Source organism: Streptomyces sp. RK9, assembly GCF_045070545.1.
GTDB classification, from domain to species: Bacteria; Actinomycetota; Actinomycetes; order Streptomycetales; family Streptomycetaceae; genus Streptomyces; species Streptomyces alboflavus.
Genome location: NZ_CP173704.1, coordinates 3,014,561 through 3,071,119, shown reverse-complemented (window position 1 = coordinate 3,071,119; position 56,559 = coordinate 3,014,561). Strand labels below are relative to the sequence as shown.

The window sequence follows — 56,559 nt, the reverse complement described above, 5'->3', positions numbered from 1 at the left end:
ACCCGAAGCTCCTCGCGCACCTCGCCGAGCACCGCATCCCGCTGGAGGTCTGCCCGACCTCGAACATCGCCACGCGCGCCGTCACCACCCTCGACGAGCACCCGCTCAAGCAGTTCGTGGACGCGGGCGTGATCGTCACCATCAACTCCGACGACCCGCCGATGTTCGGAACGGACCTCAACAACGAGTACGCGGTCGCCGCCCGCCTCCTCGGCCTCGACGAGCGCGGCATCGCCGACCTCGCGAAGAACGGCGTCGAGGCGTCGTTCCTGGACCGGGCGGGCAAGGACAGGATCACCGCCGAGATCGACGCGTACACGGAGAACTGGCTGGCGTCCTGACGCACGGAGACGCTGAGCCGTCCTGACGCACGGGGACGCTCAGTCCTCCTGGCTCACGGAGAGCAGTCCCCCTGACGCACGGAGACTCGCAGTCCTCCTGACGCACCCCCGCGCGCGACGCGGACGGGCCCCGGGCCGGCAAGCCCCGGGGCCCGTCCCCCGCCACAATGGGTGCCATGCGCACCGTGACTGCCGTCGCCCACCGGGGCGACCCCTACCGCGTCCGCGAGAACACCCTCCCCTCCCTGCGCGCCGCGCTCGAACGCGGCGCGGACGCCGTGGAGATCGACGTCCGTCTGACCCGCGACGGCGTCCCCGTCCTGCTGCACGACGCGGGCCTCGCCCGGCTCTGGGGCCACGACCGGCCGCTGTCCGCGCTGTCCGCCGACGAGGTGCGCGGGCTGACCGACGGCGGCGTGCCCACCCTCGAAGAGGCCCTGAAGGAGACGGACGGCCACCGCGTCCTCGTCGACCTGCCCGGCGCGACCCGCGAGTCGGCGCGCGCCGTCGTCGGCGTCATCGGCGACTGCGGTGCCGCGGAGCGGGCGTACTACTGCGCGGGCCCCGACGCGATGCTCGCCGTGCGGGCCGCGGACCCGGCCGCGGAGATCGCCCTCACCTGGAAGTCGCTCGCCCCGCCCCGGCCCGCCGTGCTCGCCGCGATCGCCCCGCGCTGGCTCAACTACCGCTTCGGCCTGGTGAGTTCGGATCTGGTCGACCGGGTGCACGCGAGTGGCCTGCTGGTCTCCGCGTGGACTCCCGACACCCGGCGGTCCATGCGTAAGCTCATCTCCCACGGAGTGGACTCGATCACCACCAACCGCGTGGACGCACTCGCCGCCGAGCTGTCCCGAGGGCCCCGGCGGCATCGGCAGCAGACGGGGAAGGAACCTCACGAGTGAGCGCAGAGCACGCAGCGAACTTACCGGACGCGCAGAACCCGGACGGCGTCGGCCGCATCCGCACCGACATGGCGCACAACGCCCGCGTCTGGAACTACTGGCTGGGCGGCAAGGACAACTACCCGGTGGACCGCGCGGTGGGCGAGCAGGTCGTCGAGATGTTCCCCGGCATCGGCGAAGTGGCCCGCGCGGACCGGGCGTTCCTCGGCCGCGCGGTCGCGCACCTGGTGGGCGAGCGGGGCATCCGCCAGCTCCTTGACATCGGCACGGGCCTGCCCACGGGCGACAACACCCACGAGGTCGCGCAGCGCCTCGCCCCCGACGCCCGCATCGTGTACGTGGACAACGACCCGATCGTCCTGACGCACGCGGGCGCCCTGCTCACCAGCTCCCCCGAGGGCGCGACCGCGTACGTCGACGCGGACGCCCGGGACACGGAGCGCATCCTGCGGGCCGCCGCCGAGACCCTCGATCTCGGGCAGCCGGTGGCCGTGATGCTGCTCGGCATCCTCAACTTCGTCCCCGACACGGACGTGGCCCGCGGCATCGTACGGACCCTCATGGACGCGGTGCCGTCCGGCAGTTACCTGGTCCTGACCCACCCCACGCTCGACGCCGACGTCGGCGGCGCCGACAACCAGCCGGCCATGGACTTCTGGAACGCCCACGCGACGCCGCCGATCACGGGCCGCACCCGCGCGGAGTTCCTGTCGTTCATGGAGGGCCTCGACCTGCTCGAACCGGGCGTCGAATCGTGCGCGCGCTGGCGGTTCCCGGAGGCCGAGCCGGTGCCGCAGCTCGGCGCGGTGGGCCGCAAACCGTAGCGCCGCCCCACAAGGACGGGCCGCCTAGCCCGGCTCCCCCGCCACCAGGCCGACCGGCGGCACGACGGCCTGCGCGTCCACACCCTCGCCGACCCAGAGGCCGATCAGGAGCGCGGCTGTGGCCTCCACGAGCCCGGCACGGCCGAGGCCGCCCGCTTCGTAGGGCACGCAGCCGATGTCCCGCACGAGTGCGCGTACGACGCCGAGCGCGCCCTCGTCGTCACCGCACACCGGCACCGCGAGGCGCCGCCCGTCGAACACGGGCGGCGCGAGCCGCCACACGCTGTCGTGGCACAGGTTGAACGCCTTGACCACGCGGGCCCCGGGCGCGGCTGCGGCCAGCCGTTCGGCGGCGGACTCCGCGCCCCGCGTGAGCAGCGCGAAGCCCTCGCCCACGGGGTTGGAGCAGTCGATCAGGACCCGGCCGCGCAGGGGGTCGGCGAGCCCGGCGGCGACGTCGGCCCCGACCGCGTACGGCAGTGCGTGCAGTACGGCGCCGTCCCCGAACTCGACGGCCGCCCGCAGCGAGCCGTGCCCCACCGCACCGATCCGCCCCGCGAGCGCGGCCGCCCGCCCCTCGTCACGCCCGCCGACGAACACGTCGTGCCCGGCCCGGACCCACTGCGCCCCCAGCGCGTCAGCCATGTTCCCGGCCCCGAGAATCCCTATCCGCATACGCGTCGCTCTCCCTCGTCCATCCCCTGCACCGGCCCGCGGACCGGCAGTACGAGAACGACACTAGAAAGCCGCTCGGGCACCGATCGGTAAGTCTCGGCCCGCCTTCACCGCCACACGCCCCCTCGGGCACCATGCGAAGCGTGACGCCCCACGACCCACCCCGGACCGCACCCCACGAACCCACCGACCTCCTCGCCGACTGCCGCGCCCGCCTCGCCTTCGACCTGCTCGCCAACACCTGGAACGCGGTGCCCCTCTGGGCCCTGCGACACGGCCCCCTGCGCCCGCGCGAACTGCGCGACCGCATCGGCGGCATCAGCCCCAAGATCCTCACGGAGACCCTCCGCCGCCTGGAGCACAACGGCCTCCTCACCCGCAACGCCTACGCCGAGTCCCCACCCCGCGTCGAGTACGCCCTGACCGACCTCGGCCGCACCCTCATCGCCCCGATCGAGGCGTTCGGCGCATGGGCCCACGAACACGGCGACGAGGTCCTGGCGGCCCAGGACCGAGCCGAGGCCCCCCGAGGGGAACACCCCTACAACTACCCCTAGACACACACCAGTTGCCCCGGAACCACCTCAGGGTCCCCACCCCTCCCCAGTGACGATCCGCCCGCACCCGCCCGCCGCGCAGGATGAGAGGGACCCCACAGTCACTCATCTCACCTGGAGCAGCTCATGCGTGTACGTGCCGGTCTCTCCGCCACGGTCGCCACCGCCGTCGTTCTCGGCCTCACGGCGGCCGCGGCGCCCGCCCTCGCGAGCGGTGGTGCGGGGACGCCCGCCGCCGTGGCCGCGGACAGTCGGTCGGAGCCCGACGGCGAGGCGTTGCGTGCGGCCATCGACGGTCTTCCCGATGCCGACGCGACGGCCGCGCTGGTGCGGGTGCGGGGGAAGAAGACGTCGTGGCACGGGAGTTCGGGGGTCAGGGATCTGACGTCGGGGCGGGACGCGAACCCTGAGGGGCGGTTCCGGGCCGGGTCCACCACGAAGGTGGTGACGGCGGCCGTGGTGCTGCAGCTCGCCGCCGAGGGCAGAGTCGACCTGAACGCGCCGGTGCAGCGCTATCTGCCCGACCTGTTCGCCGCGAACGCCGACGCCTTCCGCAAGCCCATCTCCGTACGCCAACTCCTGAACCACAGCAGCGGATTGCAGCCGGGGCGCTCGCTCGGCAAGACCTTCGAGGAGCTGTACGCGAACCGCTTCGAGACGCTCACCCCGCAGGAGGTCGCCGTCACGTCGATCGCGAAGGGGCCCGCGCACGACCCGGGGGTCGAGCAGGAGTACCTGGGCGTCAACTACACGCTGCTCGGGCTGCTCATCGAGAAGGTGACGGGGCACTCGTACGAGCAGGAGGCCACCCGGCGCGTCCTCAAGCGCGCCGGCATGCGGCACTCCTCCTTCCCCGGTACGGACCCGCGCATCCACGGCCCGCACAACCGCGGCTACCAGGCCGTGCAGGAGCCCGGCGGCGGGACGCGCCTCGTCGACGTCACCGAGTGGAACCAGCGGGACCGGATGGCGGGCGGCGACATGATCTCCACGACGGCCGACCTGGAGCGGCTGACCGTCGCGCTGTTCCGCGGCAGGATCGTGCCGAAGCCGCAGCTGGAGGAGATGTTCACGGTGCCGAAGGACATCGAGGGCGCCACGATGAGCGCGGGCCTGATGCGATTCGAGGCGCCCGACGGGCGGGTCGTCTGGCTGAAGACCGGGGGGCGGCACGGCTACAACTCGATCGTCGCCGCCACCCGGAACCTGGACACCGTCCTCGTCTACTCGGTCAACTCCACCGACGCCAAGGGCCAGGACATGAACCCCGTCGCCCAGCGCATCATCAAGGCGGCGATCGGGTCCCCCCGCGGCTGACCCCCGCCCGGTCTACGCGTTCGTCCCGCCGTCCACCGTGAACTCCGCGCCCGTGACGGTGCGCCCGCCGGGACCCACCAGGTGGGCGACCGTCGCGGCGATGTCGTCGGCGTTCGAGTAGTGGCCGAGGGCGGACATGCCGCGCTGGAAGTCGGAGCTGTCGCCGTCGGCCGGGTTCATGTCGGTGTCCGTCGAGCCGGGGTGCACGGCGTTGACCGTGATGCCGCGGGGGCCGAGTTCACGGGCGAGGGCCTTGGTGAAGCCGCTGAGGGCGGACTTGCTCATGGAGTACAGGACGATGCCGCCGAACGGCGCCCGGTGCACGAGGTTGCTGCCGATGCTCACGATGCGCCCGCCCCGCGGCAGGTGCGCGACGGCGGCCTGCCCGGCGACGAAGGCCGCGCGGGCGTGGATCGCGAGGGTGCGGTCGAGCTCCTCCAGGGCGACGTCCTCGAACGGCCCGTACGGGTACACGCCCGCGTTGTTGACCAGGATGTCCAGGCGGCCCAGCTCCCGCGCCGCCCGCTCCACGGCCTCCCGGACCGCGTCCGCGTCCGCCGCGTCGGCCTGGATGGCGAAGGACCGCCGCCCCGCCGCCGCCACGTCGGCGACGACGGCCTCGGCCTTCGCCTTCCCGGCCGCGCTCACATAGGTGAACGCCACATCGGCCCCGTCCCGCGCGAGCCGCCGCACGATCGCCGCCCCGATCCCCCGGCTGCCGCCCGTCACCAGCGCGGCCTTGCCCAGCAGCTCAGTCATCCCCGACCCCAACTCTCGATCTTGTACGTATCGGTGTGCCGACCTCGGCCCCATTTCTGTGCCGATCGACACAGAAAACTTTCACACGGGCGCACCAGCACGTCAAGGCCTATATTTGTCAGTCGACACAGAAATGCTTCGGGCATCGGGACGAGGGAGGCGGTAGCCGTGGCGGGACGCGGACGGCCCCGGGCGTTCGACCGGGAGACGGCCCTGCGCCGGGCCATGGAGGTGTTCTGGACCCAGGGGTACGAGGCCACGTCGATGACGGACCTCACCTCCGCCATGGGCATCGCGTCGCCCAGCCTGTACGCCGCCTTCGGCTCCAAGGAGGCGCTGTTCCGGGAGGCGGTCTCGCTGTACAACGACACCGAGGGCTCCGCCATGGCCCAGATGGACGAACTCCCCTCGGCCCGGGCGGCGGTGGAGTCCGTGCTGCGTGAGAACGCGCGCGCGTACGCCGACGGGAGCAGCCCCAGCGGCTGCATGATCGTCCTCGCCGCCACCAACTGCTCGGCGGCGAACGCCCCCGTGTGGGAGCACCTGTCGGGCTGGCGGAAGGCGGGCGCGGAGATGGTGGCCCGCCGCCTGGACCGGGGCGTCCGGGAGGGCGAACTCCCCGCGGGCACGGACACCGGGGCCATGGCCGCCTTCTACACCACGGTCATCCAGGGCATGTCGGTCCAGGCCCGTGACGGGGCGACCCGCGCCGACCTGGACAAGACGGTGGACCGGGCGATGGCGGCGTGGGACGTGGTGGCTGCTCCGGCGCGCTGATCCGCGTCATGCGGGGCTTCGGACGAGGTGGAGGCCGGGGCGGGGGCCGAGGCGGGGGCCGAAGCGGAGGCCGGTGCAGGGCCCGTTGCCGGGTATGGGGGAGAATCCCTCGGTTCACCTCTGTACCAGGAGATTCATGCACAAGCGCCTGCCCCTGCTCGCCGTCTGCCTCACGCTCGCCGCTTTCGGCGCCACGGCATGCGGCTCGTCCGGTGACCGTGAGGCGAAGGCCTCGGCGACACCGACCGCCACGTCTGCCACGGCTGCCACGTCCTCATCGGCCGCCCCGCCCGGGAGCCCGTCGGCGTCCCCCGACGGAGCGCGCGAGCTGACGGAGGTGTCGGCCGCGTTCTACCTCAAGACGATCCGGGAGCACTACCCGGATCTGGACCGCATCGACGACGACGTGCTCGTCGCCCACGGCAGCGCGCTCTGCGCCGCGCATGGGCAGGCCCTCGTCGACCAGGTCAAGAAGACCAGGCGGGAACTGGACCTCGACGGCAAGCAGGCTTCGCGGGTCCTCGGCACCGCGCACGGCAGCTGCGGCAGGAACTCGCTCGGGTGAGCCCGGAGGACGGGTCCGTCCTACAGCCCCGCCAGTGAGTTCCACCTCTTCGCGAACTCGGTGCGCTCCCCCGAGGTGATGTCCCGCGCGATGGCGAGCCGCTTGCGCATGCCGTCGTCCGGGAAGATCAGCGGGTCGTCGGCGAGCGCCGCGAGTTCCTTGTCCTTGGACGAGGCGAGGACGTCGCGGGCCGCGGGCACGGGGCAGACGTAGTTGACCCAGGCGGCCAGCTCGGCGGCGACCTCGGGCTGGTAGTAGTGGTCGATCAGCCGCTCCGCGTTGGCCTTGTGGCGGGCGAGGTTGGGGACCATCAGGGACTCGGCCCACAGCTCCGCGCCCTCCTCGGGGACGACGAACTCGATGTCCGGGTCGTCGGCGCGGAGCTGGATGACGTCGCCGCTGTAGGCCTGGCAGGCCAGGACGTCGCCGCTGGACAGGTCCTTGATGTAGTCGTTGCCGGTGAAGCGGCGGATGTGGTGGCTGTCGACGAGCTTCTCGACCCGGTCGCACATGCGGTGGAAGTCGTCCGCCGTCCACCGCGTGACGTCGACGCCGTCCCCCTGCATGAGCAGCGCGAACGCCTCGTCGAGACCGGAGAGCAGCGTGACCCGCCCCTTGAGGTCGCCCGCCCACAGGTCGGACACGTGCCGGATCTCCCGGCCGAGCCGCTTCTTGTTGTACGCGATGCCGGTGATCCCCGACTGCCACGGCACCGTGAACTTGCGGCCCCGGTCGAAGCTGGGCGAGCGCAGCAGCGGGTCGAGGTACTTGGTGACGTGGGGCTGCCGGGTGCGGTCCATCTCCTGCACCCAGCCGAGGCGCACGAAGCGGGCGCACATCCAGTCGCTGATGACGATGAGGTCGCGGCCGGTCTCCTGGTGGTTCATCAGGGACGGGCTGATCTTGCCGAAGAACTCGTCGTTGTCGTTGATCTCCTCCGTGTAGCGCACGTCGATCCCGGTGCGCTTCTCGAAGGCCTCCAGCGTGGGCCGCTTCGCCTTGTCCTTGTCGTCGGTGTCGATGTAGAGCGGCCAGTTCGCGAAGGTCACCTTCCGGTCCGTGCGCGAGCGGTCGGCGGCGCCGCGCTCGTCGGGCGCGATGTACGCGGCCGGGACCCCGCAGCCGGTGGCGAGCGCGGCCACCCCGGCGGCGGTCGCACCGCCGCCCAGGGCGCGCAGCAGGGACCGGCGGGACACGGAGGCTACGGAGGCTTTCGGGTTCGCTCGCACCTCGGCAGCATGCACGGGCGAGCGGGGGCCGGGCAATGGACGGTGCGTCGGGGCGGGGGCGGCGCGGCCCGACAGGCTGTCGGGCCGCGCGAGGTCCGTCAGCGGCCCGGGGCGAGCCACCCCGCCAGGTCCGACGCCGTCACCCGGGTCAGGGGCGCCTCGTCGAGCGGCCCGGGGAAGAGCCGGTACGCCGTGCCGGACGCCGCGCGCTCCGCCCCGGCGAGGTCGCCGTGCACGAGGGCGACCAGCGCGTGACGGTCCGCCAACTCCGGCTCCGCGCAGAGCACATCGGGCTCCCACGCGTCCCGGACGCGCACCGCGAAGTCGGCGCGCGGCTCGTCCTCCTCCCGGCGGTAGCCCCACAGGACGTGGCCGCGTCCGCGCACCAGGACGTCGCCGTCGGTGCGGGCCGCCGCCGTCCAGCAGGCCAGGTCCCACAGCGTGGCCCGGCCCCCGGCCTCGAAGGTGTCGACCAGGTCGTGCCCGGCGCGGGCGAGCGCCGCGCGGTGCCGCCAGACGCTGTGGTTGCCGTCGCCCGTGGCCAGCGTGAGGTCGGCCCACCAGGCCCGGCGCGAGCGCAGGTCGACGATCATCGGGACGCGCAGCGCCGCCTCGCCCGCGAGGTCGAACCGCTGCCGGACGGTGCGCGGGTCGTAGCGGACGCGCTCGTGCCGTGCCGGGTCGACGGCCATGAACCCGGCGAAGGCGTCCGGGAGTTCGTCGAAGGGCACGTTGTTGTACGACAGGACGGCGGGCACGACGAACCGCACCCCGGCCTTGGTGAGCCGCGGCAGGTCCAGGTCCAGGTACTCGGTGGCGCCGTGCGGCGCGGGCGCCGACGTCAGGTCCCCCGAGTGCACCGCGGCACCACCCGCGTACTCCAGCTGCGTGTAGTCGCACAGCCCGACGAACCGCCAGGCGTCGTCGAACATCGCCACGGACAGATCGAGGTCGACCCGCACCCCCTTGGGCTGCTGCCAGTGCAGGAACAGCCGCACCCGCTCACCGGCGGCGGGCATGGGCAGCGAGCTGCCGCGCGGCACGGAGACGAGCGACACGGCGGAGGCACGCTCGGCGAAGGGCACGGGCAGATCGCCGAGGGAGGCGTCGAGCACGGCGATGTCGTACGGCGCCGTCTTCAGCCCGTCCGGCGTGTGAGAACCCCCGGCAGGGCCGACCCCCGCCGCAAGCCGCCGCACAGCCTCCCCCTCGATGAGCTCCGCGGCCCGCGCCGCCACCCGCGAGGGCAACGGCGGCCGGTGATCCTCGACGGCGTACCCCTTGGTCACGCGCCCGCGCGGAAAGAACACACGCCGCCCCCCGGGCTCCGCACGGACCTTCATCCGCCCGTACGCCCCGAGCAACGGCCCCACCCCCACCCGCGGCAGAGCATGTCCCAGCGCCTCCCCGACCACCTCGGGCAGCACCTCCTCACCCGAGCGGGCAAGCAATACGTCGAGCCGCCGCAGCAGCTCACCGGGCCGTGCCCGCAGCAGAGCGGTCGCGGCCGTGGTGTCCCAACGACCGAGCGCGGCCTCGACGCGCCCCTGCCAGCCGACGTGGCGGAGCCGATCCCCGTCCAGACGGATGTCGTCGTGCCGGGCGGCCTCGGCGAGCAGCACCTCGGTGAGCGCGGGGTCGTCGAGCCGGGTGCCGCGCAGGACGGCGAAAGCGAGCGCGGCACGGAGGTGCCGCGCGCCCCCCTCGAAGGGGTGCAGGATCTCGCCGACGCGCTTCCAGGCACCGGGGTACCGGGCGAAGTCCTCACAGAGGTGTCCCAGGTCGAACGTGCAGAGCAGCCCGAGGAGTTCCCGCCGCACCGGCCGCGACACCCGCCGCAGGCGCGGCAGTTCGAGCAGGTCGGGGTCGCCCCCGGACCGCACGACGAGCAGCCGCAGCACATCCGTGGCCGTGTTCGCGTACCGGGCGACGAGCGGCCGCGTGGCCGGGTCGTCCAGGAGCGGCGCGAGGGCGAGGGCCTTGCTCTCGCGCAGGGGTATCTCGTCCGGCAGCCAGCCGAGGCCACCGCTCGCCCCGCCGTCCGCGTGGACCCCGGCCGTGCGGACCCCGGCCGTGTGGGCCCGCGCGAGCAGCAGCACCAGGTCGTCGTGGTCCTGCGGGTTCAGCGGAGTCCGGCGGGCGAGCAGCGCGGCGAGCTCCGCCGCCTCGTCGCCGGGCGCGCCCAGGCGCAGGGCGCGCAGGATGTCGCCGCCGTCGCCCGAGGGGGTGTCCCCGGTGTCGATCCAGGGGTCGGTGGGCCCGTCCGTCTCGTAGCGCTTCTCGCAGATCGGGCAGGCGTACCAGACGCAGCAGTCGTCGCAGCAGCCCCAGTCCCAGGCCACGCCGTGGCAGTCGTCGCACACCAGGTGCGCGCAGGGCGCGAGCGCGCGCACCCGCGCCTTGGTGCCCGCGCAGTTCATGCAGGGCTGGTGCGGCTGGGCGGCGAGGTGGGCGACGACGACGCTGGTGTAGCGGTCGTACGCGTGCTGGTAGGGGATCTCCTCGGGGAACCGCGCGAACAGCGGGACGTGACGGCGGTCGGAGCCCAGCAGGGCGTCGACGTCCGCGAGCAGCCGCATGCCGGTCGCGGCGAGTTCACCGGCGGGAAGATCGGTGAGCGCGCGGCGCAGCGGTGCGGTCAACACGTGCCCGCGGTCGGCGAGTTCGGCTTCGAGGACGACCACGGCGGCCTCGGTCACCGCGGACCGTCCGGCGCCGGAGGGCACGTACACACTCTGCCGTCGGCGCAGCAGCAGCGCGGCGAGGTCGTCGGTCGTCGTCATCAGGTCACACCCCCGTAGTACAAGCAGAAGCGGGGGCGGAGAGTGTGTGCGCTACGGATCTTTTCGCAGAAGAAAGGGAGAAGGAAGCACACGACGGGAGCCGCCCCCGCGTACGCAACGGTACGCGGGGGCGGCTCCCGAAGGCACCCGAATTAACCCTCGATGGACGTCATCACGTGCTTGATGCGCGTGTAGTCGTCGAAGCCGTACGCCGAGAGGTCCTTGCCGTAGCCGGACTTCTTGAAGCCGCCGTGCGGCATCTCCGCGACCAGCGGGATGTGGGTGTTGATCCACACGCAGCCGAAGTCGAGGGCCTTGGACAGGCGCATCGCGCGGGCGTGGTCCTTGGTCCACACCGAGGAGGCGAGGGCGTAGTCGACGCCGTTCGCGTATTCGACGGCCTGGGCCTCGTCCGTGAAGGACTGGACGGTGATGACGGGGCCGAAGACCTCGTTCTGGATGATCTCGTCGTCCTGCTTGAGGCCGGAGACCACGGTCGGCGCGAAGAAGTAGCCCTTCTCGCCGACCCGCTGGCCGCCCGCCTCGACCTTGGCGTGCGCGGGAAGCCGCTCGATGAAGCCGGTGACCTGCTTCAGCTGGTTGGCGTTGTTGAGCGGGCCGTAGAGCACGTCCTCGTCGTCCGGCCGGCCGGTCTTGGTGTCGGCGGCGGCCTTGGCGAGGGCGGTCACGAACTCGTCGTGGATGGACTCGTGGACGAGCACGCGGGTCGCGGCCGTACAGTCCTGGCCCGCGTTGAAGAAGCCCGCGACCGAGATGTCCTCGACGGCCTTGGCGATGTCGGTGTCCTCGAAGACGACCACGGGCGCCTTGCCGCCGAGCTCCAGGTGGACCCGCTTGAGGTCCTTGGAGGCGGACTCGGCGACCTGCATGCCGGCGCGCACGGAGCCGGTGATGGAGGCCATGGCGGGGGTCCGGTGCTCGACCATCGCACGGCCCGTGTCACGGTCGCCGCAGATGACGTTGAAGACGCCGGGCGGCACGATCGAGCCGATGATCTCGGCCATCAGGACCGTCGACGCGGGGGTCGTGTCGGACGGCTTGAGGACGACCGTGTTGCCCGCGGCGAGCGCCGGGGCGAACTTCCACACGCCCATCATCATGGGGTAGTTCCACGGCGCGACCTGCGCGCAGACGCCGATGGGCTCGCGGCGGATGATGGAGGTCAGGCCCTCCATGTACTCGCCGGCGGCGCGCCCTTCGAGCATCCGGGCCGCGCCCGCGAAGAAGCGGATCTGGTCGACCATGGGCGGGATCTCCTCGGACCGCGTGAGTCCGATCGGCTTGCCCGTGTTCTCCACCTCGGCCGCGATCAGCTCCTCGGCGCGCTCCTCGAACGCGTCGGCGATCTTCAGCAGGGCCTTCTGGCGCTCGGCGGGCACCAGGTCGCGCCAGGCCGGGAACGCGTCGGCGGCGGCCTTCATGGCGGCGTCGACGTCGGCCTGGCCCGACAGCGGGGCCACCGCGTACGCCTCACCGGTCGCCGGGTTGATCACCTCGGTGGTCCGCCCGTCGGCCGCGTCCCGGAATTCGCCGTTGATGTAGTTGCGCAGACGGCGCAGCTCGGTGGTCACTGCCAAGCCCTCCTGTCCAGTGGATGAGACACCCACCCTAGTCGTTGTACCGACGCTTTCAACATACCCAGCCGCCCATATCTGCGAAATCCGTGCCTCTGGAGTTGTCGAACAACGAATTTCATCGCTTCGGGCTTGCGGAACAGACGAGACGTCGTGCAGAGTGAAGTCGTGGCAAGTCGAAGCGCAGACCCCAGCAGCTCCCGCGGCGGCAGCGGCCCGTCGATCGACGCCGTCTCCCTGGCGATCATCGAGCAGCTCCAGGAGGACGGCCGCCGTCCGTACGCCGCCATCGGCAAGGCCGTCGGCCTCTCCGAGGCGGCCGTGCGCCAGCGGGTGCAGAAGTTGCTCGACCAGGGTGTGATGCAGATCGTGGCCGTGACGGACCCGCTCACCGTGGGCTTCCGGCGGCAGGCGATGGTCGGGATCGACGTCGAGGGTGACGTGGACCCGGTCGCGGACGCCCTGGCCGCCATGCCGGAGGCGGAGTACGTGGTGATGACCGCGGGCTCGCACGACCTCCTGGTCGAGATCGTCTGCGAGGACGACGACCACCTGCTCGAAGTCATCAACAAGCGGATCCGCGCGCTCCCCGGCGTGCGCTCCACCGAGAGCTTCGTCTACCTCAAGCTCAAGAAGCAGACCTACATGTGGGGAACCCGATAGCCGTGAGCACCAAGGACCTCAGCCGGACCGCCTACGACCACCTGTGGATGCACTTCACCCGCATGTCGTCGTACGAGAACGCGCCCGTTCCCACCATCGTGCGTGGCGAAGGGACCTACATCTACGACGACAAGGGCAAGAAGTACCTCGACGGCCTCGCCGGCCTGTTCGTGGTCCAGGCAGGACACGGCCGCCGCGAGCTGGCCGAGGTCGCCGCCAAGCAGGCCGCCGACCTCGCCTTCTTCCCCATCTGGTCGTACGCCCACCCCAAGGCCGTCGAGCTGGCGGAGCGCCTCGCCCACCACGCCCCCGGCGACCTGAACAAGGTCTTCTTCACCACCGGCGGCGGCGAGGCCGTCGAGACCGCCTGGAAGCTGGCGAAGCAGTACCACAAGCTCACCGGCAACCACACGAAGTACAAGGTCATCTCGCGCGCGGTCGCCTACCACGGCACCCCGCAGGGCGCCCTGTCCATCACCGGCCTGCCCGCCCTGAAGGCCCCCTTCGAGCCGCTGGTCCCGGGCGCCCACAAGGTCCCGAACACCAACATCTACCGCGCCCCGATCCACGGCGACGACCCCGAGGCCTTCGGCCGCTGGGCCGCCGACCAGATCGAGCAGGAGATCCTCTTCGAGGGCCCCGAGACCGTCGCCGCCGTCTTCCTGGAGCCGGTGCAGAACGCGGGCGGCTGCTTCCCGCCGCCGCCCGGGTACTTCCAGCGGGTCCGCGAGATCTGCGACCAGTACGACGTGCTGCTCGTCTCGGACGAGGTCATCTGCGCCTTCGGCCGCCTCGGCACGATGTTCGCCTGCGACAAGTTCGGCTACGTCCCCGACATCATCACCTGCGCCAAGGGCATGACCTCGGGCTACTCCCCGATCGGCGCCGCGATCGTCTCGGACCGCATCGCCGAGCCGTTCTACAAGGGCGACAACACCTTCCTGCACGGCTACACCTTCGGCGGCCACCCGGTCTCCGCCGCCGTCGGCCTCGCCAACCTCGACCTGTTCGAGCGCGAGGGCCTCAACCAGCACGTGCTCGACAACGAGTCCGCGTTCCTGACGACCCTGCAGAAGCTGCACGACCTGCCGATCGTCGGCGACGTCCGCGGCAACGGCTTCTTCTACGGCATCGAGCTGGTCAAGGACAAGGCCACCAAGGAGTCCTTCACGGACGAGGAGTCGGAGCGCGTGCTCTACGGCTTCGTCTCCAAGAAGCTCTTCGAGTACGGCCTGTACTGCCGCGCCGACGACCGCGGTGACCCGGTCATCCAGCTGTCGCCGCCGCTGATCTCCGACCAGTCGACGTTCGACGAGATCGAGGGCATCGTGCGGCAGGTCCTGACGGAGGCCTGGAGCAAGATCTGATCCCTGCCTCACGCGGCGATCCGATCCACCCCGTACCCGGCCCGGGTGCACCCATCAGAGTGAGATGGGCGCACCCGGGCCGCGTCCTTGTCCGGCCCCCGGCGCCGAATCCTTAGCGTGCCCAGTGACCGATCGGCCCAGCCTTCGTTCCCCCGTACGGGGGAGGCAATCTGATCTGAACCGAGGTGTACGCCATGGTGGCCCCGCCGGACAACGACGTGCTGTGGGCACGCGCCCTGCACGTCACACTCAACGGATCGCCCGCACTCACCGGCGTCTCGCTCGGTGTCCGCGAGGGCGAGATCCTGGCCGTCGGCGGCCCGCGCGGCAGCGGCAAGACCACGCTCCTGCGCTGTCTGTCCGGGCAGCTCCTGGCCCACCGGGGCGAGGTGTGGTTCAACTCCGCGCCCGTGCACACCATGGGCCCGCTCGCCCGCGAACGGCTGCGCCGCGACAAGTTCGGCTGGATCGACCCCGAGCCCCGGCTCGTCCCCGAACTCAACGCCTGGGAGAACGCCGCCCTCGGCCTGATGCTGCGCGGCGGCGCCCGGCGCGGCGCCCGCACCGCCGCCCACGAGTGGCTGGAGCGCCTCGACATCGGCGACTGCGCCCGCAAACGCCCGCACGCCCTCACCCAGGCCGAGCGCCAACGCGTCTGTGTGGCCCGCGCCCTGGCCTGCGCGCCGTCCGTGCTCTTCGCCGACGAGCCCACCGCGCCGCTGCACCGCGCCGACCGCGCGCACGTCCTGCGCACCCTGACGACGGCGGCCCGCTCGCACGGCATCACCGTCGTCCTCGCCACCCATGACGCCGACGTCGCGTCCCTCGCCGACCGCGCGGTGACGCTGCTCGACGGTCGGCGCGTGCACACGGTGCACCTGCCCGGCGACGAGGCGAGAACCGCCGGGCGCGCCGGAGCGGCGGGTTCCCGCGTCGCCGCCGCTCCCGCCGACACGACCACCCCCACCGACTCCGACACGGAAGGCCGGGCCGCGTGCTCGCTCTCCGCCTAGCCCGCGGCTCCCACCCCCTGGTCCAGCTGCGCAGGCTCCTGGTCGCCGCCGCGGCGGCCGGAACCGGCTTCCTGCTCCTGTGCGCCCTCGGGTACGCGATGCGTCACGCCGGGTCCACCGGCGCCCTGCTCCGGCTCGCCTGGTGCGCCGCCCCGCTCGCCGCCACCGTCTACTTCGCCGTCGCCGTGGCCCGCACCGACCCCGGCACCAGGCCGCGCCCCGGGCTCGCCGCCATCGGGCTCGGGCCCGGCCGCCTCATGGTCATCTCCGCCATGACCACGGCCGTGGCCTGCACGCTCGGCTCCATGCTCGCGCTGCTGTTCTTCCTGCATCTGCGCGGCGACCTGACGGGCCTGCCGTTCGACGGCGCCGCGGCCGAACTCCTCGCCGCCGACCGGCCGTTGCCGCTCGCCGCCGCCCTGACCCTGCTCGCGCTCGCGCCGCTCGCCGCGTCCGTGGCCACCGCCCTCGCGCTGCGCCCGCGCCGGACACGGCCCGGGGCCGAGGCGGCACCCGACGCCGAGCCCTCCCCCGACGCCGACCCCGCCGGCCTCGCGCCCCCCGCCGCCGCACCGGGCGGCCTGCCCTGGGGCGTCGCGCTGTTCGCCGCCGGGCTCGCCGCCGAGACGTACGCGAGCAGCGCCGACGACGGCTCGGGCCCACGCCTGCCCGGTGGCCTCGCGGGCAGCCCCGTCGGCGCGCTCGCCGGATGGGGGCTCACCGCCCTCGGTCTCGCCCTCGCCGGGCCCGCCCTGACCCATCTGTGCGGGCGGATCCTCCAGGCCGTGCGGCCCGGGGCGCTGCGGCTGCTCGCGGGGCGCGTGCTCCAGCAGGAGGCGCGGCGGATCGGGCGGCCGCTCGGTGTGGTGTGCGCGGTGGCGTCGGGTGCGTACGCGGCCCGCACCCTGTACGCGGACACGGCGGGCGGCGGCTCGGACATCGGCCCGCTCACCACGCTCGGCGCCGTGGTCGTCGCGGGCTGCGCCGTCCTGACCCTGGCCACGGCCGCGGTCGAGGCGCGGCACGCCCGGGCCGACACGACGGCGGCGCTGCTGCGGCTCGGGGCGCCCGCGGCGCTGCTCCGGGGGTGCGCGGTGCTGCGGGCCGGGGCGCTGCTCGCGGTGTTCGGGCCGGTGACGTGGCTGGTGGCGGAGTTGTCGGCGATGCCGCTCGTGCGCTGAGCGGTGCCGCTCGGACGCCTCGGGGCGACCGCGGATCCGGCGCTCTCGAAAACTCGTACAAGAATTTTTGCGAAGGGCGATGAGTTCCGCTCCGAGGGGCCGTCTAATCCTCCGTAAGACGCACACAGGCGCTTACAAGAGGCACACACCCCACGGGAGACACACATGTACCAGCAGATGATCTTCGTGAACCTGGCCGTGAACGACGTCGAGGCCTCCAAGAAGTTCTTCACCGAGCTCGGCTACGAGCTCAACCCCCAGTTCTCGACGGACGACACCGCCTGCGTGAAGATCAGCGACACGATCGTCGCGATGATGCTCAGCAAGTCGCACTACGCACAGTTCACGACGAAGGAGATCGCCGACGCCACGAAGACCAGCGAGGTCCTCGTGGGGCTGAGCGCCGAGAGCCGCGAGGCCGTCGACACGCTCGTCGACAAGGCGGTCGCGGCGGGCGCGAAGGACGGCAAGACCCAGGACTACGGCTTCATGTACAGCCGGGCGTTCGACGACCTGGACGGCCACACCTGGGAGGTCATCTGGATGGACGAGACGCAGGTCGAGGGCTGACCCGAAGCCGTCTCCCAGGGGTGCATCGCATGGGCGGATGCTGCCTTCCGCAGCATCCGCCCTACCCGAACGAGGCCCGCTCCAGCCAGAACTCCAGCAACTCCCGGTCCCCCAGCACCTCGACGCGCCCGGAGTCCAGCCCCCGCCGCCGGTAGAAGGCGAGCAGAACCTCCGTGAGCGGCCCCCGAACGGCGACGTCGGACTTCTCATGGGCCCGCCGCCACACCACACCCTCCTCGGCGAGCTCCACCACCCACTCCGCGTCGAGCGAGTCCTCCGCGTCCACCGCGTGGAGATGGAGGGTCCGCCCACCCCCACGCAACTCCGTGGCGTTGTCCGACAGATTGGTCCGCTGGACGTACTGCACGATCTCCAGCCACTCGTCGATCGCGTCGGCCGCCACCTCGGGCGCGACGACGTACTCGACGCCCGCGGCGATCGCCGCGTCGGCCCGGTGCACGGCCACCTCGTGCGTCATCCGCCGCGCCCAGAACTCGGCGGTGTGCTCCGCCGCCCACGTCCACACGGCGGTTTCCCCCGTGGCCCCCGCGAAGGCCGTGTCGATCAGCTCCGCCGTCTCGGCGAGCCACGCGTCGAGCGCGGCCGGATCGTCGTCGGAGGGCCCCTCGAAGTCCGGGACGTCCGACTCGGGGACGTTCTTCTCGGCCCGGGTCCGCACATGCGCCTCGACCCACCGCACGGCACCGCCGGTGTGCCGGGCGAGCTGCCCGAGGGTCCACTCGGGGCAGGTCGGCACGGTGACCGTCAGGTCGGCCCCGGCCAGGGTCTCCCGGAACAGCGCCAGTTGGCGGCCGACTTCGGCGCGGTAGCGGTCGTAACCAAGTCTCGTCATGGCCGAACCATAGATCGGCGTCTGCGCTGATGACAGCCCCATTTCCGGTACGGCGGCCCCACCCCGGCGCACACCCGGCGCACCCCCGCGGGCCCGCCCCAGCCGCCCCTCAGCCAAGGACCACCACGTCACCCGAGTCGAAGGCGACCCCCACCGTCTCCCCCACAGCGGGCGCGTCCCGCAGCGCGCACGCCGCTTCGAGCCTCGGCCCGCCCGGGGGCTCCAACTGGAGGGCGACGTGTGTGCCGCGGAACGTACGCGCGGCGACCACGCACGCGAGCCCGTCCCGCGCCCCCACGAGCCGCACCCCGGCGGGCCGTACGAGCAGCCGGCACGCGCCCTGCCGGGTCCCTTCGGGCACCGGCACCTTCCCCCACACCGTGTCCGCCGCCTCGCCGGTGACGGTCGCGTCGACCACGTTGTCGAAGCCGAGGAAGCGCGCCACGAACTCGTCGGCGGGGTTCCGCCACACCTCGAGGGGCGTGCCGGACTGGGCGATCCGCCCGTCCCGCATCACCACGACCCGGTCGGCGAGCGCGAACGCCTCGCCCTGGTCGTGCGTGACGGCGAGCACGGTGGTGCCCAGTTCGTCGAAGAGTTCGCGGAGTTCGACGACGAGGCGTTCGCGCAGGGAGCGGTCGAGCTGGCCGAGGGGTTCGTCGAGCATGAGCAGGCGGGGGCGCGGCGCGAGCGCGCGGGCGAGCGCGACGCGCTGCTGCTCGCCGCCGGACAGCGCGGACACGGCCCGCTTCTGCGCGCCGGGCAGCCCCACCAGGTCGAGCAACTCGGCGACCCGCAGGGCCTGTTCGGCACGCGGGACGCCGTGCATGCGCAGCCCGAAGGCGACGTTCCCCGCCACGTCCCGCTGCGGGAAGAGCTGGTGGTCCTGGAACATCAGGCCGACGCCCCGCTTGTGCGCGGGCACCCCGCCCTGGTCGCGCCCGCCGAGCACGACCCGCCCGCCGTCCATGCCCTGGAGCCCGGCCACGACCCGCAGCAGCGTCGACTTGCCGCTGCCGCTCGGCCCGAGCACGCACACGATCTCGTGCTCGGCGACGTCGAGGCCGACGCCGTCCAGGGCCGCGCGGGCCCCGAACCGCACCGTCACGTCCTCCAGGCGCAGCAGCGCGTCGGCGGCGGCCCCGGTCGCCCCGGGCTTCGCCTGCGTGGCCGTCATCAGAACTCTCCCGTCGTACGTTCCGTGCGCAGCCGCTCAAGGAGCAGCAGCGACACCGCGCACACCAGCATCAGAATCGTCGACAGGGCCATCGCCTGCCCGTAGTTGAGGTCCCCGGCGCGTCCGAGCAGCCGTGCCACGGCGACCGGCAGCGTCGGGTTGTCCGGCCGGGCGATGAACACCGTGGCGCCGAACTCGCCGAGCGACACGGCGAAGGCGAAGCCCGCGGCGATCAGCAGCGCCCGCCTGACCAGCGGGAAGTCGACCTCCCGCCAGGCCCGCAGCGGCGAGGCCCCGAGCACGGCCGCGGCCTCGCGCAGCCGCCCGTCGACCGCGCGCAGGACGGGCAGCATGGTGCGGACGACGAACGGCACGCCCACCAGCGCCTGCGCGAGCGGCACCAGGAACCAGGACGCCCGCAGGTCGAGGGGCGGCTCGTCCAGCGTGATCAGGAAGCCGAAGCCGACGGTCACCGCGGACACGCCGAGCGGCAGCATCAGGAGCGCGTCGAACCCGCGCACGAGCCGCCCCGCGCGCCGGGTGAGCGCGGCCGCCGCGAGTCCGCCGATGACCACCGCGATGGCCGTGGCCACGACGGCGTACCGCAGGGAGTTCCCGATGGCGTCGATGGCCGGGACGAGGAACGCCCCGCCGTCGGCCGACCGCAGCGTCTCGTAGTACAGGAATCCGAATCCGTCGGGCCCGTCGAACGACCGCTGCACCAGGACGCCGAGCGGCAGCAGGATCAGCAGGGCGACGGTCAGGAGCACGAAGCCGAGCAGGCTCCACTGCCCGGCGCCGCGCGGCCGCCGGACCGTCGCGGAGGCGTCCACCAGCTTCAGCGCGCTCTCGCGCCGGCGCACGGTCCAGGCGTGCACGGCGAGGACCGCGCCGACGGCCGCGAACTGCACGAGCGTGAGGACGGCGGCGGTCGGCAGGTCCAGGAGCTGCGCCGTCTGCCGGTAGATCTCGACTTCGAGGGTCGAGTACGCCGGTCCGCCGAGGATCTGGACGACACCGAACGACGTGAACGTGAACAGGAAGACCATCAGCGCGGCCGCCGCGACGGCGGGCGCGAGCGCGGGCAGCGTCACCGTCCGCCAGGCCCGCGCGCGGGACGCGCCGAGCATCCGCGCGGCCTCCTCCTGACGCGGGTCGAGCTGCGCCCAGAGCCCGCCGACGGTGCGCACGACGACGGCGTAGTTGAAGAAGACGTGCGCGAGCAGGATCGCCCACACCGTGGTGTCCAGGCGCATCCCCCACAGCTCGTCGAAGAGGCCGCCGCGCCCGATCAGGGCGAGGAAGGCCGTGCCGACGACGACCGTCGGCAGCACGAACGGCACGGTGACGACGGCCCGGAGGACCTGTTTCCCGGGGAAGTCGAAGCGCGCGAAGACGTACGCGCCGGGGAGCGCGACGAGGAGCGTGAGCGCGGTCGACGCGAGCGCCTGCCAGGTGGTGAACCACAGCACCTGCTGGATGTCGGACTGCCCGAGGACCTCGGTGATCCGCCCGAACCGCCAGCTCCCGTCCGGCTTCAGGCCGCGCGCGACGATCGCGGCGACGGGGTAGGCGAAGAAGACGCCGAAGAACGCGACGGGCAGGGCCATGAGGCCGAGCCGAGCCGCGCTTCCGCGCCACCCGCCGGAAAGACCCTTGCGGGCCTTCCCGGAACGGGACTCGGCTACTTCAGAACGAGCGAGGTCCACGACTTGACCCACTGCTCACGGTTGTCGGCGATCTTCTTGGGGGCCAAGGTCTGCGGCTTGTCGACCGTCACGCCGAACTTGCGGAACAGCTCGGGCGTCTCCGCGGCCTTCACCACCGGGTTCACGAACATCTGGAGCGGCATGTCGTCCTGGAACTTCTTGCTGATCATGAAGTCGAGGAGCGCCTTGCCGCCCTTCTCGTTCTTCGCGCCCTTGAGCAGGCCCGCGTACTCGACCTGGCGGAAGCAGGTGCCCGTGGCGACACCCGTCGGGGCCTCCTTGGGCTGCGGCTTGGCGTAGAGGACCTCGACGGGCGGCGACGAGGCGTACGACACGACGAGCGGCCGGTCGCCCTTGGCCTTCTTGCCGCCGGCCGAGCCGGAGAACTCCTCGTTGTAGGCCTGCTCCCAGCCGTCGACGACCTTGACGCCGTTGGCCTTCAGCTTCTTCCAGTACGACTCCCAGCCGTCGTCGCCGTACTTCGCGGCGGTGCCGAGCACGAAGCCGAGGCCGGGCGAGGACGTCGAGGCGTTCTCGGTGACGAGGAGGTTCTTGTACTGCGGCTTGATCAGGTCGTCGAGGGTCTTCGGCGGCGCCAGCTTCTTGTCGGCGAAGTACTTCTTGTCGTAGTTCACGCAGATGTCGCCGGAGTCGATGGGCGTGACGCCCTTCTCGCCCCCGGCGAGCCGGTACTGCGGCAGGACCGTGTCCGCGCCCTTGGCCTCGTACGGCTCGAAGACGCCGTTGTCGAGGGCCCGGGAGAGCAGGGTGTTGTCGACGCCGAAGAAGACGTCGCCCTGCGGGTTGCCCTTGGACAGGATCGCCTTGTTCACGGCCTGCCCGGCGTCGCCGTCCTCCAGGACGCGGACCTTGTAGCCGGAGGACTTCTCGAAGTCCTTCAGGACGCTCTTGGAGACGTTGAAGGAGTCGTGCGTCACGAGGGTCACGGACTTGGAGTCCGAGGCCTTGGAGCCGCTGTCCGAGCCGCACGCGGTGACCGCGACGAGCCCGAGGCCCACGGCAGCCGCGGTGACCGAGGCCCTCTTGATGGTGCTCACGAAAACATTCCTCCTGGAGTTGACCAGGAAGAGACGCGGCCCCGCCCGGGACCGACGGATCGGCGTCCCGGGCAGGGCGCAACAGCTTGAGTAGCGACCGAACTTCCTACCCAGAATGACCTGGGCGAGGTTCAGAGGGTCTGCGGCCGATTACCGCACTCTCAGCGCTGTGGCGCTCCCCTGTCGGAATATGAAGATGTACTGACGCCCGCCAGACTACCTCTCGGCCGCCGCGAGCTGCCCGCACGCCCCGTCGATCTCCTGGCCGCGGGTGTCACGGACGGTGACCGGCACTCCATGGGCCGCGATGGCCTCGACGAAGGCCTTCTCGTCCTCGGGCCGCGACGCCGTCCACTTCGAGCCGGGCGTGGGGTTCAGCGGGATCAGGTTGACGTGCACCGGCTTGCCCCTGAGCAGCCGCCCGAGCCGGTCGCCACGCCATGCCTGGTCGTTGATGTCACGGATGAGCGCGTACTCGATGGACAGGCGGCGGCCCGACTTGGCCGCGTACTCCCAGCCGGCGTCCAGGACCTCGCGCACCTTCCAGCGCGTGTTGACCGGGACCAGGGTGTCGCGCAGCTCGTCGTCGGGGGCGTGCAGCGAGATGGCGAGGCGGCACTTGAAGCCCTCGTCCGCGAACCGGTGGATGGCGGGGACCAGGCCGACCGTGGACACCGTGATGCCGCGCTGCGAGAGGCCCACGCCGTCCGGCTCGGGGTCGGTGAGGCGGCGGATCGCTCCGGTCACGCGGTTGTAGTTCGCCAGCGGCTCGCCCATGCCCATGAAGACGATGTTCGACAGGCGGGCGGGGCCGCCCGGGATCTCGCCGTCGCGCAGGGCCCGCATGCCGTCGACGATCTGGTGCACGATCTCGGCGGTCGACAGGTTCCGGTCGAGCCCGGCCTGGCCCGTGGCGCAGAACGGGCAGTTCATCCCGCAGCCCGCCTGGGAGCTGATGCACATGGTGACCCGGTCGGGGTAGCGCATGAGCACCGACTCCACCAGCGTGCCGTCGAAGAGCCGCCACAGCGTCTTGCGGGTGGTGTCGTCGTCGCAGCTGATGTGCCGCACGACCGACATCAGCTCAGGAAGCAGTGCCTCCTGGAGCTTGCCGCGCGCTCCGGCAGGGATGTCCGTCCACTGCTCGGGGTCGTGGGCGTACCGGGCGAAGTAGTGCTGCGAGAGCTGCTTGGCGCGGAACGGCTTCTCGCCGGTCGCGGCGACGGCTTCCTTCCGCTCGGCGGGCGTGAGGTCGGCGAGGTGCCGCGGCGGCTTCTTGGCTCCACGGGGGGCGACGAAAGTGAGTTCTCCGGGCTTAGGCATGGTTGAACCATTGTCCCAGAGATACGAAGAAGGGCCCGCACCCTGTGGATAACGGACCCCTTCGCACGAAACCGCAGGTCAGCCGGTGCCGACAAACGCCACAAGAAGCAGCCACACCACCGGGGCCGTCGGCAGCAGGGAGTCGAGCCGGTCCATGATCCCGCCGTGACCGGGCAGCAGCGTGCCCATGTCCTTGATGCCCAGGTCCCGCTTGATCATCGATTCGCCGAGGTCGCCGAGCGTCGCGCTCGCCGCCACCGCGAGGCCGATGAGCAGGCCCTGCCACCAGGTCCCGTCGTCGATCAGGAAGTGCATGCACAGCGCGCCCGCCGCCATCGCGAAGGCCACCGCGCCGAGCAGGCCCTCGCGGGTCTTGCCGGGGCTGATGCGGGGGGCGAGCTTGTGCCTGCCGAAGCGCCAGCCGATCGCGTACGCCCCGGTGTCGCTGACCACCGTGAGGACCAGGAAGGTCAGCACCCGCTGCGGACCGTCGTCCGCGGTGAGCATCAGCGCGACGAACGTCGCGAGGAACGGGACGTAGAAGGCCGCGAAGACACCGGCCGTGACGTCCTTCAGATAGCCCTCGGGCGGCTCGGTCATACGCCAGACGAGTACCGCGAGCGCGGTCAGCGCCATCGCCACCCAGGCGCCCTCTGCCCCGCGGACGTACCCGGCGACAACCATCGCGGCGCCGCCGACCGCGAGCGGTACGAGCGGCGCCTTGATGCCCTTGCGCTCCTCGAGGCGTGACGTCAGCTCCCAGAGGCCGACCACCACGGCGACCGCTATGACGCCGACGAAGACGGCCTTCACGATGAACAGCGAGGCCACGATGACCGCGCCGAGACCCACGCCGACGCCTATGGCCGCCCCGAGGTCACGGCCCGCGCTCTTCTTCTTCGGCGGGGCTGGGGCGGGCTGTGCTGCGCCGGTCATGGGCTCCTGCGGCTTCTGCGCGGGGTGCGCTGAGGGCGCGGGCGGCATCCCGTCACGGAACAGGGGGCCGCTCGGCTGAGCAGCCCCCCGGTCGTCGTCCTGGTGTCCGCCGCTCGCGGCTACGTCGGGAACGATGGGCATGGGCTGAGTCTCCGAAGGAGTCAGTGCATCCTGCGCATCGTATGCGGGACCCGCCGGGGCAGCACCCTGGACCGGTCCCTGGTCGGGCGCCCCCCAGTACCCGGCTCTGGACGGCGCCCCCCAGGAAGTGTCGTTCACGGAGTTCGGATTCCTCAGACCTAGATCGGACGTCGAGTCGGACTCGATCAGACCTCGAGCAGCTCGGATTCCTTGTGCTTGAGCAGCTCGTCCACCTGGGCGACGTACTTGGAGGTGGTGTCGTCGAGCTCCTTCTCGGCGCGACGGCCCTCGTCCTCGCCGATGTCGCCGTCCTTGATCGCCTTGTCGAAGGTCTCCTTGGCCTTGCGACGGATCGACCGGATCGAGATCTTGGAGTCCTCGGCCTTGGTCTTGGCGACCTTGATGTACTCCTTGCGACGGTCCTGGGTGAGCTCCGGGAAGGTCACCCGGATGATGTTTCCGTCATTGCTCGGGTTGACGCCGAGGTCCGAGTCGCGGATCGCCTGCTCGATGTTGCGCAGCGCGGTCTTGTCGAACGGGGTCACCACGGCCATGCGCGGCTCGGGCACCGAGAACGAGGCCAGCTGGTTGATCGGCGTCAGCGCGCCGTAGTAGTCGGCCACGATCTTGTTGAACATCGCCGGGTGGGCACGGCCCGTACGGATCGCGGCGAAGTCCTCCTTGGCGACCACGACGGCCTTCTCCATCTTCTCCTCGGCCTCGAGGAGGGTCTCTTCGATCACCACTTGCTCCTGCGTGTCTTGAGTAGGCCCGGCTTCCAAGGATCGGCCGGCTGCGTCGCGTCTCTTTCCTGCACGGTGTCCGACCGGCAGGGCTTTGTCCATCCCCTCGAGGGGGTCGTCCATCCCCTCGGGGGACGGACGTGGCTCAGGCCCGGGAGTCCTGCTCGCCCACGAGAGTGCCGATCTTCTCACCCTTGACGGCCCGCGCGATATTGCCCTCGGCGAGCAGTTCGAAGACCAGGATGGGCAGCTTGTTGTCCCGGCACAGCGTGACCGCGGTGGCGTCGGCGACCTTCAGGTCACGGGTGATGACCTCGCCGTACCCGAGGGCGTCGAACTTCACCGCGTCCGGGTTGGTCTTGGGGTCGGAGTCGTAGACGCCGTCGACACCGTTCTTGCCCATGAGCAGGGCCTCGGCGTCGATCTCCAGGGCGCGCTGGGCGGCCGTGGTGTCGGTGGAGAAGTAGGGCATGCCCATGCCCGCGCCGAAGATGACGACACGGCCCTTCTCCAGGTGGCGCACGGCGCGCAGCGGGATGTACGGCTCGGCGACCTGCCCCATGGTGATGGCGGTCTGCACGCGGCAGTCGATGCCCTCCTTCTCCAGGAAGTCCTGGAGGGCCAGGCAGTTCATGACCGTGCCGAGCATGCCCATGTAGTCGGACCGGGCCCGGTCCATGCCGCGCTGCTGGAGTTCGGCGCCGCGGAAGAAGTTGCCACCGCCGATGACGATGGCGATCTCCGCGCCGTCCCGTACGACGGCCGCGATCTCACGGGCGATCTTGTGCACCACATCGGGGTCGACGCCGAGTCCGCCGCCTCCGGCGAACGCCTCGCCGGACAGCTTCAGCAGGAAGCGCCCGGCTACTTTGCCGTCGTCACTCTTGGTGTCGGCCTTGGTCATGGAGTTCTCCTTGTGGTGCACATACGAAGAGGCCATTGCCGGTGGGGTGGTGTACATCCCATCTGCGGCAATGGCCTCCTCGTCAGATCTTGCGGTCGTCCGTCGCGTGCGAAGGCCGGTTGCTCCCGGTGCCTTCGCGTACGGCGTCACTCCCGTCGCGTACGCCGCCGCGCACGCGGGCGACCGCGGTAGACCCTAGCGGGGTCGACCGCCGATCGTGGTTCGGACTCAGATGCCGACCTTGATGCGCGAGAAGCGCTTCAGGGTGACACCGGCCTCGGCCAGGACCTTCTCGACCGACTTCTTGTTGTCCAGGGCGTAGGGCTGACCCAGGAGGGTGGCGTCCTTGAAGAAGCCGTTGACGCGACCCTCGACGATCTTCGGGAGCGCGGCCTCCGGCTTGCCCTCGGCGCGGGTGGTCTCCTCGGCGACGCGACGCTCGGTCTCGACGACCTCGGCCGGGACGTCCTCACGGGTGAGGTACTTCGGCGCGAAGGCGGCGATGTGCTGGGCGATGCCCTTGGCGGTCTCCGCGTCGGCCTTGTCCAGCTCGACCAGGACACCGATCTGCGGGGGCAGGTCGGGCATGGTGCGGTGCATGTACGCGAAGACGAAGCCGTCGCTGAACTGCGCGAAGCGGTCCAGGACGATCTTCTCGCCGAGGTTGGCGTTGGCCTCGTCGACGTACGCCTGGACCGTCTTGCCGGCCTCGATCTCGGACGCGAGCAGCGCCTCGAGGTCGGCCGGGCTGGTCTTGGCGATGTGGGCGGCCAGGGAGTTGGCCACCGACTGGAACTTCTCGCCCTTGGCGACGAAGTCGGTCTCGCACTTGAGCTCGACGATGACGCCGGTGGAGTTGTCGTCGGCGATGAGGGAGACCACGGCGCCGTTCTCGGCGGAGCGGCCCTCGCGCTTGGCGACGCCCTTCTGGCCCTTGATGCGCAGGGCCTCGACGGCCTTGTCGACGTTGCCGTCGGCCTCGTCGAGCGCCTTCTTGCAGTCCATCATGCCGGCGCCCGTGAGCTCACGGAGCTTCTTGACGTCAGCGGCGGTGTAGTTCGCCATGATTCTCGGAAGTCTTTCTCGAAGTCGAAGATCTACGGGTGAACGGCGGGGGCCGCGCTCGTGGCACGGACCCCCGCCGTCAGCAGCCGATGCTTCAGCAGCCGCCGCTGCTCGCGGCCGGTGTGACCGCGCGGTCGAGCGGCCGGCGCCGAAGTCAGGCCTGCTCGGCGTCCGCGGCCGGGGCCTCGACGGCCTCGGCCGGCTTCTCGTCGGCCTTCGGGGCCTCGACGGCCTCGACGGCCTCGGCGGCGTCGGCCTTCGGCGCCTCGTCGGCCTTGGGGGCCTCGGCGTCGTCGGCCTTCTTCTCGCCCTCGAGCAGGTCGCGCTCCCACTCGGCGAGCGGCTCGCCCGCGGCCTTCTCGCCCGGCTTGGAGTCACCGGTGGCGACGCCGGAGCGGGCGATGAGGCCCTCGGCGACGGCGTCGGCGATCACGCGGGTGAGCAGGGTGACGGAGCGGATCGCGTCGTCGTTGCCCGGGATCTTGTAGTCGACCTCGTCGGGGTCGCAGTTGGTGTCGAGGATGGCGACGACCGGGATGTTGAGCTTCCGGGCCTCGCCGACCGCGATGTGCTCCTTCTTGGTGTCCACGATCCAGACGGCGCTGGGCACCTTCTGCATCTCGCGGATACCGCCGAGGGTCTTCTCCAGCTTGGCCTTCTCGCGGGAGAGGACGAGCAGCTCCTTCTTGGTGAGGCCGGAGGCGGCCACATCCTCGAAGTCGATCTGCTCGAGCTCCTTGAGGCGCTGCAGACGCTTGTAGACGGTCGAGAAGTTGGTGAGCATGCCGCCCAGCCAGCGCTGGTTGACGTAGGGCATGCCGACGCGGGTGGCCTGCTCGGCGATGGCCTCCTGCGCCTGCTTCTTCGTGCCGACGAACATGACCGTGCCGCCGTGGGCGACGGTCTCCTTGACGAACTCGTAGGCGCGGTCGATGTACGACAGCGACTGGAGAAGGTCGATGATGTAGATGCCGTTGCGCTCCGTGAAGATGAAGCGCTTCATCTTCGGGTTCCAACGGCGGGTCTGGTGACCGAAGTGGACGCCGCTTTCCAGCAGCTCCCGCATCGTGACGACGGCCATGGCCGTACTCCTTGGTGTTCTCGGTTATGTCCTGACGCCCGGCGCGCGCCGTGCCACGTACTCGCGTACGGGACCGAAAGGCGCTGACATCGTCGGCTGAGAGCCTGATGTCGGGGCGTGCGAAGTCGACCCGGTGACCCGGATCGCCACATGAAGTGTACGGGACCCGCGAGGCCGCGGGTGACGCCGCTGTCCACAACCGGCTGGTAGTCCACAGTTCCCGGCCATGATCCCTGCGGAACCGTCCGGGACGGGACCGTTCTCGTATGACGTGTGAGCGACTGCCCCGGCTGCGGGGCGTGATGAGTGCGGCCGTGTGGGTGACGGTGCTGCTGGCCCTCGCCTGCTCGTCCGTGGCTGCTGCGGAGGCGGGTGCGGGGCCGGCGGAGCACCGGGCCGTGGGCCGGGTGTCGGGGCCGGAGCCGCCGCCGGGGGCGGGTCAGGGCCGGGTTCCGGCCGTGGGCCGCGTCTGGCCGGTGGGGGTGCGTCCGCTGGTGGTACGGGGGTGGGAGCCGCCGGCGACGGAGTACGGGGCGGGGCACCGGGGCGTGGACCTGGCCGCGGCGCCGGGCTCTCCGGTCCGCGCGGTGGCCCCGGGCCGGGTGTCCTTCGCGGGCCGGGTCGGCGGCCGAGGGGTCGTCTCCGTGGAGCTGTCGGGCACGGGCACCCCACCCCTGCGCACGACCTACGAGCCGGTGCGGGCCACGGTGAAGAAGGGCGCCAGGGTGACCCCTGGCGAGCTCCTGGGCACGGTCGAATCAACGGCCCGCTTCCACTGCCCCACGGCCTGCGTCCACTGGGGCCTCCTGAGAGAGGACTCCTACCTGAACCCCTTGAGCCTGCTCCCACCCTGGCTCCTGGGCCGCCCGCCCGCACGCTTGCTGCCTCTGACGGGACCCCCATCGGCCTTGAGCCCTCCGTGGGCAGCCGCACCGCCGCCGCGGTCACCACTGCGGGCAGGCCACCCTCCGGCTCCGCCTCGCCAGGGGCCCCGGCCAGAAACCTCAGCCGCGCACGCCCCGCAAAGCCATAGCCACAGCCGCCTCAGTGATGGCACCGGGCTCCTCGGCCACCCCGAGCTCGATCCGCCGCACCGCGGCATCCACGATCCCCTGAAGAAGCATCGCCGCCATCCTCGGCTCCCGATGCCCCAGCGCGGCCAACGCCTCCACGATCATGGCCACAAGCCCTCCGTGCGCGGCCCGGATCTTCTCCCGCGCCCCGGCGTCCAGCTCACTCGCGGAGATCGCCACCACGGCCCGGTGCCGCCGGTCCCCGACCAGCGCGAGCTGCCGCCGCACATAGGCCTCGACCTGCGCCTCGGGCGTCTCGGCCGCCTCCATGGCCGCCGAGACCTCCGCCGCCCAGACGGGGAAGTCGACCTCGCAGAGCTCTTCGACGACGGCGGCGCGCGAGCGGAAGTACTCGTAGACGGACGAGCGCGCGAGGCCCGTGCGCTCGGCGAGCGCCGGGAACGTCAGCGCCTCCGTACCGCCCTCGGACAGCAGGGATCGCGCGGCGTCCAGCAGGGCGCCTCGCTGCATCGACCGGTGCTCGGCCACAGAGGCCGCTCGAATCCTTGGCACGCCCCCACTTTACGGACGCGACGCCCGCCACGGGAGCCCGCCAGGCAGCCATTCCTCCTGGCAGCGACGGCGCGGGGGCGCGGGCGGGGCTCAGGCCGGGCGCGGGCAGGGCTCAGGCGGGGCGCGGGCAGGGACGATTCAGCGCGCTCACCGCCGCCCTCACCGACCAAAACTGGCCAGCTTCGCGCGGAGCTGGAGCACCGACTTCGTGTGGATCTGGCTGACCCTGCTCTCCGTCACACCGAGCACATGGCCGATCTCGGCGAGCGTGAGCCCTTCGTAGTAGTACAGCGTGACGACGGTCTTCTCCCGCTCGGGCAGCGTGTTGATCGCCCGCGCCAGGAGCCGTCGCAGCTCACGGTCCTCGGCGACCTCGACGGGGTTGTCGGCGGCCGTGTCCTCCAGCGTGTCCATCAGGCTCAGCCGGTCGCCCTCGCCGCCGACGTGCAGCAACTCCTCCAGGGCGACGACGTTCGCCAGCGACAACTGGCTGAAGACCGCGTGCAGTTCCTCCACCTGGATGCCCATCTCGGCGGCGACCTCGCCCTCGGACGGGGTGCGCCGCAGCCGCGCCTCCAGGGTGGCGTAGGCCCGCTCCACGTTGCGCGCCTTCTGCCGCACGGACCGGGGGATCCAGTCGAGCGCCCGCAGCTCGTCGATCATCGCGCCCCGGATCCGCGTGATCGCGTAGGTCTCGAACTTGATCGACCGGTCGATGTCGAACTTCTCGATCGCGTCGATGAGCCCGAAGACCCCCGACGACACGAAGTCCGCCTGCTCGACGTTGGGCGGCAGGCCGACGCTCACGCGGCCCGCGACGTACTTCACGAGCGGTGAGTAGTGCAGGATCAGCTGCTCGCGCAGCCGCCCGTCGCCCGTCGTCTTGTACGACCGCCACAGCTCGTCCAGCGACGTGGGAGCGGGTGGCCGCTCCCGCTCGCCGCTTCGGGCGGCTGGGGGAACCGCCGCCCGGTCGGACCCTGACGTGTGCTGGGGCATGCGTCGCCTTGAGCCGTTCTGCCGTGAACTGGAAAAGTTGCCGGAAGGTGTGAGGTTGTGGTTTTGCGTGAAGTGAATGAGGTTGTCCGTCTGATTGCCTGTCTGCACCGGATTCGTCGTGAGCGTAGCGTGACTGAAGTGTCGCAGTGAGCGAAGAGTATGGGATCGCACGTACGCAGATACGTTCCGCTTGACTCCCCAAGGGATCACTTCCGTCGCGCTCCGTGACCGAACCGACCCGCCAACTGCGTGATTTCCCAAGGTCGTCGAGGGTTCATCCGTCCGGCGCAACACGCACCGTCACACATCACCCCCTTCCGGAAAGACCGACAGAAACGCCTGGCGTGTCAACTGCCAGCCATCGCCGTGTCGTTCGACGAACCCGAGCGAGCGAAGTTCGTACAGCCGGACGACCGCGTCGTCCGCACTGGTGCCCGCCTCTCGCGCGACCTCCCGGACCCCGGCGCTCCCCCGGGCCGGCAGCGCGGCAAGGACCCGCGCCGCCCCGGGGTCGAGCAGATCGCGCGGCACCACCGGCCCCCGCCGCCTGGGCGCGAGGTCCCCCATGTCCCCGACCAGCTCCACGACTTCGGCGGCGTCCCCGACCAGCACGGCGTCCCCGCGCAGGAGTTCGTGCGCCCCCGCCGAGAGGCCGCTGGTGACGGGTCCCGGCACGCCCATCGTGTGTCTCCCGAGGTCCCGCGCGCAGCGTGCCGTGACCAGCGCGCCGCTGCGGTAGGCGGCCTCCACGACGACCGTGCCCCGGGTGAGCGCCGCGATCACCCTGTTCCTGAGGATGAACCTGCTCGGCGTCGGATGGTCGCCGGGCGGCAACTCCCCCACGACGAGCCCCTGTTCCGCGATCCGCCCGAGCAACTGCGCGTGCCCCCGGGGATAGGGCCGGTCGACCCCGCACGCGAGCACCGCCACGGTGGCGCCGCCCGCGCCCAGAGCGCCCCGGTGCGCGGCGCCGTCCACGCCGTACGCACCACCGGACACCACAACCCACCCGCGCTCGGCCAGGCCCGCGCCGAGACCCGCCGCCACGTGCGCCCCGTACTCCGTGCAGGCGCGCGCCCCCACGACCGCCACCGACCTGAGCGCCCAGATCCGCAGGGACGGATGCCCCCGCACCCACAGCCCGACCGGCCGCGCGTCCCCCAGGTCGTCCAACTGAGCGGGCCACTCCGCATCCCCCGGCATCACGAACCGCGCCCCGGCCGCGGCGGCCGTCTCCAGATCCCGCACCGCCCGCACCCGCCGGGCCCGCGCCCGCAACCCCTCCCACCGCTTGGCCGTCACCCCCGGCAACCGCGCCTCCGGCCCAACCCCTTCGAGGCCTTGGAGGACCCCCCTGCCCTCCGTCCCGCCGCGGCCGACGCCCCCGGCAATACCGTCAACCTCAGCAACACCGTCGACCCCAGCAGCACCACCGTTCCCGTCACCCCCGTCAACCCGGCCGACCCTGTCGATCCCGTCAGCCCCGTCAGCCCCGTCAGCCCCGTCAGCCCCGTCGATCAAGCACCGCAGCACCGCGACGGCTCCCCACTCCCGCAGCCACCGTCCGCCCACGGCGTCCCCGGGCTCAAGCACCCGGGTCAGGGCGACGCGGGCCAGACGCTCCTCGTCGAGGAGGGCGGGGCGTGCCTCGCGCGGAGGGCCTGGGTCCTGGTCGGAGGAGGGCCTCTCCCCCGGGTGTTCCCGCGGTGCCCCGTCCGGCACCCCCCTCACGGCCGCGCCCCAACCACCATCGGCACCCCTCGTGGCACCCCCGTCCGCAGTTGCAGCGCCAGGGCCACATCGGATGCGTCGGGGCGGTCGTGGCCCGCGAGGTCGGCCACCGTCCAGGCCACCCGGAGGACGCGGTCGAGGCCGCGGGCCGTGAGGAAGCCGCGCTCCAGGCCGCGCTCGGCCTCGGCCATGGCGCCGGGGACCGCGTGCCAGCGGCTGCGCAGTTCGTGGCCGGGCACGTCGGCGTTGGTGCGCCAGGGTGTGCCCTCCAGGCGGGCGACCGTGCGCTCCCGGGCGGCGCGCACGCGGTCGGCCACGACCTGGGTGGACTCGCCTCGCGCCCCCTGCGCGGTGAGTTCGGAGCGGGTGACGGGCTCCACGTCGACGCGCAGGTCGACGCGGTCGAGGAGGGGGCCGGAGAGCCTGGCCTGGTACCGCCGGATGCTGTTCGGAGAGCAGTCGCAGCTGTCGCCGGTCAGGCTGAAGCGGCCGCACGGGCAGGGGTTCGCGGCGAGGAGCATGAGGAAGCGCGAGGGCAGCCGCACCACGCCGGCGCTGCGGGCGATCACGACGTACCCGGACTCCAGGGGTTGGCGGAGCGCGTCCAGGGCGTGGCCGCTGAACTCGGGTGCCTCGTCGAGGAACAGCACTCCGCGGTGGGCGAGCGAGACCGCTCCGGGCCGGGCGAGCCCCTTGCCGCCGCCCACGAGCGACTGCATGGTCGCGGAGTGGTGGGGCGCGCAGAACGGCGGGATGTCCACGAGGGGCTTGCCGGGCGGCAGCATGCCCGCGACCGAGTGGACGGCCGTCACCTCCAGGGACTCGGCCCTGGACAGCCTTGGCATGATCGTCGGCATCCGCTCGGCGAGCATGGTCTTGCCCGCGCCCGGCGGCCCCTGCAGGAACGTGTGGTGTCCGCCGGCCGCGGCCACCTCGATCGCCGTCCGCGCCGACAGCTGGCCGACCACGTCCGCGAGGTCGTGCCGCTGGTCGTGCTCCGAGGCGCCGACGCCGCTCAGCCCGGTCCCCAGGCCCGCGCCGGGCAGGATCAGGCCCGCCATCAGCGGGTCCGGGCGCCCCGCGTCGGCGGGGTCCTCCTCCGGGACGGGCTCGTCGGTGAGGACCGCGATCAGCTGCCGCAGGCTGCGCACCCCGAGGACGGACACGCCGGGCACCAGTGCGGCCTCCGCCGCCGTGCACTCCGGCACGACCACTTGCTCATAGCCCGCATCCGCCGCCGCGAGGACGGCGGGCAGCACCCCGCGCACCGGGCGCACCCGACCGTCGAGCCCCAGCTCGCCGATCATCACGATGTCGGCGAGGACGCGGGGGTCGATCCGCTCCGACGCGCCGAGGACGGCGCAGGCGACGGCCAGGTCGAAGCCGCTGCCGCCCTTCGGCACGGACGCGGGGCTCAGGCCGACCGTGAGCTTCTTCTGCGGCCACTCGCCCCCGGAGTTGACGACCGCCGCCCTGACCCGGTCCCGGCTCTCCGTGAGGCTCTTGTCGGGCAGACCCACCAGCGTGAACGCGGCGACGCCCGGCTCCAGGTCGGCCTGCACCTCGACGACGACGCCCTCGACGCCGACCAGGGCCACCGAGCAGGTGCGCGCGAATCCCATCAGGCCACCCCCCGCGCGTGCTCGACCACGGGCGCGCCGCGCTCGGGCACGACGACGCCCACCAGGTCGATGCGCACCCCGCCCGGTGGCGACCCGCCGTGTTCCTGGAGCCAGCGCTCGGCCAGGCCGCGCAGCCGCTGGGCCTTGGCGGGCGTCACCGCCGCCATCGGGTGCTGGAAGGACGCCTCCCTGCGGGTCTTCACCTCGCAGACGACCAGGGCGTCGCCGTCGCGGGCCACGATGTCGATCTCGCCCGTCCTGCCGCCGCGCCAATTGCGGTCCAGGACCGTCATCCCGGCCTCGGCCAGCCGCCGCGCGGCCAGCTCTTCGCCGTACTTGCCGAGTGCGCCTCGTGCGTTCATGTCGGCACCACCTCCGACACCCACGGTCACGTGGCGGGCCCGCACTGTTGGATCTTGGTGCGCTACTGACGGGTTGTGGACAACTCCGTCACCCGGCCGTGTCGGAGGCGGTCGCTCAGCCGCCCGGCAGCTCGAGGTCGCTCTTGTTCAGCTCCTCGATATTCACGTCCTTGAACGTGAGCACACGGACCTGCTTGACGAACCGCGCCGGTCGGTACATGTCCCAGACCCAGGCGTCCGCCATCGACACCTCGAAGAACACCTCGCCCTGGACCGAGTGCACCTGCATCTCGTAGTCGTTCGTGAGGTAGAAGCGCCGCTCAGTCTCGATCACGTATTTGAACAGTCCGACGACGTCTCGGTACTCCCGGTAGAGCTTCAGCTCCATCTCGGTCTCGTACTTCTCGAGGTCCTCGGCGCTCATGGCATGTTCCCCTTCAGCCGTGCGTCCCCCTATTGTGCGCCAGCCCCGGGAGGCCCTACACGATTTCCGTGTCCAAGGTCTCGGGCGTGCTCGGAGGACCCTCGTCGAGCAGCTTGCGCAGCAACTCGGCGAGCCTGGTCGGATACACCGTCTCATGGGCCCGGGCCAGTTCCTGGCACGTCCACCAGCGCGCTCCGGCGACGCTGCGCCGCTCAAGATCGGTCAGGCCCTCCGGGCGCGTCACCGTCTGCGCGGTTCGCGCCAGGTAGTACCACTCGTCCTGGTCCCAGCGCCGTCCGGCGAAGGGGAAGGAGCACACCCGGCGCCACAGCACGGGCCCGAGTTCGACGTCTGTGATTCCGGTCTCCTCGGCGAGCTCGCGCAGCGCAGCCTCGGCGTGCGTCTCGTCGCCCTCCAGGCCGCCGCCCGGCGTGAACCACCAGTCGTCGGCCCTGTCGCCCGGCTCGTACCCGTGCAGCAGCAGAATCCGGTCCTTGGGGTCCAGGAGCACGACCCGCGCGACCTTGCGCAGCGGCCGTCCCGCCACCGCGTCGGCGCCCGCCGCCACCGGGCCGTCCGCGGCCCCGGCCGTCCCCGTCACGTCCTCAGCCGACACCAGCGGCCTCCGCCGTCCCACCGGACCCACCAGGCCCGTCAGAACCACCGGCCCCGCCGGAGCCGCCGGATCCACCCGCCCCACCCCGCTCACGGCCGCCCCGCCCCGCCCGCTTGGCGATCGGCCCGTACGCCGCCCCGCCGAGGACCAGCGCCGCGCCCACCGCCACCGAGGCGAGGATCAGCCGCAGCGGCCCCGGCTCGGACGTACCGCCGCCCGGCAGGTCGTCGAAGCCGGTGGCGCGGTCGAGCATGCCGTCCAGGGGCCAGGCCACGGCGTCGACACGGGCCTTGACCGCGCTGCGCGGCACGGAGCCCTTGGCGGCGTCCTCCAGGTGCGCACTGGAGTCCAGCGAGCCGCTGCGCTCGTCGCCGAGCAGGAACAGATGGCCCTTGGGCACCGTGGTCGCGGGGATTCCGGTCGCCGCGGCGCCCATTCCCTCGGGGAGATACGGTTCCTCGATCTGCTTGCCGTTGACCGTCAGCCTGCCGTCCGTGCAGCAGGCTATGCGGTCGCCGCCGACGCCGACGACGCGCTTGACCATGGGCAGGTCGCCCCACGCCTTCTGCTGGAAGACGACGACGTCACCGCGGTGCACGTCGTCGCCGTCGATGCGCTCCGCGAGGACGCGGTCGCCCGCGCCGATGGTCGGGGTCATCGAGCCCGTGGGGACCGTGTAGGGCTGGTAGACGAAGGCGCCCCAGACGAAGCCGCCGAGGAAGAGGACACAGCCGAGGGCCACGGCGACTCCCGACAGCGTGCTGCCGAGCCGTCCGTGGCCCTCGTCCGTACGACGTGTCGTGCTCATCCCAGTGCTCCCCCGGCTCGGAGACGACCCCGCGGCCCTCGTACCGAGTATGCGAGCGACGTACGACAACGACGTGCTGCGGCGGACGAGGGCCGTGGAAGATCGGCGATCTGGGACGGCAGACTACCCGGCGGTACCCCCGCCAGAAACCCTGGTGGCGGGCCCGGAATCCAGCCGTGCGGCCACCCGCCGACGGCGCCAGAGCACGATCGGCAGGGCGCCCGCGAGGCCGAGCGCGGCCGGGGCCGCGCTCATGGCCTGGCTGATGCCGGGCTGGTCGAAGGTGTCCGGGACCGGCAGCGTTCCCCAGCGGGTGGGGGGCCAGGCGATCACGAAGGCGCGGCCCACGACGTTGTCGACGGGGACGGCGCCGCCGCCGGGCTGGTTCTGGTGGTAGCGGGAGTCCAGGGAGTTCTGGCGGTGGTCACCCATGACCCAGATTTTGCCCTTGGGAACCGTGACCTTGAACTGGCCGCCCTGGTCGTCGACCGTGCAGGGGGTGTTGCCCTCGAAGACGTAGTTCTTCTCGTTCAGCGCCTTGCCGTTGACCTTCACCGGGCCGGTGCCCTTGCACTCGACGGTGTCGCCGCCGACCGCGATGACGCGCTTGATCAGGTCCTTCTCGTCGGCGGACGGCATCAGGCCGATCCAGCCGAGGACCTTCTGCACCGCGTTCGGGTCGGGGGTGGGCTCGCCGTCCAGCCAGTGGCCCGGGTCCTTGAAGACCACGACCTCGCCGCGCTCGGGCTCGGAGCCGAACCACGGCGTCAGCTTGTCGACGAGCACCCGGTCGCCCTGCTGCAGCGTGTTCTGCATGGAGTCCGACGGGATCGAGAACGCCTGGACCAGGAAGGTCTTGATGACCAGGGCGAGGATCAGCGCGATGCCGATGAGGAGCGGCAGCTCCTTCCAGAAGGACTTGGGCTTCTTGCCCTTCGCCGGCTTGGGCGGCTCCGTGCCCTCGGGGCCGGGGACGCCGGTCTCGCCGGGCGCCTGGGAGCCGGGGGCCGCGGTGTCAGGGCCGGTGCTCATTCCGTCCCCCGCGGGTGCGGGTACCGGCTCTGCGGAGTGCCCAGGCTGCTCCTCGGGCCCCTCGTGTCCGGATCGTGCGCCGACCGCCACATCCCCCACATCCACTCCTCAGTCCGTACCGCCGCCTGCCCCGTACGCGATGCAGGCCCACCACTCCCATAACGAGCGGGAGTTCCGCAGGGGTCGGGAGGCCGGTAATTCCGTTGCGATCGCCGGGGGCCACCCTATGCGACGCTCCTGTGGCCGTGGCCGACCCGGAGGGCGCGTCGGGCACGGACGCGTACGCGTCGGGTTCATCCAGCTCACGCCAGTGACCGAACGGCCAGGCGATGACGAGCGCGCGGCCCACGACCTCGTCCTCCGAGACGGTGCCGCTGAACTTCTCGTTCCGGTGGAAGCGCGAGTCGGCGGAGTCCGACCGGTGGTCGCCCATCATGAACAGCCGCCCCTTCGGCACCTTCACCTTGAACTCGAAGAGCGAGGGCTTGTCCCCGGGGAAGAGGTACGGCTCGTTGATCGCGACGCCGTTGACGGTGACCTTGTCGTTCTTGTCACAGCACTGCACGGTGTCGCCGCCGACGCCGACGACCCGCTTGATCAGGTCGCGCTCGCCGTCGGACGGGAGCAGTCCGATGAAGGTCAGGCCCTGTTTGATCTGCTTGATGACGACGGGGTCGTCCTTCTTCTTGCCGCGCTCCTCCTCCAGCCAGTTGCCGGGGTCCTTGAAGACGACGACGTCCCCGCGCGCGGGCTTGCCGCCGAACCACGGGGTGAACTTGTCGACCAGGACGCGGTCGCCGATGCGGATCGTCTGCTCCATGGAGCCCGAGGGGATCACGAAGGCCTGCACCAGGAAGGTCTTCAGGACCAGGGCTATCAGCAGGGCGACGACTATGAGGAGCGGTATCTCCTTGATCGCGGAGCGGCGCCTGCGGCGCTTGACCTTCTTGGCCAGCTTGCGCCGCTCGGCGCGGCCGGGCAGCACGGGGCCGCTGGTCGGGCGCGTGCCGGTGGGCAGCCGGGTGTCGGCCGCGTGCGTGGCCTTCGCGCGGCCGCGGTTACCCATGCGCGCCGCCTGGTGCGGGCACGCGCGCGTAGGCGTCGGGGCGCTTCAGGGAGGTCCAGCGGCTGATCGGCCAGGCGATCCAGTCGGCCCTGCCGATGACCGCGTCGACGGGGATCATGCCGCCGCCGGGAGAGCCCAGGTGGTCGCGGGAGTCGCTGGAGTCGCCGCGGTGGTCGCCGAGCAGGAAGAGGGTGCCCTCGGGCACGACGACGTCGAAGGGCACCTTGGAGGGGGCGTCCCCGGGGAAGAGGTAGGGCTCGTTGACGGGCTCGCCGTTCACCTTGATCCTCCCCCGCTTGTCGCAGCAGACCACGCGGTCCCCGCCGACTCCCGCGACCCGCTTGACGTAGTTGGAGTCTCCGAAGTACCCGCTGCCGTCGAAGACGACGGCGTCTCCGCGCTGGGGGCCGGAACCGAAACGGTACGCCAACTTGTTGACGAGTACGCGGTCACCAGGCTGGAACGCGGGCTGCATGGAGCCGCTGGGGATCGCGAACGGCTGCACCACGAAGGTGCTGAGGACGAGCAGGACGGCCAGCGTGAGGAGGGCGGTCAGAGTGATCCTGCCGCCCGGCAGCCAGTCCATGAAGGACGCGAAAACGGAACGCGACCGCTCCTCCGTGTCCTCGGATTCCGGTGCGTCCGCGGGTGCGGAGTCGGAATCGGAGGAGGGGGAGGAGCGGTCGCGCTCCGTGTGCTGTGCTTCGGTGTCCATCGGGGCCAGATGTTATCCGGCCCGGCTTCGGACCCGCGTAAGAGCTCGGCCCCCGCACGCACGGAGACCGGGCGCGAGATCAGTTCTCGCGCTTCTCCTTGATCTTCGCGGCCTTGCCGCGCAGGTCACGCAGGTAGTACAGCTTGGCGCGACGGACGTCGCCCTTCGTGACGAGCTCGATCTTCTCGACGATCGGGGTGTGCACCGGGAAGGTGCGCTCGACGCCGACGGAGAACGAGACCTTGCGGACCGTGAAGGTCTCGCGGACACCGGCGCCCTGGCGGCGGATGACTACGCCCTTGAACTGCTGCACACGGGAGCGGTTGCCCTCGATGACGCGCACGTGGACGTTGACGGTGTCACCCGGGCGGAAGGCCGGGATGTCGCTGCGCAGCGACGCGGAGTCGACGGAGTCGAGCAGGTGAGACATGATCGTCTGCTTTCTTCGCTGATGCCACAGGTCATCAGCGGTACGTGGTGATGAGGATTCGGTAGCTGATCGCGTCGGTCCTGCGTCGTTCCCCCTGTGGCAGGGGCGCAGGCTGGACGTACAGCAGCGGCCTATTCTTCCACGGCCTCGGGGTCTCGCCCAAATCGGCCGTCCGGCCCCGGGCGCCACCCCAGGATCGAGAGCATCTCGCGGTCCTTCTTGTCGAAGGCGGCGGGGTCGCAGCGCTCGATGAGATCGGGTCTGTTGCGGGTGGTGCGCCGCAGTGCCTCGTCCCGCCGCCAGCGGGCGATCTTGCCGTGGTGGCCGCTGAGCAGGACGTCCGGGATGCCGTGACCGCGCCACTCCGTGGGCTTGGTGTAGACGGGGCCCTCCAGGAGGTTGGCCATGGCTCCGGGCGCGAAGGAGTCGTCGCGGTGGGACTCGGCGTTGCCGAGGACACCGGGCAGGAGCCGGGCCACGGCCTCCGTGACGACCAGGACGGCGGCCTCTCCGCCCGCGAGGACGTAGTCGCCGATGGAGACCTCGTAGACGGGCATCCGGGTCGCGTACTCGTCGATGACGCGGCGGTCGATGCCCTCGTAGCGCGCGGGCGTGAAGACCAGCCAGGGCCGCTCGGAGAGCTCGACGGCGAGTTCCTGGGTGAAGGGGCGCCCGCTGGGCGTGGGGACGACGAGGACGGGCCCGTGGGCCCCCGCCTCGTACCCCTCGGCGAGCACGTCGTCGAGGGCCGCGCCCCAGGGGTCGGTCTTCATGACCATGCCCGGGCCGCCGCCGTAGGGGGTGTCGTCGACCGTGTTGTGGCGGTCGTACGTCCACTCCCTGAGGTCGTGCACGTTGACGTCGAGCTGTCCGCGCGCGCGGGCCTTGCCGACGAGGGAGACGTTCAGGGGTTCCAGGTACTCGGGAAAGATCGTGACGACGTCGAGCCGCATTACGCCTGATCCTCCGGAGCCGCCTGGTCCTCCGTGGCCGCCTCGGCGTCACGCGCGGACGCGACCTCCGCGCGGTCGTCGACGAGACCGGGCGGCGGGTCGATGACGGCCCGCTGCTCCTCCAGGTCGATCTCGGTGACGATCTGCTCGACGAACGGGATCATCACCTCGCTGCCGTCGGGCCGCTCCACGATGAAGAGGTCCTGCGAGGGCAGGTGGGAGATCTCCGTGATCCGGCCGATCTCGACGCCGTCCTTGGTGACCACGTCGAGGTCCATCAGCTGGTGGTCGTAGAACTCCTCGGGGTCCTCCGGGAGCTCCTCCGGGTCGACCTCGGCGATCAGCAGGGTGTTGCGCAGGGCCTCGGCGCCCGAGCGGTCGCGTACGCCCGCGAAGCGAAGGAGCAGCCTGCCGCTGTGCACCCGGCCGGTCTCGATGGTCAGCGGCCCCACTCCCGCGGGGTCGGTGGCGAGCACGGCGCCGGGGCCGAGCCGCAGCTCCGGCTCGTCGGTGCGCACCTCGACGGTGACCTCGCCCTTGATGCCGTGGGCGCGGCCGATCCGCGCGACTACGAGCTGCACTGTGCTGTCTCTCCCTTGCTGAAATACGACTGCGGGCCGGGGACGGCCCTGGAGCCCTCCCCGGCCCGAGCCGGTGCTACGTGTGGTTCAGTGAACCTGGTCCACGTCGACGAGGTCGACGCGGACACCGCGGCCGCCGATGGCGCCCACGACGGTCCGCAGAGCGCGTGCGGTGCGGCCGTTGCGGCCGATCACCTTGCCCAGGTCGTCCGGGTGGACCCGGACTTCCAGGACGCGTCCGCGGCGCAGGTTGCGCGAGGCGACCTGCACGTCGTCGGGGTTGTCGACGATGCCCTTCACGAGGTGCTCGAGAGCCTCCTCGAGCATGCTCAGGCCTCGGTGGACTCGGCCGCGGACTCGGCCGGGGCCTCGTCCTTCTTCTCGGCCTTCTTCTTCTGGGTGATGGCGTCACCCTTGGGCTCGCCGTCGGCGTCCTTGGCCACGGCCTCGAAGAGGGCGCGGTGGTCGGCCTTGGGCTCCGGCTGCAGCAGCGGAGCGGGGGCCGGCAGGCCCTTGTGCTTCTGCCAGTCGCCGGTGAGCTTCAGGATCGCGAGGACCGGCTCGGTCGGCTGGGCGCCGACGGACAGCCAGTACTGCGCACGCTCCGAGTTGACCTCGATGCGCGAGGGGTTCTGCACCGGGTGGTACAGGCCGATCTCCTCGATGGCCCGGCCGTCACGGCGGGTACGGGAGTCGGCGACGACGATGCGGTAGTGAGGCGAACGGATCTTGCCCAGACGCTTCAGCTTGATCTTGACTGCCACGGGAGTGGTGTCTCCTGGTCTTGACGTGGTTGGGCACAACGGGATGCCGCGTGGGGTTGCGGTACTCGAGGTGCCCGATGGACGCGTCAGCCGGAGGAGAGAGGGGTCCTGTGCGACTGTCGAGTACAGCTAGCCATTGTGCCACACGCCCGCCCGTCTCCCACCGCCACCCTCAACGGAGCCCCTTCGGGCCACAGCTCCTTTCCAGGGGGGCGGCCGCATCCGGCCGGCCGCCCCGCACCAGCTCATCGCGGGTGGGCCCGGCTCACCCCGCTCCCGCGCCTACGCCCACCACCTCCGGGATCCGGAAGGGCTTGCCGCAGCCGCCGCACATGATGGGCGCCTGGGCGAGGACGGACGGCACGACGCGGACGTTGCGCCCGCAGTCGCAGACGGCCTTCACGCGCACGCCGCCTCCGGAGGACCCGTGCCGGGCGGCCGGGCCGCGGAAGGTGCGTGAGGTGTCGGCCGTGGTGGCGACCGTGTGCGCCCGCAGGGCGCGCTGCAGCCGCTCGATGGTCGGGCGATAGCGCTTCTTGGCCTCGGGGTTGAGCGTGACCAGGGAGAAGCCGCTGCTCGGATGCGGCTCCTCCGGGTGGTCCAGGCCCAGCTCCTCGGCGATCGAGAGGAATCTGCGGTTGTGGTAGCGGCCCGCGCGTGAGGTGTCGCGTACGCCGCGGGCCGCGGCGATGCCGTGGACTGCCTCGTGGAGCAGTCGTTCGAAGGAGAGCTCGGCGCCACAGGCGGACGAGGACTCTCCGATCAGGGATTCGGGCGCGGCTAGGTCCGGCAGCTCGGAGTGGTGCCGCTGAATGTCGGCCCACGCCTGTGCCAGCTCTGCGGCGAGAACAGGTGGTGTCGTGCTCACGTCGTGACAACGAGCCGGGATGCCTCCGGGTTCCATTCCGGGGCATCTCAAATAATTTGCACTTACCCGTCAGTTGCCGTTGATGCGTCCGGACGAGGGCGGGTGCGCTGATCTGCGGAGAAGCCTCGCAGCTCGCATCAAGCCGGTACGTAGTGGCGCGTACGCCCCGGCGCGTAGGTCAACTCCGTGCGCCGGGGCCCCTGTTGCGAAGAGGACCGGCCGACGCCTCGTGAAGGCACCCGAGCCGGAATCCCGGATCTCAGTACGCGCGTGCCACGACGGCGACGTTACCGGGTGCGTCATCGGCGTCCGGCACCGCCCCGTCCTGAGCGACCAGACACCGTACGGTCACGCCGTGCTCGGCGAGCCGCGCCTCGCCCTCGGGGCCGAGCGCCGCCCACGGCAGGCGCGCCCAGCCGCCCGCCGTAGCGGCCTCGACGGCCTCGCCGACGTCGGCCACCTCGCTCGTACGGGACTCACGGCGGGCGCAGGCCTGGGTGAGCAGCAGCTCCTGGTCCTCTTCGAGGACGGTGGGCAGGAGCGTCGCGAGGGCGCCGAGGGCCACGGGCTGCTTGCCGCCCGCGATCCGGCGTACGAGCATCGCGGTGCCGTTCTCCAGGTCGCGCGGCCCGATCTCGACGCGCACCGGCACGCCCTTGAGCTCCCAGTCCACGGCGCGCCGCCCGAAGGGGGTCTCCGTGCGGTCGTCGACCTGGACGCGCACGCCCGCCGCGGTGAGCCGCTCGCCGATCTCGCGCACCTTCGCGAGCACGGCGGCGTCGTCCTTCACGGCGAGGACGACGGCCTGGACGGGGGCGAGGCGCGGCGGCAGGCGCAGGCCGTCGTCGTCGCCGTGCATCATCGCCAGGGCGCCGATCATGCGGGTCGTGGAGCCCCAGGAGGTCTGCCAGACCAGTTCCTGCTCGCCGTCCCGCGACAGGTACCGGGTGCCGAAGGCCTTGGCGAAGTTCTGGCCGAGTTCATGGCTGGTGCCGAGCTGGAGGGCCTTGCCGTCGCCCATCATGCCTTCGAGCGTGAGCGTGTTGACGGCGCCCGCGAAGCGCTCGGCGGCCGTCTTGCGGCCGGGCACGAAGTCCATGGCGAGGAGGTCCCGCAGGAAGGCTCCGTAGACGTCCCTGTGGACACGGGCGGCGAAGTCGCGCGCCTCCTCGTACGTCGCGTGGGCCGTGTGGCCCTCCTGCCACAGGAACTCCGACGTGCGCAGGAACAGGCGCGGCCGCAGTTCCCAGCGGACCACGTTGGCCCACTGGTTGATGAGCAGCGGCAGATCCCGGTAGCTCTGCACCCACTTGGAGAAGTACTCGTTGACGATGGTCTCCGAAGTGGGCCGGATGACGACCGGCTCCTCCAACTCCTTGCCGCCGCCGTGCGTGACCACGGCGAGCTCCGGGGCGAAGCCCTCGACGTGCTCCGCCTCGCGCGTGAGGTACGACTGCGGGATCAGGAGAGGGAAGTACGCGTTCTGGGTACCCGTCTCCTTGATGCGCGCGTCCATGTCGTGCTGCATCCGCTCCCACAGCCCGTAGCCGTACGGTCGGATCACCATGGTGCCGCGCACCGGCCCGTTGTCGGCCAGCTCGGCCTTGGTGATCAGCTCCTGGTACCAGCGGGGGAAGTCGTCCGCGCGGGGCGTGAGTACGGGTGCCTTTGCCATGGCGCGCATGGTACGTCCGAGCCGTCTGAAGGGCCGGAGATTTACGGTCCCGGGGGGCGCACGACGGTGGCACACAAGCATTGCCCCACAACCCCTGGACGCCGCGACGGATGCGGAGTTCCCTGGCATACGGGGGGAGCGTGAACGCACGTCGTGGGGGCGGACGAACCGTAGAAATCGGCACGACAACTCTCGTCGGCACGACAACTCTCGGCGGATTGGGGCGCTTTCGATGACACCTACGCTCGTGCACTCCCACCGCCCGCGCGCGGGTGCGACCCCACGTGCGGACCGGTGCGCACGCGCGCGTGACTGGGCGGAGATCCAGGAGAGGATGCTGGTCCCGCTCTATGAAGCGGTGTACGAACGACTGGAAGTGGGCCGCGGCACGCGCCTTCTCGGCCTGGGCTGCGGGTCCGGGCTCGCCCTGCTGATGGCGGCCGCCCGGGGCGCGGCGGTGACCGGCGTGGAGCCGTCGGCGCGCGAGCGCCTGGCGCTCGCGCGCGAACGCCTCGCGCCGGACACGTCCGCGGGCGCACCCCCACGGGCCGGAACCCGCCTGGTGGAGGGCTCCCCCGAGGACGTCGCGGCCCCGGACGTCCCGCCGTACACCCTGGTGACCGCGTTCCAGCCGATCGGGTGCGTGGCCGGCGACTCCGAGGGCCTGTCGGCGCTCCTGGAGTCCGCCTCCCCGCTCGCCGGGCGGGGCACCCCCGTGGTCCTCGCGGGCTGGGGTCCTCCGGAGCGCTGCACCACGTCCTCCGTGCTCCGGGTGGCCACGAAGCTCGCCGACCCGCTGCGCAGCGCGCACAGCTGGCGCCCGGCCTGCCGGGACGACCTGGAGGAGGTGGCACACCGCGCGGGCCTCAAGCCGGACGGCTCGGGCCGGGTGGCCTGCCCCTTCGGCTACGCGGACATGGACAGCGCCGTCCGCGGCCTGCTGTCCACGGGGCTGTTCGACGCGGCGGTCGGCGCGACGGACGAGGTGCAGGTCGACAAGGAGCTGACCGAGGCACTGCATCCGCATCAGCGCCGCGACGGCACGGTGTGGATGCCGAACGTATTCCGCTACCTGATCGCACGCACGCCTTGACGGCCACTGTTTCGTACGCACGGCCGAGCACGCACTACAGGAGGCGGGGCGCCGAAAATCGCCCTCTCCGTAGACCCCGCCCACCACACGGCACCGACGCGTCTCATTCCGTGAGCGCCGCCTGCCATACCCAGGACGTCCGGCGCTCACGCCCGTCCAGGTCGCCGCGCCCCGTGCACCAGAGCAGGACGGCGGCGGGGTCGCCGTCCGGGGCGTCGGGGAAGAGCCGGGCAAGGACGCGCTCGCACAACGGCCCCGGCGGCGGCCACTCCACCGCGAGTCCCTGGGTGATGTCGTGCGTGTGCAGCAGGATCTCGGCGGTCCCCATCGCCGCGAAGCCCGTGGCGTCGCACGGCCCCCAGTGCCAGGCGCGGGCACCGGCCGGGGAGGCGTCGAGCGCGGTGGCGAGGAGCCCCGCCGCGGCGGTGACGACGCGCAGGACGTCGGCAGTGGCGGCGGACGGGCGGACGGTCAGGTCGAACGGCAGGTACGCGGCGTCAGGGCGGGCGGTCAGCTGCCCCGCGTAGGCCAGCAGGTCGTGCGCGATGTGGACCGCCGTGGTCCGGCAGCTCCACTCCAGGGAGCCCGCGGGGACGGACTCCCAGTCGCGGTCGGTGTGCGGGCCGAGCACCCGCAGCAGTTCGGCGCCGGCTTCCCTGACGTCGCTGCTGTCCATGGCGGCACGTTAGCCAGACCGATTTCGCGTGCGCCTCAGGTTTCCTTGGTCAGCCGCGTGATACCGGCCACCCTGTAGGCGTCGGCCTCCTCCAGGGTCTCGTTCTCCAGGAGGGACGCGGCCAGGGCGTCCAGTTGGTCGCGGTGGTCGCGGAGTTGGCGGCAGGCGCTCTCGTAGCACTCGTCGACGATGCGGCGCATCTCGCCGTCGATGGTGTCGAGGGTCTCCGGGGCGGCGGCAAGGCCGTAGGCCTGCTGGGCGTCGTTCGGGAGGGCCGAGAGACGGCCCACGCGCTCGCTCATGCCCCAGCGGGCGACCATGCCGCGGGCGATGTTGGTGACCTGCTCCAGGTCGTTCTCGGCGCCGGTCGTGATGACTCCGTAGACGACGTGTTCGGCCGCCATGCCACCGAGAGCGCCGATGATGCGGCCGCGCAGATACTCCTCCGTGTACGCGTACTTGTCGGCGTCCGGCGTGGACAGGGTGACGCCGAGGGCGCGTCCGCGCGGCACGATGGTGATCTTGCGGACGGGGTCGGCGCCGGGCTGGAGCATCCCGAGCAGGGCGTGTCCGCTCTCGTGGTACGCGGTGCGGCGGCGCTCCTCGTCGGGCATCACCAGAGGCCGCTCGGCGCCCAGTTGCACCTTCTCCAGGGCTTCGGAGAGGTCGGACTGCGTGACCAGCTCCTGCCCCCGCTTCACGGCGAGCAGGGCCGCCTCGTTCGCGAGGTTGGCCAGGTCCGCGCCCGTCATGCCGGGGGTCGTGCGGGCGATCTGGGCCAGGTCCACGTCATCGGCCAGGGGGATCGCCCGGGTGTGGATGCCGAGGATGGCCTCGCGGCCGCCGCGGTCGGGCGGGGACACGTTGACGACGCGGTCGAAGCGGCCGGGGCGGGTCAGGGCCGGGTCGAGGATGTCGGCGCGGTTGGTGGCGGCGATGACGATGACGCCCTCGGAGCCGGAGAAACCATCCATCTCGGTGAGGATCTGGTTGAGCGTCTGCTCGCGCTCGTCGTGCCCGCCCATGCCGCTGCCGCCGCCTCGGGCCCGCCCGATGGTGTCGATCTCGTCGATGAAGATGATGGCGGGGGCGACCTTGCGGGCCTCGGCGAAGAGCTCGCGTACGCGCGAGGCCCCCACGCCCACGATCATCTCGATGAACTCCGAGGCCGAGGCCGAGAAGAACGGCACCCCGGCTTCACCGGCGACGGCCCGCGCCAGCAGGGTCTTGCCGGTCCCGGGCGGCCCGGCGAGCAGCACACCGCCGGGCATCCGCGCGCCCATCTTCCGGTAGGCGTCGGGATTCTTCAGGAAGTCGACGACGTCGTTCAGCTCGCCCTCGACCTCGTCGATGCCCGCGACGTCCTCGAACGTGGTCCGCTTCTTGCCGGGCTCCAGCTCGACGGGCTTCGGCGGCTGCTTGCGCCCGAGCATCCCGCCCGCGCCGCCCATCCCGGACGCCATCCGCCGCGCGATGAAGATCCACAGCACCACGAGCAGCAGCATCGGGGCGAGCGAGATCAGCAGGTTGGACAGGAAGCTGCGCTCCTGCACCACCGGCTCCGCGGTGACCGTGACCTTGTTCTTCGTCAGGTCGCCCCACAGCTCGTCGTCCGCGAACTCGGGCCGCTGCGTCGTGAACTTGGTGTACTTGTCACCTCCGTCCGGATCCTTCTGCTCCTTCTTCAGCTGCCCCTGGATCGCGTCGCCCTTGGAGTAGATCTTCGAGACGTTCCCGGAGTCGACCTGCTTGCTGAACTCCGTGTACGAGATCGTCGGCTCGTCGCCGTCGCCGAAGAAGGACAGCACGAGGTTGGCGATGAGGTAGACGACCAGGGCCGTGAGGATGAGGCCGCCCCAGCCGCCCGGCAGCTTCCGCTTCGGCGGCGGCGTGGGCGCGGGCTCCGGAGCACCCTCGGAGCGCCACGGCTGCTCGGGCTTCTGACGCGGCGGCACGGGGTTGCTCATATGCGGACGCTACGACACAAAATCCCCACCGGCACCCGCTCCGCGCCCGCCAGGGGACCCGCGCGGACGCCCGCCCCTGCACCGCCCGACACCCGCCCCGGCACCGCCCGACACCCGCCCCCGGACACGCCAGGGGCGCCCCACCACACGATGGGGCGCCCCTGGACGACGTACCGAAAAGGGCCGCGCTCAGCCCATGAACTTCTTGAACTCGTCCGGCAGCTCGAAGTCCTTGCCGCCCTGGCCCCCGGCCGGGAGCCCGAAGGCGCCACTCGCGGCGGCCTCCTCGGCGGCGGCACGCCGGGCGGCCGCCTCGTCCTCCTGCTGCTTGCGCTTCATCGGGTTGCCGGAGCGCTGCTTGCCCTTGGCCTGCTTCTGCTTCTTCTTCTGCTTGCCGGGACCGCCGCCCATGCCCGGCATCCCGGGCATCCCCGGCATGCCGCCGCCCTGCGCCATGCGGGACATCATCTTGCGGGCCTCGAAGAACCGCTCGACCAGGTTCTTCACGGCGCTGACCTCGACACCGGAACCCTTGGCGATACGGGCACGGCGCGAGCCGTTGATGATCGTCGGCTCCTGCCGCTCCCCGGGGGTCATCGACTTGATGATGGCCGCGGTGCGGTCGACGTCGCGCTCGTCGAGGTTGTTGATCTGGTCCTTGATCTGCCCCATGCCCGGCAGCATCCCGAGCAGCTTGCTGATGCTGCCCATCTTCCTGACCTGCTCCATCTGGGCCAGGAAGTCGTCGAGCGTGAAGTCCTTGCCGCCCTTGCTGCTCGCCAGCTTGGAGGCCATCTTCTCGGCCTCTTGCTGCGAGAAGGTCTGCTCGGCCTTCTCGATGAGCGTGAGCATGTCGCCCATGCCGAGGATGCGGGACGCCATCCGGTCCGGGTGGAACGCGTCGAAGTCGTCCAGCTTCTCGCCGTTGGAGGCGAACATGATCTGGCGGCCGGTGACGTGCGCGATGGAGAGCGCGGCACCGCCGCGGGCGTCGCCGTCGAGCTTCGAGAGCACGACGCCGTCGAAGCCGACGCCGTCCCGGAAGGCCTCCGCCGTGTTCACGGCGTCCTGACCGATCATCGCGTCGACGACGAACAGGATCTCGTCGGGGCTGACGGCGTCGCGGATGTCCGCGGCCTGCTGCATCAGCTCCTGGTCGATGCCGAGGCGGCCGGCGGTGTCGACGACGACCACGTCGTACTGCTTCGTGCGCGCGTACTCGATCGAGTCCTTGGCGACCTGGACCGGATCGCCGACGCCGTTGCCCGGCTGCGGGGCGTAGACCCCGACGCCCGCGCGCTCGGCGACGACCGACAGCTGGTTCACGGCGTTCGGGCGCTGGAGGTCGCAGGCCACGAGCAGCGGGGAGTGGCCCTGGGCCTTCAGCCAGCGGCCGAGCTTTCCGGCCAGCGTGGTCTTACCGGCGCCCTGGAGGCCCGCGAGCATGATGACCGTCGGCGGCTGCTTGGCGAAGCGCAGGCGCCGGGTCTCGCCGCCGAGGATGCCGATGAGCTCGTCATTGACGATTTTGATGAACTGTTGCGACGGATTGAGCGCCTTGGAGACCTCGGCCCCCAGCGCCCTCTCCTTCACGCTCTTGATGAAGGACCGGACCACCGGCAGCGCGACATCCGCTTCAAGGAGCGCGATACGGATCTCGCGCGCCGTGGCGTCGATGTCCGCCTCGGAGAGGCGGCCCTTGCCCCGGAGGGATTTGAAGGTAGTCGCCAAACGGTCGGAGAGAGTATCGAACACGGCGCTCGTTGGTCCTCGGAGTCGGGGGCAGGCTGGGTCGCCCTCCAGGGTATCTGGCCCATCGCAGCAATCACCCCCGGCTGCGATGAGTAGCCGGGGGCGATACCCCCGCAGCGGCGGGGATCACGCGTTGACGATCTTGATGACGTGCTGCGCAGGTGGATCACCCCCGCGTCAACGGGGACCACACGGTCCCCCAACGACGCGTACAGCCGGGAGTCACCCCCGCAAAGCCTCCTCCACCCCCCGAGCCACCCCCGCCGCCCGCTCCCCCGCCAGCGGCGCCCCGTCCGCCCCCGTCACATAGAACGCGTCCACCGCGTTCGCCCCCAGCGTCGACACATGCGCGGAGCGCACCCGCACCTCCGCCGCCTCCAGGGCCCGCCCGATCCGGTGCAGCAGCCCCGGAGCGTCCTGGGCCCGGACCTCGATCACCGTGGCCCGGCGCGACCCCGCCGACGCGACGGTGACCCGGGGCGGCGGCGCCACCGTGCCCCGGCGACGCGGATACGCGGCGTCGCGCTCGGCGAGCCTGGCCGCGATGTCCAGGGACCCGTCGAGCGCCCGCACCAGGTCGGCCCGCAGCCGCGCGGCCTGGGGCAGCGAGCCGTACTCGGCCGCCACCCGCCACTGGAGCATCAGCACCGAGCCGGGCATCTCCTCGGGCAGCCCGACCGCCCGCAGCTCCGCCGTGCGCACGGTCAGCCGGTGCATGGCGAGCACCCCGGCGACGGCGGGCAGCACCCCGCCCTGCTCGGGCACGGCGACCAGCAGCTCCACGCCCAGCGGCTCGGCCTGCTCCCCGGCGGGACCCCCAGAATCCCCAGAATCCCCAGAACCCGCAGAGCCCCCAGAGCCCCCAGAGCCCCTGAAACCCCCAGCACCCCCGGAACCCACGTCCCCCAAGGCGCCCCCGCCAGCTTCCGCCCGCAGCGCCACCACCGGCGCCCCCGTCCGCACCGCCTCCACCGCGAGCCGTTCCTCCTCCGCCGAGGCCGGCACGGCATCGCCGGCCGCGTACGGGTCCTCGACCTCGTCCCCGGCGAGCACCGCGGCGACCCGCTTCACCAGGTCCGCGACCAGCGAGCCCCGCCACGACGACCACGCCGCGGGCCCGGTGGCGAGCGCGTCCGCCTCCGTGAGGGCGTGCAGCAGCTCCAGGGTGCCGGGCGAGCCGACGGCCTCGGCGACGGAGCGCACGGTCGCGGGGTCGTCGAGGTCGCGCCGGGTCGCGGTCTCGACGAGGAGGAGGTGGTGGCGTACGAGACAGGCGAGTACGGCGACGTCGGCGCGGTCGAAGCCGATCCGGGCGGCGACGTCGCGGGCGATGATCTCCCCGGCGACGGAGTGGTCGCCGGGCCAGCCCTTGCCGATGTCGTGCAGCAGGGCGGCGACGAGCAGCAGGTCGGGCCGTCCGACGCGGCGGGTGAGGTCGGCGGCGCGGACGGCGGTCTCGACGAGGTGCCGGTCGACGGTCCAGGTGTGCACGGCGTTGCGCTGGGGGCGGCACCAGACCCGCTCCCAGTCGGGCAGCAGCCGGGTGATCAGGCCCTCGGCCTCCAGGGCCTCCCAGACCTGGACGGTCGGCCGTCCGGCGCCGAGCAGCGTCACCAGCTGCTCGCGGGCCTCGGCGGGCCACGGGGTCGGCAGCGGCTTGGCGGCGGCCGCGATCCGGCGCACGGCGTGCAGGGACAGGGGCAGCCCCGCCTGCGCGGCGGCCGCGGCGGCGCGCAGCGGAAGGACGGGGTCCCGCTCGGGCCGGGCGGCGCGCGCGAGCACGACCTCGCCGTCCTGCTCCACGACGCCCTCGGCCAGCGGCGACCGCTCGGCGACGGCCGCCTTCTGGCCGCCGAGCAGCCCGCGCAGCCGTGGCCTGGTCTTCCGGGACCGCAGCACGCGGCCGACCTCGCGCCAGGTCACGTCGCCGGCGTAGGCGACGGTGCGCGCTGCCTCGTACACCTGCCGCAGCAGGGTGTCGGCGTCGAGCAGGCCGAGTTCGGCGGCGACCTGGTCCTGTTCCTGGAGGGCGAGCCGGTCGGTGGCGCGGCCGGTCGTCAGGTGCAGGGCGTCGCGTACGTCGAGGAGGGTGCGGCGGGCCTCGGCGAGGCCCTCGCGGGGCGCGTCGGCGAGCCAGGAGGCGGCGACGGCCCGCAGCGCGGTGGCGTCGCGGAGTCCGCCGCGGGCCTCCTTCAGGTCGGGTTCGAGGAGGTGGCTCAGCTCGCCGTGGCGCGCGGCCCGCTCCGCGCACAGCTCGCGCAGCTCGGGCAGTCGTTGGGGCGCCTGGTTGCGCCAGTCGGCGAGGACGGCGCTGCGCGTCCCGGTGGTGAGCCCCAGGTCACCGGCGATGTGGCGGGCGTCGAGCAGGCCGAGGTGGACCTTCAGGTCGTCGGCGGCGGTCTTGCGGGCCTCGGCCGGGGTGCGCACGGAGTGGTCGAGGGCGAGGCCGAGGTCCCAGACGGGGTACCAGATGCGGTCGGCGAGGGCGGCGACGGCGCCCGGGTCGGCGCCGCCGTCGTGGAGGAGCAGCAGGTCGAGGTCGCTGCGGGGCGACAGTTCGCCGCGGCCGTAGCCGCCGACGGCGACCAGGGCGACGCCTCGGAGCGCGCCGGGTCCGGCGTCGGCGGTGCCCGCGGCGAAGAGCCCGTTCAGCCAGCCGTCCGTCAGCTCGGCGAGGGCGGAACGGCGCGGCGGCCCGGACCGCGCCTCCTCTTGGAGGAGGCGCAGCCGGGCCGCCGCGTAGCCGCTGGGTCCGGAGTCTTGCGAGTCTGCTGATTCCTTCGGTACTTCCACGCTCGTCACCCAGCGGCTCCTGTTCTCTGTGGGACTACCGCGCGCACGCCGCCCGCGGCGCGCGCGTCACAGCGCGTCGGGCCCGCGCTCGCCGGTCCGCACCCGGACCGCCGTGTCGACGGGGACGCTCCACACCTTGCCGTCGCCGATCTTGCCGGTGCGGGCCGCCTTGACGACGACTTCGACGAGCTGTTCGGCGTCCTCGTCCTCGACGAGGACCTCGATGCGGATCTTCGGTACGAGGTCGACGGTGTACTCGGCGCCGCGGTAGACCTCGGTGTGGCCGCGCTGCCGTCCGTAGCCGCTGGCCTCGGTGACGGTCAGGCCCTGGACCCCGAAGGCCTGCAGGGCCTCCTTGATCTCGTCGAGGCGGTGCGGCTTGACGACCGCGGTGATGAGCTTCATGCGTCCACCTTCTTGTTCTTCTGGGCCGCGGACTGCGCGGCCCCCTGGACCGGGCCCGGCACGGCGGTCGTGCGGGGCGCGGAGCCGCCGCCCGCGCCGCTGAAGTCGTACGCGGTCTCGGCGTGCTGGACCTGGTCGATGCCGCCGACCTCCTCGTCCTCGTCGACCCGCATGCCGATCGTCTTGTCGATGAGGAAGGCGAGGACGGCGGAGGCGACGAGGGAGTAGCCGAGGACGGCGCCGACACCGGCGGCCTGCTTGCCGAGCTGTTCGAGGCCACCACCGTAGAAGAGGCCCTTGGCCGTGGACTGGCCGCCGCCGGTGGCGAAGAGGCCGACGAGGAGCGATCCCGCGATGCCGCCGACCAGGTGGACGCCGACGACGTCGAGGGAGTCGTCGTAGCCGAACTTGAACTTCAGGCCGACCGCGAGGGCGCACAGCAGACCGGCGATCGCGCCGATGGCGATGGCGCCGAGCGGCGAGCAGGAGCCGCCGGAGGGGGTGATGGCGACGAGTCCCGCGACCGCGCCGGAGGCGGCGCCGAGGGTGGTGAACGCGCCGTGGCGGATCTTCTCGTAGGCGAGCCAGGCGAGCATGGCGGCGGCCGTGGCGATCTGTGTGTTGATGAACATCAGCGCGCCGACGCCGTCGTCGTTGCCGAGCCAGGACCCGGCGTTGAACCCGAACCACCCGAACCAGAGGAGTCCGGCGCCGAGCATCACCAGGGGCAGGCTGTGCGGGCGCATCGGGTCCTTCTTGAAGCCGACGCGCTTGCCGATGACGAGGATCACGCCGAGGGCGGCGGCTCCGGCGTTGATGTGCACGGCCGTGCCGCCGGCGAAGTCGATGACGCCCAGCTCGAAGGCCCAGCCGCCGGTGCCCCACACCCAGTGCGCGACCGGGAAGTACACGATCGTCGCCCACAGGGCCACGAACAGCGCCCACGCGGTGAACTTCACGCGGTCCGCGAGCGCGCCGCTGATCAGGGCGGGCGTGATGACGGCGAACATCAACTGGAACACGGCGAAGACGTAGACCGGGATGGTGTACCCGTCCCACAGTTCGTTGAGGCCGATCCCGCCGAGGCCCACGTAGTCGCCGTTCCAGCCGACGAGGCTGCCGTGGTCGGTGCCGAAGGCGACGGAGAAGCCGTAGAGCACCCACAGGACGGTGACGATCCCGAGGCTGATGAAGCTCATCATCAGCATGTTCAGGGTGCTCTTGACGCGGACCATGCCTCCGTAGAAGAAGGCGAGCCCCGGCGTCATGAGCATCACCAGGGCGGAGCAGATCAACATGAACCCGGTGTTGGCGGCAGACAGCTGCGGGGCGTCTGCGGCAAGCGTGATGCCTGGGGGCATCGGCGTCTCCTCGTCGTCGGATACGGCCCGTGCGGGCTTCACCCTCTGCGGTGCGAGGACGGTGGGCCGGTTATGCCGCATGAGGTTGGCGCAGCGCGGTTTCGGTCAGTGCCGCTCGATGTTTCGCCGCAGTGACGAAGAGGTCGTGCGTGTTACGCGTGGATGAACCGCGCGTGGTCGGCGGTCCCGAGGACATACCCTCCCGAATCCCCAGCCATGAATTGAGCAACCCCAACGGCGCCCAGCCCCCTCCGCGAGAGCGGCGCCGGCTTAGGCGCAAAAGCAGCCCGGCCGCGGCGGCCATCCGAATGACCTGGCATGGGGGAGCCTAGTCGGGCTGTCGGGATGGGCCGGCCGCGGCCGGAGTGTGCGGGGCGCGCCGGTCAGGCGGCCCGGTGCGCGGGCGTGTCAGACCGCCTCCGCGGATTCCGGCATGTCGACGGCGAGCTGGTCGGTGAGCCGGACCACGTCCGCCACGTCCCCGAAGTCGCGCAGGGCGTTGTCGACGGTCTTGCGCAGTCGGGTGTTGACCCGCTCGGAGCGCACCTTCTTGGCGATGGCCAGGGCCTCGCCCGCGAGCACCGTGCTCTGCTCGGGCTCCTTCTGGAGCAGGTGCACGGTGGCCATGCCGATCAGGTTCAGTGCGTACGACCGCTGGTGCTCGGGGTCGCTGCCGAAGAGCTCGACGGCGCGCGCCATGACGGGCTCGGCCAGGGAGGCGTACGTGGGGCTGCGGCCGGCCACGTAGGCCAGGTCGCGGAAGGAGTGGGCGTTCTCGCCGTTCAGCTCGGCCTCGGAGAAGAAGCGGATCCAGTCGGGCTCGGGCTCGTCCCAGTCGTCCGCGTCGGCGAAGGTGTCCTCGGCCATCCGGACCGCCCGTTTGCAGCGGCCGGGCTGACCCATTCCGGCGTAGGCGCGGGCCTCCATCGCATACAGCATCGACTGGGTGCGCGGGCTCGCGCAGTCGCGGCTGCCGTACTGCGCGAGGTGGATCAGTTCGAGGGCGTCGTCGGGCCGGCCGAGGTGGATCATCTGACGGCTCATGCTGGAGAGGATGTACGACCCGAGGGACTTCTCGCCGGCTTCCTTGGCGGCGTGCAGGGCGAGCACGAAGTACTTCTGGGCGGTGGGCTGGAGCCCTACGTCGTAGCTCATCCAGCCCGCCAGTTCGGCCAGTTCGCCGGCGACCTTGAACAGGCGCTTGGCGGTGTCCTCGGGCTGGGGCTCCTGGAGCAGGTCGGTCACCTCGTGCAGCTGACCGACGACGGCTTTTCGGCGCAGGCCGCCGCCGCACTGGGCGTCCCACTGGCGGAACATCACCGTGGTGGACTCCAGGAGGTCCAGCTCGGGGCGGGAGAGGCGGCCGGGGCGGCGCGGGGTGAGCTGCTGCGGCTCGGGGGCGACGACCGGGGCGGAGGGGCCGGGCACGAGCCAGCGCTGCATGGGCTCGATGAGGGCGGGGCCCGCGGACAGGGCGAGCGAGGTGCCGAGGAAGCCGCGCCGCGCCAGCATCAGGTCGCTGCGGCTGAACTCGCTGATCAGGGCGACGGTCTGGGGGCCGGTCCAGGGCAGGTCGATGCCGGACACGGACGGGGCCTTGTGGGCGGCGCGCAGGCCGAGGTCCTCGACGGCGACGACGCAGCCGAAGCGCTCGGAGAACAGCTCGGAGAGGATGCGCGGGATGGGCTCGCGGGGGTTCTCGCCGTCGAGCCAGCGGCGCACGCGCGAGGTGTCCGTGGAGATGTGGTGCGCGCCCAACTGGCGTGCTCTGCGGTTCACTTGGCGGGCCAGCTCGCCCTTCGACCAGCCGCTGCGCACGAACCAGGAGCCGAGCATCTCGTTGGGGCGCTTCTCAGCGTTCGCACCGCTACCGCCATTGCCGCCCACTGGAACGCCCCCATCCCTCAAGCCACTTGTCCGAGGTCCACGTCAAGCCCTAACAGAATGCCGCGTGTTGCGGCGGTCCGTCCGGAGAATGTCACCCTTCGAACGGGAAACCGACTTGCCTCCGGCATACCCACGAGTGCGCAAGTCCCCGAGTCATGTACCGAAAGTAATCCTACGATCACCGCTCCGGCGAGGGCGAACGCGGAAACGCCACCATTCGCCACCCCTTCGAATGAACTACCTGCCCGCCGCACACGATTCACTTGACACCAGACAACCGCGACC

The 56,559-nt window shown here is 71.7% G+C and carries 53 protein-coding genes, 1 pseudogene and 1 riboswitch (1 of these 55 running past the window's edge); of the genes and pseudogenes, 14 read left to right on the top strand and 40 right to left on the bottom strand.

Features of this window, described 5'->3' with window-relative positions; all coding sequences use genetic code 11:
- From AB6L24_RS33910 to AB6L24_RS33900, 3 genes are all read left to right on the top strand, one after another.
- A protein-coding gene (locus tag AB6L24_RS33910) for an adenosine deaminase (protein ID WP_405661777.1) crosses the window boundary here: on the top strand, positions 1–341 show its final stretch. The gene continues 784 nt to the left of window position 1, outside the view; the window shows 341 of its 1,125 coding nt (coding positions 785–1,125); its start codon lies off the left edge, out of view; it ends in the stop codon at positions 339–341.
- A 176-nt stretch (positions 342–517) separates the two neighbouring features.
- Positions 518–1,243, top strand: a complete 726-nt coding sequence (locus AB6L24_RS33905; RefSeq protein ID WP_405661774.1) for a glycerophosphodiester phosphodiesterase — start codon at positions 518–520, stop codon at positions 1,241–1,243.
- Positions 1,240–2,067, top strand: coding sequence for an SAM-dependent methyltransferase (locus tag AB6L24_RS33900; RefSeq protein ID WP_405661771.1), 828 nt, complete (start codon positions 1,240–1,242; stop codon positions 2,065–2,067). Before AB6L24_RS33905 ends, AB6L24_RS33900 begins: the two co-directional genes overlap by 4 nt.
- 24 nt (positions 2,068–2,091) lie before the next feature.
- Here the strand turns inward: AB6L24_RS33900 and AB6L24_RS33895 are convergent, their stop codons facing one another.
- Positions 2,092–2,742, bottom strand: a complete 651-nt coding sequence (locus AB6L24_RS33895) for an NADPH-dependent F420 reductase (protein WP_405661768.1) — start codon at positions 2,740–2,742, stop codon at positions 2,092–2,094.
- Between the two features lie 143 nt (positions 2,743–2,885).
- Here AB6L24_RS33895 and AB6L24_RS33890 point away from each other — a divergent pair, with 143 nt between their 5' ends.
- Complete coding sequence (locus AB6L24_RS33890) at positions 2,886–3,299, top strand: winged helix-turn-helix transcriptional regulator (RefSeq protein WP_405661765.1); 414 nt, start codon at positions 2,886–2,888, stop codon at positions 3,297–3,299.
- A gap of 126 nt (positions 3,300–3,425) precedes the next feature.
- The gene (locus AB6L24_RS33885; protein ID WP_405661763.1) at positions 3,426–4,616 is read left to right on the top strand and encodes a serine hydrolase domain-containing protein; all 1,191 of its coding nucleotides are present in this window, start codon (positions 3,426–3,428) and stop codon (positions 4,614–4,616) included.
- 12 nt (positions 4,617–4,628) lie between these two features.
- Here the strand turns inward: AB6L24_RS33885 and AB6L24_RS33880 are convergent, their stop codons facing one another.
- Positions 4,629–5,375 (bottom strand): SDR family NAD(P)-dependent oxidoreductase, encoded by a 747-nt coding sequence (locus AB6L24_RS33880; protein ID WP_405661761.1) that lies wholly within the window; start codon positions 5,373–5,375, stop codon positions 4,629–4,631.
- Positions 5,376–5,543: 168 nt separating this feature from the next.
- Between AB6L24_RS33880 and AB6L24_RS33875 the strand changes: the two genes are divergently transcribed.
- The gene (locus AB6L24_RS33875) at positions 5,544–6,152 is read left to right on the top strand and encodes a TetR/AcrR family transcriptional regulator (RefSeq protein WP_405661759.1); all 609 of its coding nucleotides are present in this window, start codon (positions 5,544–5,546) and stop codon (positions 6,150–6,152) included.
- A gap of 136 nt (positions 6,153–6,288) precedes the next feature.
- Positions 6,289–6,717, top strand: coding sequence for a hypothetical protein (locus AB6L24_RS33870; protein WP_405661757.1), 429 nt, complete (start codon positions 6,289–6,291; stop codon positions 6,715–6,717).
- A 20-nt stretch (positions 6,718–6,737) separates the two neighbouring features.
- Here AB6L24_RS33870 and AB6L24_RS33865 read toward each other — a convergent pair whose 3' ends face one another.
- The 3 genes from AB6L24_RS33865 to AB6L24_RS33855 all read right to left on the bottom strand — a co-directional run bounded on the left by AB6L24_RS33865 (position 6,738) and on the right by AB6L24_RS33855 (position 12,321).
- Positions 6,738–7,913, bottom strand: a complete 1,176-nt coding sequence (locus AB6L24_RS33865) for a spermidine/putrescine ABC transporter substrate-binding protein (RefSeq protein ID WP_405661755.1) — start codon at positions 7,911–7,913, stop codon at positions 6,738–6,740.
- A gap of 131 nt (positions 7,914–8,044) precedes the next feature.
- Complete coding sequence (locus AB6L24_RS33860) at positions 8,045–10,729, bottom strand: MXAN_6230/SCO0854 family RING domain-containing protein (RefSeq protein ID WP_405661753.1); 2,685 nt, start codon at positions 10,727–10,729, stop codon at positions 8,045–8,047.
- 152 nt (positions 10,730–10,881) lie between these two features.
- Entirely contained in the window at positions 10,882–12,321 is a 1,440-nt protein-coding gene (locus AB6L24_RS33855; protein ID WP_405663521.1) for a gamma-aminobutyraldehyde dehydrogenase, read from the bottom strand.
- A 156-nt stretch (positions 12,322–12,477) separates the two neighbouring features.
- On the opposite strand from AB6L24_RS33855, the gene AB6L24_RS33850 reads away from it, so the two are divergent.
- The 5 genes from AB6L24_RS33850 (at position 12,478) to AB6L24_RS33830 (ending at position 17,118) form a co-directional block, all read left to right on the top strand.
- Positions 12,478–12,987 carry an Lrp/AsnC family transcriptional regulator gene (locus AB6L24_RS33850; RefSeq protein ID WP_405661750.1) on the top strand — a complete coding sequence of 170 codons (510 nt, stop codon included), beginning with the start codon at positions 12,478–12,480 and terminating at the stop codon, positions 12,985–12,987.
- Entirely contained in the window at positions 12,972–14,354 is a 1,383-nt protein-coding gene (locus AB6L24_RS33845) for an aspartate aminotransferase family protein (RefSeq protein WP_405661747.1), read from the top strand. Before AB6L24_RS33850 ends, AB6L24_RS33845 begins: the two co-directional genes overlap by 16 nt.
- Before the next feature lie 194 nt (positions 14,355–14,548).
- On the top strand, positions 14,549–15,367 hold the full coding sequence (locus tag AB6L24_RS33840) for an ABC transporter ATP-binding protein (RefSeq protein ID WP_405661745.1): 819 nt from the start codon (positions 14,549–14,551) through the stop codon (positions 15,365–15,367).
- Complete coding sequence (locus AB6L24_RS33835; protein ID WP_405661742.1) at positions 15,349–16,548, top strand: hypothetical protein; 1,200 nt, start codon at positions 15,349–15,351, stop codon at positions 16,546–16,548. The genes AB6L24_RS33840 and AB6L24_RS33835 overlap by 19 nt, the downstream gene beginning before the upstream one ends.
- Before the next feature lie 165 nt (positions 16,549–16,713).
- Positions 16,714–17,118 (top strand): VOC family protein, encoded by a 405-nt coding sequence (locus AB6L24_RS33830; RefSeq protein ID WP_405661741.1) that lies wholly within the window; start codon positions 16,714–16,716, stop codon positions 17,116–17,118.
- A gap of 61 nt (positions 17,119–17,179) precedes the next feature.
- Here the strand turns inward: AB6L24_RS33830 and AB6L24_RS33825 are convergent, their stop codons facing one another.
- The 10 genes from AB6L24_RS33825 to rpsB all read right to left on the bottom strand — a co-directional run bounded on the left by AB6L24_RS33825 (position 17,180) and on the right by rpsB (position 28,108).
- A complete protein-coding gene (locus AB6L24_RS33825) occupies positions 17,180–17,971 on the bottom strand; it encodes a maleylpyruvate isomerase family mycothiol-dependent enzyme (protein ID WP_405661739.1) in 792 nt (263 codons plus the stop codon).
- Between the two features lie 109 nt (positions 17,972–18,080).
- On the bottom strand, positions 18,081–19,148 hold the full coding sequence (locus AB6L24_RS33820) for an ABC transporter ATP-binding protein (protein WP_405661736.1): 1,068 nt from the start codon (positions 19,146–19,148) through the stop codon (positions 18,081–18,083).
- The gene (locus AB6L24_RS33815) at positions 19,148–20,758 is read right to left on the bottom strand and encodes an ABC transporter permease (protein WP_405661733.1); all 1,611 of its coding nucleotides are present in this window, start codon (positions 20,756–20,758) and stop codon (positions 19,148–19,150) included. The genes AB6L24_RS33820 and AB6L24_RS33815 overlap by 1 nt, the downstream gene beginning before the upstream one ends.
- A gap of 74 nt (positions 20,759–20,832) precedes the next feature.
- On the bottom strand, positions 20,833–21,915 hold the full coding sequence (locus AB6L24_RS33810; RefSeq protein ID WP_405661730.1) for a thiamine ABC transporter substrate binding subunit: 1,083 nt from the start codon (positions 21,913–21,915) through the stop codon (positions 20,833–20,835).
- 85 nt (positions 21,916–22,000) lie between these two features.
- A riboswitch (TPP riboswitch) is annotated at positions 22,001–22,107 on the bottom strand.
- A 24-nt stretch (positions 22,108–22,131) separates the two neighbouring features.
- Entirely contained in the window at positions 22,132–23,238 is a 1,107-nt protein-coding gene (rlmN, locus tag AB6L24_RS33805) for a 23S rRNA (adenine(2503)-C(2))-methyltransferase RlmN (protein ID WP_289945243.1), read from the bottom strand.
- Positions 23,239–23,316: 78 nt separating this feature from the next.
- Positions 23,317–24,453 (bottom strand): phosphatidate cytidylyltransferase, encoded by a 1,137-nt coding sequence (locus AB6L24_RS33800; protein WP_380847059.1) that lies wholly within the window; start codon positions 24,451–24,453, stop codon positions 23,317–23,319.
- A 47-nt stretch (positions 24,454–24,500) separates the two neighbouring features.
- The gene (gene frr, locus AB6L24_RS33795; protein WP_380847062.1) at positions 24,501–25,058 is read right to left on the bottom strand and encodes a ribosome recycling factor; all 558 of its coding nucleotides are present in this window, start codon (positions 25,056–25,058) and stop codon (positions 24,501–24,503) included.
- Positions 25,059–25,203: 145 nt separating this feature from the next.
- Positions 25,204–25,962 (bottom strand): UMP kinase, encoded by a 759-nt coding sequence (pyrH, locus tag AB6L24_RS33790; protein WP_030361994.1) that lies wholly within the window; start codon positions 25,960–25,962, stop codon positions 25,204–25,206.
- 228 nt (positions 25,963–26,190) lie between these two features.
- Complete coding sequence (gene tsf, locus AB6L24_RS33785; protein WP_405661726.1) at positions 26,191–27,027, bottom strand: translation elongation factor Ts; 837 nt, start codon at positions 27,025–27,027, stop codon at positions 26,191–26,193.
- 154 nt (positions 27,028–27,181) lie between these two features.
- Positions 27,182–28,108, bottom strand: a complete 927-nt coding sequence (gene rpsB / locus AB6L24_RS33780) for a 30S ribosomal protein S2 (protein ID WP_405661723.1) — start codon at positions 28,106–28,108, stop codon at positions 27,182–27,184.
- 302 nt (positions 28,109–28,410) lie between these two features.
- On the opposite strand from rpsB, the pseudogene AB6L24_RS33775 reads away from it, so the two are divergent.
- Positions 28,411–29,010: pseudogene (locus AB6L24_RS33775) on the top strand (peptidoglycan DD-metalloendopeptidase family protein); the annotation flags it as partial.
- Positions 29,011–29,112: 102 nt separating this feature from the next.
- Here the strand turns inward: AB6L24_RS33775 and AB6L24_RS33770 are convergent.
- The 18 genes from AB6L24_RS33770 to proS all read right to left on the bottom strand — a co-directional run bounded on the left by AB6L24_RS33770 (position 29,113) and on the right by proS (position 44,340).
- The gene (locus AB6L24_RS33770) at positions 29,113–29,670 is read right to left on the bottom strand and encodes a TetR/AcrR family transcriptional regulator (RefSeq protein WP_380848187.1); all 558 of its coding nucleotides are present in this window, start codon (positions 29,668–29,670) and stop codon (positions 29,113–29,115) included.
- Positions 29,671–29,853: 183 nt separating this feature from the next.
- Entirely contained in the window at positions 29,854–30,693 is an 840-nt protein-coding gene (gene whiG / locus AB6L24_RS33765) for an RNA polymerase sigma factor WhiG (RefSeq protein WP_405661720.1), read from the bottom strand.
- Positions 30,694–30,993: 300 nt separating this feature from the next.
- The gene (gene dprA / locus AB6L24_RS33760; RefSeq protein WP_405663518.1) at positions 30,994–32,166 is read right to left on the bottom strand and encodes a DNA-processing protein DprA; all 1,173 of its coding nucleotides are present in this window, start codon (positions 32,164–32,166) and stop codon (positions 30,994–30,996) included.
- A gap of 254 nt (positions 32,167–32,420) precedes the next feature.
- Positions 32,421–34,046, bottom strand: a complete 1,626-nt coding sequence (locus AB6L24_RS33755; protein ID WP_405661718.1) for a YifB family Mg chelatase-like AAA ATPase — start codon at positions 34,044–34,046, stop codon at positions 32,421–32,423.
- The gene (locus AB6L24_RS33750; protein WP_405661716.1) at positions 34,046–34,438 is read right to left on the bottom strand and encodes a YraN family protein; all 393 of its coding nucleotides are present in this window, start codon (positions 34,436–34,438) and stop codon (positions 34,046–34,048) included. The genes AB6L24_RS33755 and AB6L24_RS33750 overlap by 1 nt, the downstream gene beginning before the upstream one ends.
- 85 nt (positions 34,439–34,523) lie before the next feature.
- Entirely contained in the window at positions 34,524–34,832 is a 309-nt protein-coding gene (locus AB6L24_RS33745) for a DUF2469 domain-containing protein (RefSeq protein ID WP_003965949.1), read from the bottom strand.
- A gap of 55 nt (positions 34,833–34,887) precedes the next feature.
- Positions 34,888–35,400 (bottom strand): NUDIX hydrolase, encoded by a 513-nt coding sequence (locus AB6L24_RS33740; protein ID WP_405663516.1) that lies wholly within the window; start codon positions 35,398–35,400, stop codon positions 34,888–34,890.
- A 37-nt stretch (positions 35,401–35,437) separates the two neighbouring features.
- Entirely contained in the window at positions 35,438–36,256 is an 819-nt protein-coding gene (gene lepB / locus AB6L24_RS33735; RefSeq protein ID WP_405661714.1) for a signal peptidase I, read from the bottom strand.
- 123 nt (positions 36,257–36,379) lie between these two features.
- Positions 36,380–37,387, bottom strand: coding sequence for a signal peptidase I (lepB, locus tag AB6L24_RS33730; protein ID WP_405661711.1), 1,008 nt, complete (start codon positions 37,385–37,387; stop codon positions 36,380–36,382).
- Positions 37,272–38,354 (bottom strand): signal peptidase I, encoded by a 1,083-nt coding sequence (gene lepB, locus AB6L24_RS33725; RefSeq protein ID WP_405661709.1) that lies wholly within the window; start codon positions 38,352–38,354, stop codon positions 37,272–37,274. Before lepB (AB6L24_RS33725) ends, lepB (AB6L24_RS33730) begins: the two co-directional genes overlap by 116 nt.
- On the bottom strand, positions 38,347–39,069 hold the full coding sequence (lepB, locus tag AB6L24_RS33720; protein ID WP_405661706.1) for a signal peptidase I: 723 nt from the start codon (positions 39,067–39,069) through the stop codon (positions 38,347–38,349). Before lepB (AB6L24_RS33720) ends, lepB (AB6L24_RS33725) begins: the two co-directional genes overlap by 8 nt.
- Before the next feature lie 79 nt (positions 39,070–39,148).
- Positions 39,149–39,499 carry a 50S ribosomal protein L19 gene (gene rplS / locus AB6L24_RS33715; protein WP_016638799.1) on the bottom strand — a complete coding sequence of 117 codons (351 nt, stop codon included), beginning with the start codon at positions 39,497–39,499 and terminating at the stop codon, positions 39,149–39,151.
- A 131-nt stretch (positions 39,500–39,630) separates the two neighbouring features.
- Complete coding sequence (gene trmD / locus AB6L24_RS33710) at positions 39,631–40,452, bottom strand: tRNA (guanosine(37)-N1)-methyltransferase TrmD (RefSeq protein WP_405661704.1); 822 nt, start codon at positions 40,450–40,452, stop codon at positions 39,631–39,633.
- Entirely contained in the window at positions 40,452–41,033 is a 582-nt protein-coding gene (gene rimM, locus AB6L24_RS33705; RefSeq protein WP_405661701.1) for a ribosome maturation factor RimM, read from the bottom strand. Before rimM ends, trmD begins: the two co-directional genes overlap by 1 nt.
- Positions 41,034–41,120: 87 nt before the next feature.
- Positions 41,121–41,360, bottom strand: coding sequence for an RNA-binding protein (locus AB6L24_RS33700; RefSeq protein WP_030361979.1), 240 nt, complete (start codon positions 41,358–41,360; stop codon positions 41,121–41,123).
- Positions 41,361–41,362: 2 nt separating this feature from the next.
- A complete protein-coding gene (gene rpsP / locus AB6L24_RS33695) occupies positions 41,363–41,797 on the bottom strand; it encodes a 30S ribosomal protein S16 (RefSeq protein ID WP_030361978.1) in 435 nt (144 codons plus the stop codon).
- Positions 41,798–42,062: 265 nt separating this feature from the next.
- Complete coding sequence (locus AB6L24_RS33690; protein WP_030361977.1) at positions 42,063–42,665, bottom strand: hypothetical protein; 603 nt, start codon at positions 42,663–42,665, stop codon at positions 42,063–42,065.
- 259 nt (positions 42,666–42,924) lie between these two features.
- Positions 42,925–44,340 (bottom strand): proline--tRNA ligase, encoded by a 1,416-nt coding sequence (gene proS / locus AB6L24_RS33685; protein ID WP_405661698.1) that lies wholly within the window; start codon positions 44,338–44,340, stop codon positions 42,925–42,927.
- Between the two features lie 232 nt (positions 44,341–44,572).
- On the opposite strand from proS, the gene AB6L24_RS33680 reads away from it, so the two are divergent.
- On the top strand, positions 44,573–45,433 hold the full coding sequence (locus AB6L24_RS33680) for an SAM-dependent methyltransferase (RefSeq protein ID WP_405661695.1): 861 nt from the start codon (positions 44,573–44,575) through the stop codon (positions 45,431–45,433).
- A 103-nt stretch (positions 45,434–45,536) separates the two neighbouring features.
- Here AB6L24_RS33680 and AB6L24_RS33675 read toward each other — a convergent pair whose 3' ends face one another.
- From AB6L24_RS33675 to AB6L24_RS33645, 7 genes are all read right to left on the bottom strand, one after another.
- Positions 45,537–46,109, bottom strand: coding sequence for a hypothetical protein (locus tag AB6L24_RS33675; protein ID WP_405661693.1), 573 nt, complete (start codon positions 46,107–46,109; stop codon positions 45,537–45,539).
- A 35-nt stretch (positions 46,110–46,144) separates the two neighbouring features.
- Entirely contained in the window at positions 46,145–48,076 is a 1,932-nt protein-coding gene (gene ftsH, locus AB6L24_RS33670; protein WP_405661690.1) for an ATP-dependent zinc metalloprotease FtsH, read from the bottom strand.
- A gap of 189 nt (positions 48,077–48,265) precedes the next feature.
- A complete protein-coding gene (gene ffh / locus AB6L24_RS33665) occupies positions 48,266–49,831 on the bottom strand; it encodes a signal recognition particle protein (protein ID WP_405661688.1) in 1,566 nt (521 codons plus the stop codon).
- 219 nt (positions 49,832–50,050) lie between these two features.
- Entirely contained in the window at positions 50,051–52,621 is a 2,571-nt protein-coding gene (locus AB6L24_RS33660; protein WP_405663514.1) for a [protein-PII] uridylyltransferase, read from the bottom strand.
- A gap of 66 nt (positions 52,622–52,687) precedes the next feature.
- Positions 52,688–53,026, bottom strand: a complete 339-nt coding sequence (locus tag AB6L24_RS33655) for a P-II family nitrogen regulator (protein WP_030361971.1) — start codon at positions 53,024–53,026, stop codon at positions 52,688–52,690.
- A complete protein-coding gene (locus tag AB6L24_RS33650; RefSeq protein WP_405661686.1) occupies positions 53,023–54,387 on the bottom strand; it encodes an ammonium transporter in 1,365 nt (454 codons plus the stop codon). Before AB6L24_RS33650 ends, AB6L24_RS33655 begins: the two co-directional genes overlap by 4 nt.
- A 408-nt stretch (positions 54,388–54,795) precedes the next feature.
- Entirely contained in the window at positions 54,796–56,274 is a 1,479-nt protein-coding gene (locus tag AB6L24_RS33645) for a hypothetical protein (RefSeq protein ID WP_405661684.1), read from the bottom strand.
- Between the last annotated feature and the right edge of the window lie 285 nt (positions 56,275–56,559).

Excerpts from the sequence above, each read along its gene's own strand:
- AB6L24_RS33905 (WP_405661774.1), top strand. The coding sequence starts at position 518 with ATGCGCACCGTGACTGCCGTCGCCCACCGGGGCGACCCCTACCGCGTC.
- AB6L24_RS33895 (WP_405661768.1), bottom strand. The coding sequence starts at position 2,742 with ATGCGGATAGGGATTCTCGGGGCCGGGAACATGGCTGACGCGCTGGGG.
- AB6L24_RS33885 (WP_405661763.1), top strand. The coding sequence starts at position 3,426 with ATGCGTGTACGTGCCGGTCTCTCCGCCACGGTCGCCACCGCCGTCGTT.
- AB6L24_RS33880 (WP_405661761.1), bottom strand. The coding sequence starts at position 5,375 with ATGACTGAGCTGCTGGGCAAGGCCGCGCTGGTGACGGGCGGCAGCCGG.
- AB6L24_RS33870 (WP_405661757.1), top strand. The coding sequence starts at position 6,289 with ATGCACAAGCGCCTGCCCCTGCTCGCCGTCTGCCTCACGCTCGCCGCT.
- AB6L24_RS33860 (WP_405661753.1), bottom strand. The coding sequence starts at position 10,729 with ATGACGACGACCGACGACCTCGCCGCGCTGCTGCTGCGCCGACGGCAG.
- AB6L24_RS33840 (WP_405661745.1), top strand. The coding sequence starts at position 14,549 with ATGGTGGCCCCGCCGGACAACGACGTGCTGTGGGCACGCGCCCTGCAC.
- AB6L24_RS33830 (WP_405661741.1), top strand. The coding sequence starts at position 16,714 with ATGTACCAGCAGATGATCTTCGTGAACCTGGCCGTGAACGACGTCGAG.
- AB6L24_RS33825 (WP_405661739.1), bottom strand. The coding sequence starts at position 17,971 with ATGACGAGACTTGGTTACGACCGCTACCGCGCCGAAGTCGGCCGCCAA.
- AB6L24_RS33820 (WP_405661736.1), bottom strand. The coding sequence starts at position 19,148 with ATGACGGCCACGCAGGCGAAGCCCGGGGCGACCGGGGCCGCCGCCGAC.
- AB6L24_RS33815 (WP_405661733.1), bottom strand. The coding sequence starts at position 20,758 with ATGGCCCTGCCCGTCGCGTTCTTCGGCGTCTTCTTCGCCTACCCCGTC.
- rlmN (WP_289945243.1), bottom strand. The coding sequence starts at position 23,238 with ATGCCTAAGCCCGGAGAACTCACTTTCGTCGCCCCCCGTGGAGCCAAG.
- pyrH (WP_030361994.1), bottom strand. The coding sequence starts at position 25,962 with ATGACCAAGGCCGACACCAAGAGTGACGACGGCAAAGTAGCCGGGCGC.
- tsf (WP_405661726.1), bottom strand. The coding sequence starts at position 27,027 with ATGGCGAACTACACCGCCGCTGACGTCAAGAAGCTCCGTGAGCTCACG.
- rpsB (WP_405661723.1), bottom strand. The coding sequence starts at position 28,108 with ATGGCCGTCGTCACGATGCGGGAGCTGCTGGAAAGCGGCGTCCACTTC.
- whiG (WP_405661720.1), bottom strand. The coding sequence starts at position 30,693 with ATGCCCCAGCACACGTCAGGGTCCGACCGGGCGGCGGTTCCCCCAGCC.
- AB6L24_RS33755 (WP_405661718.1), bottom strand. The coding sequence starts at position 34,046 with ATGGGATTCGCGCGCACCTGCTCGGTGGCCCTGGTCGGCGTCGAGGGC.
- AB6L24_RS33745 (WP_003965949.1), bottom strand. The coding sequence starts at position 34,832 with ATGAGCGCCGAGGACCTCGAGAAGTACGAGACCGAGATGGAGCTGAAG.
- lepB (WP_405661714.1), bottom strand. The coding sequence starts at position 36,256 with ATGAGCACGACACGTCGTACGGACGAGGGCCACGGACGGCTCGGCAGC.
- lepB (WP_405661709.1), bottom strand. The coding sequence starts at position 38,354 with ATGGGTAACCGCGGCCGCGCGAAGGCCACGCACGCGGCCGACACCCGG.
- lepB (WP_405661706.1), bottom strand. The coding sequence starts at position 39,069 with ATGGACACCGAAGCACAGCACACGGAGCGCGACCGCTCCTCCCCCTCC.
- rplS (WP_016638799.1), bottom strand. The coding sequence starts at position 39,499 with ATGTCTCACCTGCTCGACTCCGTCGACTCCGCGTCGCTGCGCAGCGAC.
- trmD (WP_405661704.1), bottom strand. The coding sequence starts at position 40,452 with ATGCGGCTCGACGTCGTCACGATCTTTCCCGAGTACCTGGAACCCCTG.
- AB6L24_RS33700 (WP_030361979.1), bottom strand. The coding sequence starts at position 41,360 with ATGCTCGAGGAGGCTCTCGAGCACCTCGTGAAGGGCATCGTCGACAAC.
- proS (WP_405661698.1), bottom strand. The coding sequence starts at position 44,340 with ATGGCAAAGGCACCCGTACTCACGCCCCGCGCGGACGACTTCCCCCGC.
- AB6L24_RS33680 (WP_405661695.1), top strand. The coding sequence starts at position 44,573 with ATGACACCTACGCTCGTGCACTCCCACCGCCCGCGCGCGGGTGCGACC.
- AB6L24_RS33675 (WP_405661693.1), bottom strand. The coding sequence starts at position 46,109 with ATGGACAGCAGCGACGTCAGGGAAGCCGGCGCCGAACTGCTGCGGGTG.
- ftsH (WP_405661690.1), bottom strand. The coding sequence starts at position 48,076 with ATGAGCAACCCCGTGCCGCCGCGTCAGAAGCCCGAGCAGCCGTGGCGC.
- AB6L24_RS33655 (WP_030361971.1), bottom strand. The coding sequence starts at position 53,026 with ATGAAGCTCATCACCGCGGTCGTCAAGCCGCACCGCCTCGACGAGATC.
- AB6L24_RS33650 (WP_405661686.1), bottom strand. The coding sequence starts at position 54,387 with ATGCCCCCAGGCATCACGCTTGCCGCAGACGCCCCGCAGCTGTCTGCC.